Raw genomic sequence first — 54605 nt, forward strand, 5'->3', positions numbered from 1 at the left:
GCCGGTGCCGGATGGTGCTGTGGCGCCGGAGGTCCCGCAAAAGCCTTTGTCAACGAGCACGACGCGCGCGCCCTCGCCGGCAGCGCTGATTCCCGCCCAGGTGCCGGCCGGGCCGCCGCCGAGCACCAGCACATCTGCATCGAGCTCGACGCCGTCCGCTATGCGTGCATCGACGCGAGGCGCGTTGTCGCTCATTTCATGTCTCCGCTGCAAATCGAGATGCGCCCGCAAGGCGTCAGAAGCTGTCGTGGATGTTTGCCCACAACATTCGCTCTGGCAATTTCAGATATTGCTCCAAGCGGAGGACAAACACGCCGCAATGGCGCGGGGTGAAGAAAGAACTATCGCTTCCTTGAGAGACCAACGTCGCGATCTGCGATTGCGTGCGGTCTTCGTCAGCAAGAACAAGAATTTCATTTCGGCGAATGAACGTTATCGAAAACGATCGAGATGTTGCCGCCATCATTGAGAGGCGAAAACTAGCTTCGTGTCATTGAGGTTCTAGAATGACGGGGCTCTTGCGATCGCCAGCTCCAGATCGATTGGTCTGCGATCAGCCGACTTTCTGCCGCGCCATCCATTGCGTCGGCGTAAGCCCGAGCTCGGCACGAAATGCTGACCGCAATGCGTGCGCATCTGGAAACCCGCTGCGAAGGGCGACATCTTCCATACGATGTACGCCCGATGTCAGCATCTCCTGGGCGCGCGACAGACGCACCTGCTTCAGCCATTGTCCAAGGCTGCCGCCGATCCGCGAGCGGATATGACGCGACAGGCTTCGGCGGCTCATGCCGGCACGCTCCGCCAGTTCGTCGAGCGACGGCGTCCGGGTCGGATCGACGCGCAGCCCTTCCAGAATTTCGGTGACGCGCCGATCGGAGGACGATCCGATGGCCGGCCGCTCAAGCACCTGCGGTTGCTGGCCCGAGCGTTGCGGCGCAAGGACGAGGTGACGGGCGACGCGGTTGGCTTCGCCCAGCCCGGACACGCGGGCGAGCAGATGCAGACAGCAGTCCAGCCCGGACGCGATACCCGCCGAAGTCAATATTTGTCCTTCGTCGATAAAGAGTGCGCCGGCATCGACATCGACCGTGGGATAACGTAGCGCGAACGTCTTCGCTTGAGCCCAGTGCGTTGTGGCACGGCGTCCATGGAGCAAGCCGGCTTCGGCAAGACCAAAGGCTCCAAGGCAAAGACCGACGACGATCGCCCCGCGTTCGCCTGCCATTTGCACTTCCGCGATGATATCCGACGACAGCGGCTCGTCGACGTTCCGCCAGCCCGGCAGGATCACGACGTCGGCCTCGCGGGCCGCCTCCAACGGATAGCCCGCCTCGATCGTCAATCCGCCTGTGGTCTTTAAACGAGGCTCGTTTGAGCAGACGTCGATCCGATGACCGCTGGCCAGGAACGGTTCGCCGAACACCGCGAGCGGCGTGGACAGCATGAACGGACTGATGTGATCGTAGGCGAGGACGGCAATTCGCATTGGCCCGATCTACACCAAAAATGTCCATCGGGCCACTGACAGACGCAGGTGCGCGCGGGTAAAGGTCGCTGAAACCTTAGGAGCCCCATTATGACCCGCACGCTTCTCGTGATCGACGTCCAGAACGAATATTTTCCCGGTGGCCTGCTTCCACTATGGAAGCCCGATGGAATTGAGGCTCGCATCGTGTCCGCCATCGCGCGGGCAAGAGCTTCAGGAGACAACGTCGTCCTCGTCCGACACGTGTCGAAGGCAGACGCCGGTTTGTTCGCGGCAAACGGCCCAGGTAGTGCCGTCCGACCAGCGATTCTTGCAGCTGCAGTTGATGCTCCGATTGTCACCAAACAGTTCGCCGACGCTTTCCAGGAGACGGAACTATCGTCTCATTTAACGAAAACCGACGAGCTGCTGATCTGTGGAATGATGACGCAGAACTGTGTCGTCTTCACCGCCTTATCGCGCGCGGCTGACGACCTGTCCGTCCGGGTCATCGGTGAACTCTGCAGTGCTCCAACTGAGACAGTTCACAATATTGCGTTAAATGCTCTGGGATCGAAAGGTCTTATCGCCAGCGTAACGGACCTGTGGAGCTCGTGAGATATCGACAGATAGTCCTGTCAATCCGGCGGCGTCATTTCGTGCTCAGAAAGCGATGGCACCGATCACGGTTCAATCGACGTCGAAACGGTCAGTTGGCCGACGATGCATTTCGCATTGAACTCATGTTTGCCGCCGCGACCGGCGTCCACGCGAGCGAACTTCACGCGCTCCGTTGGAAGCATATCGACTTTGAGCGTCGCGAACTTTGCATCGAGACCCGCGTCGATCCGTATGGCAATGAGGATGTGCCCAAAACGGTAGCTGGCCTGCGTGCCACGCCCCTGGGCGGAGGTCTGCTCGCGAGTAGGGAGCATCCCTGAACGTGCTCATTGAATGTCAGGTACTGGCGCAAAGCGGACGGCGCATATCGCCGGGTTATGGCTTTGCGCTGATTGCCCAAGAAATTGTTGCACCATGCCGAGCAAATTTAACAACGCTTATGTCACTGAAATTGCCTTTTAAGTCATTGGGGGAGTTCCGTGGTGGATGTCGCTGTTGGAACATGGTGCTAATAGCTCCATCGTGTCGGCGATGAGATCGTCATAGCCGATGCCTAAGAGATAGCCGTTCGCTCTTCGAAAATCAGGCAAACGATGTCGCAGTCATCTATGGCTTCGAACAACGGTCAAAAAACACACAAAATATCATCTGGTTTCGCTATTTTTGAAGATGGCACAGCTCCTGCATGACCGTTTTGACCGATTGTCCGGTTTGCGGAAACAGGAGATGGCTATGCCTACACAATTTGACCGTCGCTACTTTCTGAAGGGAGCTGCCGGCGCTGCAGTCGCCGCTGGCTATGCGCAGATCGATCCGGACTTCTTCATCTCAAAGGCTCATGCCCAAGCCGGCAAGACCATGAGCTTTCTGTCGGCCGAAAACATCACGGGCAATTGGGATCCGACCGCGCACACGACGCTGTCGCAGAAGAACATCGAAGGCTTCGTGATGGGCTTTCTCACCCGCACGCCAATGAAGCTCGATAATCCCGGCGAGGTGATCTACGAACTGGCGACCGACATCAAGCTGCTCGATCCCAATCGCCTGCAGATCAAGCTGCGCCAGGGCGTGACCTTCCATGACGGCAAGCCGTTCAAGGCGGAAGACGTTAAGGCCACATTCGAATATGGATCGCGCGCGGATCGCCCGGCGCAGTGGTATCCCGGCCCGACAGAAACGCTGAAGATCGAGACGCCGGACGACTACACAGTGATCGTCGATACGTCGAAGGGCGGCTATCCCGCACATCTCTTCATGTTCCTGGCGGCGTTCCTGCCGATCATGTCGGCGAAGGACATCGCGGCCGGTCCCGGTGGCGTGTTGCCGCAGCGGCTTAACGGCACCGGGCCGTTCCGCTTCGTCGAGCAGCGCGGCAATGACACCGTGATGAAGGCCTATGACGGCTATTTCAAAGGCAAGCCTGCCATCGCCGGCATCAACTTCACATTCACCGGCGATTCCACCACGCGGATGCTCGCGCTGATGAACGGTCAGGCCTCGATCGTCGAGCGACTGGAGCCCGAGCAGGTCGATACAGTCAAGGGCAACGCCAATATCCGCATCAATCGCGTGGTGTCGGTCGAGAACAAATATCTGTGGTTCCGCTGCTCGAAGCCGCCGTTCAACGATCCGCGCATCCGCCTCGCCGCCTGTCACGCCATCAATCGCGACCTCATTCTCGAAGTGCTGGGATCGGCCGGCCACGCATCGTCGAACTTCGTCTCGCCCGTGAAGTTCGGTTACGTCGATCTCGAAAACTATCCGAAATTTGATCCGAAGAAATCCCAGGCGTTGCTTGCCGAGGCAGGCTTCCCGAACGGCAAGGGATTGCCGCCGCTCGAATATATCACATCGGTCGGCTTCTACCCGAAGACCAAGGAATATGGCGAGGTCATCACCGCGATGCTCAACGAGCAGGGCTTCAATGTCAGCCTGACGGTGCTCGAGCCGGCCGCCTGGAACGAGCGGCTCTATCATCGTCCGGGCGGCGGTCCCGGCCATATGGTCGATTGCGGCTGGTCGACGGGCTCGCCGGAGCCCGATCTGGTCCTGCGCACCCACTTCCATTCGTCGTCGCACCGCATCTGCGGCATCGAGGATCCTGCCATCGATGCAAGCCTCGACAAGGAACGCAGCGCGGCGACGCTCGAAGAGCGCAAGAAGATCCTGCAAACCGAAACGATGCCCTTGCTCGCTTCAAAAATGCCAGCGCTCCCGCTGTTCACGTCGGTCATGATCCACGCGATGCAGAAGGATTTCGAAGGCATGTATATCTATCCGGATGGATCCATGGACGCATCCAAGCCCGTTGCATGACCAGGAGTGACCGCTGCGCACTGCAATGATGCGGTGCGCAGCCATGCCTGGCTTTCTTGGAGCTTTGAATGTTCATTCTGAATTTTCTTATGCGGCGCCTTGCTCAGGGAGTCGTCATTATCTTTCTCGTTTCGCTGCTGATCTTCACATTGCTGAGGGTCGTACCGGGCGATCCCGTACGGCTGATGGCGGGAGGCATGGCGCCCGAAGCGCTGATCGAGAAGATCGCAACCGACATGGGCTTGCGCGATCCGATCCTGGTGCAGTTCGGCCGCTACATGTATGGCGTCGTCCGCGGCGATCTCGGCCAGTCCTTCGTGCGGCCCGCCAACGGAGCCTCGACCGGCGGGGCGAACTTCAACGACACGACGCGTGGTGAGCGGGCTTCTGTTCTCGGCCTCATCATGGAAGTTCTGCCCATGACGCTGCAGCTCGCTGCGGTGACTCTGGTGATCGCGCTGGTGTTTTCAGGGATCGTGGGGATCGCCGGCGGCCTCGCGATCGGGCGATGGCCGGACAAGCTCGCATTCTACGTGTCGTCCGTCTTCATCTCACTGCCGAATTTCTGGCTGGGCATCGTTCTGGCGCTGCTGTTCTCCGTCAAGCTCGGTTGGCTGCCGGCGATCGGCTATCGCGGCTTCGCCTATACGATCCTGCCGGCCATCGTGCTTGCGGTGGAGTTGTCGCCGGTGCTGATCCGAACGCTGGTGAGTTCGGTGTCGGCGCAAATGACCGAACCCTATGTGGCGGTAGGTCATGTGCGCGGCCTTAGCCGCAGCCGCATCATCGCCAACCATGCGCTGCGCAACGCGTCGGTGCCGCTGCTCAACCTGCTGGGAATCCAGTTCTCCAGCCTGCTCGGCGGAGTCATCATCGTCGAATACATCTTCGACTATCCCGGTCTCGGCCTGCTGACGATCAATGCCGTGCTGCAACGTGATTTCCCGCTGATCCAGGGCATCGCGATCGTGACCAGCGCCATCTTCGTGCTCATCAATATCGTCGTCGATCTCGCTGCCACCGCCATGGATCCGAGGCTGGAATACTGATGTCCATCGTCACCGCCACCGCAGCGCCCATTGCGCCCGTTACATCGCAACGCTCCATTGCTCGCCGAATTTTCAGCCGGGCAGCGTCGATGCCCGGCTTTCGCGCGGGCCTGGGAATATTTCTCATCCTCGCGTTCGCCGCGGCATTCTACCCCGAGCTAAGCGGCATCGACCCCACCAAGATAAATATCAAGGCACGGCTGCTGCCGCCGCTCTTCATCGGCAACAACTGGAGCTGGGCCTATCCGCTCGGAACGGACCAGATCGGCCGCGACATGCTGGTTCGTTCGCTGGTGGGCTTGCGCTATTCGTTCCTGATCGGCGTCGCGTCGGTCATCGTGACGCTGATCATAGGCTGTGCGCTCGGCACTATTGCGGGATATTTCGGCAACCGGACCGACGCCATCATCATGCGGCTGACCGATGCCCAGCTTTCCATTCCCATGATCATCCTCGCCATCGCGGTTCTGGGCGTGTCGCGGCCCACCATCCCGGCGATCATTCTGGTGCTCGGCGTCTCCAGCTGGCCGGTCTATGCACGCATCATGCGCAGCATCGTCATGACCGAGCGACAACGCGAATATGTCCGTGCCGCCAAGATCGGCGGATCGACGGATCTCCGCATCATCCTGACACTGCTGCTGCCGCTGCTCTTGCCGCCGGTGCTGTTCACGTCGGTTCTCGACGTGGCCCGCATGATGATCTTCGAATCGACGCTTGGCTTTCTCGGCCTCGGCGTCCAGCCGCCGACGCCGACATTCGGCAACATCATCGCTGACGGCCGCAAATATCTGCTCAATGCCTGGTGGATCGCCACCATGCCGGGCCTTTTTCTCGGCCTGACGCTCACCAGCATCAATCTGATGGGCGCCTCCCTCGAACGCGCACGCAGCACCATTCATGGAGGTTCGGAGTGATGACGGAGCCGCTTCTCGAACTTAGGAACGTGACGGTCACCGCCGGCCGCAGCTCCTCGAAAATCATCCTCAACGACGTATCACTGAGCCTCGCGCCACGTGAAATCGTCGGTGTGGTCGGCGCCAGCGGGTGCGGCAAGACCGTGCTCTCGAAGACCGTCGTCAACTGGCTGGAGCAGCCGCTGGCGAAGCAATCCGGCGAGGTGCTGTTCGAAGGACGTGACCTCTACGCCATGCGCGGATCCGACATGCGGCTACTGCGCCAGCGGATTTCTTACGTGGGTGCGAACCCGCAGGGCGCGCTGGATCCGACGCTGTCGGTGGGTGCACAGATCGTGGAGAAGATGCGTGCCGTCGTCCCCAACGTCTCACGCCGGGAGGCGCAGGATCGGGTCGTCGAACTGCTCGACGCCGTCCGCATCCCCTCGGCGCGAAGCCGCTTTCATGACTATCCGTCGCATTTTTCGGGCGGCATGATGCAACGTGCGCTGATCGTGGACGCGCTGGTGACAAACCCGGCTTTGCTAGTCGCGGACAACGTCACGCAGCCGCTCGACGTCACCGTGGCTGCGCAGGTTATCCGGCTGATGAAGGAACTGACGACTAGTTTCGACACCGCCGTCCTGTTCGTGTCTTCGTCGTTGCCGGTCGCACGCGAAGCATGTTCGCGGATCCTGGTGATGGATGAGGGCCGGATCGTCGAGGAGCAGTCGACCGAGGATCTGATTGCAAAGCCGATCTATTCATATACGCGCGATCTCGTCAGCCAGACCCCGAAAATCTGGATCGACGCGCCCGTGCCCGCGCCGCGCGACGATCGCCGGGATGTCGTGCTAAGCCTGCGTGATGCGTCGCAGAGCTACAAAGTACGCAAGAAGACGGGTTTCGGCGGGGTCGATCTCGTGCGCGCCGTTCGCAACGTCACCTTCGACATCCGGCGCGGCGACAGCTTTGCCATCGTGGGCGAGTCCGGTTGCGGCAAATCCACGCTGATGCGGCTGCTGTGCCGGCTCGAACTGCCGAGTTCCGGCCAGATTCTGTGCAGCGAGGCCGATATCGCAAATCTGAAAGGCAAGCAACTGCTGGCATTCCGCGGGAAACTGCAGATGGTCCTGCAGGATCCGTTCGGATCGCTGCCACCTCGCACCTCGGTCGGCAAGATACTGGAGGATCCGCTGCGAACGCACGGATGGCGTGACAAGGCAAAGATTCGCGCGCGCGTGCTGAAGGTGATGGGAGAGGTCGGGCTTCCGGTCGATCTCTATGAGGAGCTTCCGTTGGGACTGAGCGCGGGGCAGCGGCAGCGCATCAATGTTGCACGCGCGCTGGTTCTGGAGCCCGAGATCCTGATCATGGACGAAACCTTGTCGTCCCTCGACCAGGCCGAGCAGTTCAAGCTTCTTGATCTGTTCCAGAAGCTGCAGAAGGAATACGACCTCACTTACATCTATATCTCGCACGATCTCGCGATGGTGCGGAAGGCGTGCAACCGTGTGGCGGTGATGTATCTCGGCGAGGTGTTCGAACTCGCCGACAACGAGCGGCTGTTTTTCGATCCGGGGCATCCCTATACGAAGGCGCTTCTCAGCGCGATGCCGACGCTCGAACAGCGGCGCTACCGGCCGGAGGACTGCCTAATGGAAGGCGAGCCGCCAAGCCCGCTCAATATTCCCGAAGGGTGCAGTTTCAGGTCGCGCTGTCCGCAAGCGATGGACAAATGCAGCCAGTCGCAGCCAAGCCTGACGGTGCGGGAGCGGCAGGATTTCGCCGCCTGCCATCTCGTGGTGCCGCCGGCCGTAACCGCTCGCTTCAGCGAGACGGTCCCGGTCAATTCCTGAGGATGATCGTGCATAAGAACATGCGCCAAGAGCCTGCAAAAGCTATCGAAGTCGAGGAACGTCCATGAGTTTCACGGAGCATCGCCTGGAATTGATCCGCGAAATGCTGCGTCACAAGCAACGTGTTCACGTCAAGGATCTCGTCGATCAACTCAGGGTCAGCCACGAGTCGATCAGGCGGGATCTCAGGGAGCTCGAGACGCAGGGTTTTGCCCGCCGGGTTTACGGCGGCGCTGTCATCGATCGGCAGGAAAGCGATCAGCCGTTTGCGGAACGTCTGCGGGTAGGCGCCAAGGAGAAGGCACGCATCGGCGAAGCCACCGCAGCGCTGATTGAGCACGGCATGAAGGTCTTCATTGACGAGGGAACGACGGCTCTCGCCTGCCTGCGCTATATCGAGGGACGCAAGGATCTTACCATCGTCAGCAATTCACTGGCTGTCGCAGCCCACTTCTACCGGGAGCCGACGCCCAGCGTGCGCGTGCTCGGCGGCCGACTGCGGACCGAATACCAGGCGACGTTCGGACCGGAGACGGTGGCCGCGATGAAGGACCATTTCTTCGATCTCGCCATCATCGCCATCAGCGCGGTGCATGCCGAGCGCGGCTTCATGGACTACGGCGAGGACGAGGCGATCATCCGCCGGATTGCGCGCACACAGGCCAAGCGCGCCGTCATCGTCGCCGACAGTTCGAAATTCGGGCGCATCGGTTCGATCCACACATTCGGCCTTTCGGATGTGCATGCGGTGATCACCGGGGCACCGCTGACCAAGGACTTCGCCAGCCAGTTTCTGAAATCCAAAGTGGACATCATCTATGCCTGACACCCTCTCTGACCACGCACCGATCGACGAAGCCCGCCTGCAGGCGATGATGGACGAACTGTCGGTCTTCGGCGGTGGACCGGACGGCGCCATGACGCGGCTGACATTGTCGAAAGAGGATGGCGCGGCGCGGGACTGGCTCGCGGGCTGGTTTTCCGCTCAAGGCTTCACACAGGCGGTCGATGCGATCGGCAACCAGTTCGGCAGCCTGATATTGGCAGGCGCAAATGCGCCGGTGGTCATGGTCGGGTCGCATATCGACAGCCAGCCCAATGGCGGTCGGTTTGATGGCGCGCTCGGCGTGGTGTCAGCCTGCGAGGCCGTTCTTGCCGTGTCACAGCGCCTCAAGGCCGAGGGTAAGTCGTCGCTCTGCAATTTTCGGGTGGTGAACTGGACCAACGAAGAGGGCGCGCGATTCCAGCCGAGCTTGCTCGGTAGCAGCGTGTTCGCTGGCGCAGCTGAACTTGATTGGGCGCTCGACCGCGTCGACGGCGACGGCATCTCGGTGCGGCAGTCGCTCTTAGAAATCGGATATGCAGGCACGAGCAAAATTGCCGTGCCAAGCGCTTTGATCGAGCTTCACATCGAGGGTGACAAGGCACTGTTTCAGTCCGGAGAGAAGTTTGGTGTCTTCACCCGGTTCTGGGGCGCTACCAAATATCGCCTCGCATTCCTCGGCCGACAGGCCCATACGGGCGCGACGCCGATGGCGGAACGCAAGGACGCGGTGCTTGCAGCCGCCTATCTGATCGCCGATCTCAAGCAGATCTCGCGCGAGCACGGCCTCGACCTGCACACCTCCGTCGGGCGGCTCGAAGTATTTCCCAATTCACCGAACACCGTGCCGTCGGAGGCCGTTCTGTTCATTGAGCTGCGCTCTGGCTCGCCGGAGATTCTCGCCGAAGCCGAAACCAAGATGCTGGACCGGATCGAGGTGGCGGCGGCGAATGCCAGCGTCACCTACGAGGTTCGCTCGATCGACCGCCGCAAGGCCGGCCGCTTCGATGCAGGGCTGATCGCGCTGGCCGAGCGGATGGCCGCAACACACGGAGAGACCGCGCGTTCGCTGGATACGATCGGCGGACACGATGCCGTTGCGCTATCGGCCGTCTGTCCGTCCATCGTGATGGCCGTGCGTTCGCGCGATGGCGTCATTCATCACCCCACCGAATTCACCAGCGCCGCGGATCAGGCCTTCGGCACGCGGGTCCTCGCGGACATGCTCTACGAGATCGCCTGCAAGGGTCTGCAAAGCTTCGGCAACACGGACGGGGCATGACATGAAGGCGCTCGGGAATCCGGTTTCTCTGCTCGAACAACGCGTGGAACGTGCAATCGTGAGCCTGCCGGTGCTCGATGCATCGCGGGTGACTTATGTCGCCTGCACGTCGCCGGTAGCGTCGCCGTCCTATCAGGCTGTCGAGTCGCAGTCGTTTGATGTCGCGATCGGCGGCGCAGAACCAAGCTACTTCCTGCGCCTGGCAAATGACGAAGTGGCTGAGCTGGTCGATGACGATGTCGCGTTCGCCGCTGCTGGCAGGCTCAATGATCTCGCGTTTTCGCCGGAACCAGTCGGACGTGCAGCCGAGCAGCGCGCGGTGCTTTTTGCTCGACTCGGAAACGGCTGGCGTGCGGCCAAGATCGACGACTTGATGCAGCCGCCGATGACAACCCGGTTGATCGAGATGCAGAAGACCATCGCGGCAGGCGCGCCATTCGGGCGGTCATGGTCGGTGTTCGACGGCATCGACAGGCTGAAAACGCTCGTCGTGCAGAGTGGTGAGAACCTGCCTGCTGACACGGACTGGATGCTGGCATGGATGGCGGCGATGCGAGAGGCGATCTCCGCAGCGGGCGTCACCGACAAGCCGGCACATGGCGATCCGCATTCCTCCAATGTGATGCTGGATCCGGATGGATCAATCATACTGGTGGATTTCGACATGGCGGCCGACATGGATCCCTATTATCAGCTCGGCGTTCAGATGAACGAGCTCTATCAGTTCGAGAGCCAAATGAAGCCGCTGCTGGAAATGCATGACGGGCATTTCAGCGAAACAGCCTTCAGTCGTTGCCGGATCTATGCTGCTGCCGACGACCTGTACTGGGCGCTGCGCAGTCTGCTGCAGCATGCTCGATCGCCGCTGCGCAGCGTCGAATTCCTGAAATATGCGGGCTGGCGTTTTCTGCGCTGCCGGATGCTGCTGGAGAATCCCGGTTTCGAGCAGCGCTTGCGATCTCTCTAGGCGGACGAGTACCATGATGGACATAGGCAATGGCACGTCGGATGCTGAACGGTCGCTCGAAGCGGCCATCATTCAGGTCGCGCCCTGGAAGGGGCGCCGCCTGTCCTATGCGCCGGTCTCTGGTGGCATCAGCAACACCAATTTCCGCGTCAGGGTCGAGGGCGATGCGATCGGTTATTTTGTCAAGATTCCCGGCCGCGGCACGGAGATGTTCATCGATCGCAATGCCGCGCGGGCAGCGAGCAAGCAGGCTGAGGCTATCGATATCGGCCCGCGTACCTTCGATTATCTTGATCATCTGGATATCGAAGTGTCGGAATTCCTCGATGATCGCCGCGCATCGACCCATCGCGATGCCGTGGATCAGGGGTTTCGCACCAACGTGGTGCAGATCTATCGCCGCTTTCACCGGGCTCAACCGCTCCCATTGACGAAGACCGTGTTCGACATGATCGATGAACACTATGACCAGGTCAGGCAGCTCGGCGGCTACTGGCCAGAGGATCACACTTGGCTCTATCGTCAGTATCAGCAGGCGCGTGCAGCACTGGACGCATCGGGGCTGGATCTCGTGCCATGTTTCAACGATCCCATGCCAGGCAACTTCCTGGTTGGCGATGACGGATCGGTCAAGCTGATTGACTTCGAATATGCCTCAAACAATGAACGGCTCTACGATCTTGCGATCTGGAGCAGCGAGCACTTCTTTCCGGAGGATGTCGAACAGGAGATCATCGAAGCCTATTTCGGCCGTTTCGACCGGCGGCTGCACGCACGCTTCGTGATTCACAAGGCGCTCGCCGACATCAAATGGAGCACCTGGGCGATGGTGCAGAATCGCGTCTCGACGCTGGATTTCGATTTCTACAAGTATGGGATCTGGAAACACATGCGCGCCCGCTCCATCATCCAGGATCCACGATGGCCGTCGTTTCTGAAGGCACTTTGATGTTCGAGGACGCCCTGGTGGCAGACGATGCCGACGCCTATCTCGCTTTTGCCACCGAACTCGCGGATTCGGTGCGACCGCTTCTGCTGTCGCATTTCCGCAGTCCGCTGGATGTCATCTCCAAACCTGACGACAGTCCGGTGACGGTCGCCGATCGCGCGGCCGAGCTGCATTTGAGAGAAAGGATCCAGCAGCGCTTTCCGGATCACGGGATCATCGGCGAGGAAACCGGCGGCACGCCGCGCGGCGCCTTTAACTGGATCATCGACCCGATCGACGGGACCAAGAGTTTCATCACGGGTTTCCCGCTTTTCGGGACGTTGATAGCGCTCTCTCATGAAGAGAAGCCGTTCTGCGGAGTGATCGACATTCCCTTTACGGGGGAGCGATGGAGTGCCAAGCCGGGTCGCACCATGTACAAGAGCACGTTAGCACGGACGAGTGCGTGTGGGCGCGTCGCAGATGCGCGCTTCTACACCACGTCGCCGGATATGTTCATCGACGAGGAAGTCGAGACATTCGAGCGGCTGTCGAGGAGTGCGAGACTTCGCCGCTTCGGCGGAGACTGTTACATCTATGGCCTGCTTGCCTCCGGGCATTGCGACATCGTTCTGGAAACGGGGTTGCACCCCTATGATTACATGGCACTCGTTCCGGTCGTGCACAGCGCGGGTGGTTGCATGACCGATTGGGAGGGGCGTCCACTGTCCCTCCGCTCGGACGGGCGCGTGCTGGCGAGCGCGACACCCGCGCTGCATGCGGAAGCGCTGGCCTTCATCCGGCGGTAACGAGTGAAAATGCCTTACAAAACCACTATCGAAGGCACCGTCTTCCGCTTCAACGATCTAAAGGATCTGATGGCGAAGGCGACGCCCGAGCGATCGGGCGATCAGCTCGCCGGCATTGCCGCGGACGGGCCGGTGGAGCGGCTGGCAGCTCAGATCGCGCTGGCCGATCTGCCTCTCAAAACATTCCTGACTGAAGAGCTGATCCCGCCGGAGACCGACGAGGTCTCGCGTTTGATTCAGGACAGGCACGATCCGATTGCCTTCGCCGCCGTCTCGTCGTTGACCGTCGGCGAGTTCCGGGAATGGCTGCTCGCCCCCAAAACCGCCCAGCAGCAACTTGAGGACCTGACACTCGGCCTGACGCCGGAAATGGTCGCGGCAGTGTCCAAGATCATGCGCCTGCAGGATCTGATTTCGGTCGCGTCGAAGCGCGAGGTCGTCACTAAATTTCGTTCGACCATCGGGCTGAAAGGACGGCTATCCACGCGCAACCAACCCAATCATCCCGTCGACGACTCCTATGGCATCGCGGCATCGGCGCTCGACGGGCTGCTGATGGGTTCCGGCGATGCCGTGATCGGGGTCAATCCGGCCACCGATACTGTGGAGGACTATGTCCGCATCGTCGCGTTGCTCGACGAATTGCGCACGCGCCTAGCGATCCCGACACAGACCTGTTGCCTTGGTCACGTGACGACAGCAATGAAGGCGATGGCCGCGAAGGCGCCGGTGGATATCGTGTTCCAATCGGTCGCCGGTTCGCAAAAGGCGAATGACGGCTTCGGCGTCAGTCTGTCGCTGTTGCGCGAGGCCTATGAGGCGGTTCGTGCCCTCAAGCGTGGTCCGGCGGATGCTCATCTGATGTATTTCGAGACGGGGCAGGGCGCGGCGCTGTCGGCCGACGCGCATTTCGGTGTCGATCAGCAGACGATGGAGGTACGTGCCTATGCGGTCGCGCGCGAGTTCGATCCGCTGCTCGTCAACACGGTTGTCGGCTTCATCGGCCCGGAATATCTCTTCAATGGCAAGCAGATCATCCGCGCCGGGCTCGAGGATCATTTCTGCGGCAAGCTGCTGGGCCTGCCGATGGGCGTCGACGTCTGCTACACCAATCATGCGGATGCGGACCAGGAAGATATGGATGTGCTGCTCACACTGCTCTGCGCCGCCAATGTCAATTTCGTCATTACGGTGCCTGGTGCCGACGACGTGATGCTGAACTATCAATCGCTCGCGCATCACGACGCCGTTTATTGCCGGGAAACCTTGAATCGTCCGCCGGCGCCGGAGTTCGAGCGTTGGCTCGTTGAGGTCGGCTTGACCGATGAGGCGGGTCGCCTGCTCGACGCGCCAACCGGGTTGACCGACTACATGGCGAATTCCAGGTTACTCGGGATCTGACATGACGAAGGAGCCAGAACGTACATCCCCACTGCCACGCGATCTGCGGCAGATGACGGACGCACGGGTACTTCTCGGCAGATTCGGAGCGGGCATGCCGACACGCGCGGCACAGTCCTTTCTGCTCGATCACGCGCGTGCACGGCAGGCCGTGTGGTCCAGTGTCGATTGGGCTTCGGTCGAAGCCGGCCTGAATGAGCTCGGGCTGGGTATCATCGAGGTCGCCAGCAAGGCGGGCGATCGTGCCACCTATGTCCGTCGCCCCGATCTCGGCCGAACTCTCTCCGCCGAGGTTGCAGAGCGGCTCGCAAGCATGACGCCGGGCTGCGATGTCGCGATCATTCTCGCCGACGGCCTTTCCGCCAGCGCGATCGACATCAACGCGGTGCCGCTGACGAGGGCGATCGTCGCACGGCTGTCGGCCCGGCAGCTTTCTATTGCGCCTATCGTTCTGGCATCGCAGGCGCGCGTCGCCATCGGAGATCCCATTGCGGCGATCATCGGCGCGAAGGTGTCAGTCATGATCATAGGCGAACGTCCCGGCCTTTCGGCGGCCGACAGTCTCGGAATCTACCTGACCCATTCGCCCGCGATCGGCACGCCGGATTCGAAGCGAAACTGCATCTCCAACGTCCGGGATGGCGGCCTTGCCATTGTGGATGCCACCGACCTGGTCGTATCGTTGGTGGTCGACATGTTGAAAGTCGGTGTCAGCGGCGTCGGGCTGAAGGCGGCTCTCGACGTCTTGCCGTGTCCGGATGCGAACGGGCGGTGACCTTCCGGAACGCTCGTGACGTCAGCGCTGCAGTAACATCGGCATGGTCCAACGGGCAGACCGAGGGACGGATAACAAAGCTCAAGCTCGTTAAGCGTCAGTCAGATGTATGGACGCGCCAAGCTCGACTTGCTCCAAGCCCGACTAATCGGCGCCCCTTGATGCGCCTGCACCAAATTGCGTCAGAGCCCAATATTGCCCCCTTAAGCCGGGGATCGCGCCTTCGATCCGAGGCGTGCGAGGCCGCGCCGAGCGGATGCTAGCGCGGGACGCCAGAGCCGGCTGGAAGGCGCAATGTGCGAACCTGCATTGTTGCAATGCAGCAATGAACTATCGCAGTGCAGCAAAGGGGGGCAGGCTGCCTTATTGAATCCTACGAGGAGACTAATAGTGAAGATGACTTCCTTATCGATCGCAGCCGTCGCCGCGATCGCGATTTCGGGTGGCACTGCCGGCTTCGCTGCGGAGTTGCCGATCTATGAAGCGGCGGGTTTGCCGATATCGGCGGTGCAAGTTCGAGTGCTGGGAGCCGCGAATGTCCAGGAACAGTCGGCGGCGCCAACCTCCACGGCCTCTGTGCATCAGCTGGGAGTCCTAGCACCGCGGACGACAATGACGACCGCGACGGCCGCAGCAACCCGGACCGAAACCGCTCGCCCAATTCGTTGACCGGCACCTCCGTAGCCGTTTGAGGTCTGGGCCCTCAACTGCGACCGCTCGTCATATGTCAGCTGTAGGAGCACGGCGGCGGGGACTTCCGATTGTCCACCTTCACCGTCGGACAGCCGTTATCTCATTGAATTCATAGTCGAAGATGCGCACCATCGCACTCCAGATCCTTAGGGGCGAGCTGTGCGAGATGGCGCTCCCACTCTTCAAGCACCTCAAACAGAAAGTTCAAGCTTTCTCTCTCTAAGCGCACCACCATTTCAATAACTTGTCAAAACGGTCTTTCGCACCGGCTCGCCATCGGTGGGTTCAACCTATGAACGTTGTTCCAAGGTAGCCCGGACTTTTGCGATGACCTCGTGATAATCGGCCTCCCGCTTGTCCTGCATTTCCTGCTGCCGTGCCTTGAATGATGCCACGCGATTGCGGATGTCTTCCCGGAGATCAGTCAGCTTCATCGGCTGCGCAGGTTCCGGGACGATCTGCTTCGGATTTTCAGCGGCTTTCATCTCGGCGTCTACCGCAACGGTCAACTTCGCGGCCAGCTCGGGCTGGTTGCCCGAGACCTCTTTTACAAATGCCAATGTCTCCGCGATTAAACGATCGCGCTCTTCGACCCAACTCATGGCGTCATCATTTAGATTGAGCGACGTTAGTGCAAGCGCGTCAGCGGGTTAAGCCTAACGGGGCACAGTGCAGAATCTGGCTCCGTCGTCGTGTCAGCGCCCATGCGTCTCCAAGCGGCCTGCTGACGCCTTTGGGCGGCTGGCTGTGGGAGGTTCGCCGAAGGCGAACGGGCGTCAAATAAACAGACAGGCTGCGAACGAGGCCGTCAGGCCGAAGAGCAGGGCGCCTGCGCAGAGGGCGCGCTCCCAAACCTCGCGTGCGTGATGTCGCTCGAAGCACTGCCGGCTGAAATACTGGTGAGTGAAGTGGTCTTCCATCTCCGCCTCCCTGAACGGGGATAGAGAATCCTTCATGTGATTCGCCGTCAAGCGGCGTGTGTGTTAAACTGTTAAATAAGCCCCGCGGCGAGTTGAACCAATTTGCCATTCGCGCGACCTAAGCGCGTCTCAATGAGTAAGGGGAATCGCATGACTTTTCGCGAATCCATCACCCGGCTTTTCGGCAGCACCTCAACGCCCGAATCTGAAGAGCGTGCCAGGCGACTGAACGCGTCCATGGATGAGTTTGTGCGGCTACTGCATACCAATGGCTACGACAGCAAAAGCCCCACCACCCCTGGAGAGGTGGCAGGACTTTCGGAACGTCCATCCTGCGCTCAGGACGCTCAGTCTTCCAACCAAGGATTGTGAGAGTCGTTCCTAAGTCACTGCCGGCGGTACCGCGATCGGCTCGCCCGTGTCCTCTTCGGTGCTGCACGGCTGAATAGTGTAGCCGTCCTCCAGCACCGTCTTGCCGTCCACAACATCAACGAGTCCGGCTTCGTCGGCATGTTGCCAGACGTCCTCCTCGGTCGGGAATTCCTGGCTGAGCTTCTGGTCGTCTTCGAATAGCGCGTAGGGCATGTGCCACCTCCGGCGCGGCAACGCGGCGGAGGTTGAGTAGTTCGATCGCAGTGGCCAATCTGCCCACCCGTCAACCGGCCTGTGGAACCTTAATCAGAAGCAGGGATACGCCCGGCCGTCCTGGCCGCGATAGGCCGCGGCTGATTGCTTGCAGCGGGCGGCGAGGGGACCGTCGTAATAGGCGAAGGTGCCCGGCTGCAGACCCGGACCGTAATTGTGCCCGAACTGGATCCGGTAGGGCTGGCCGGGTGCGGCAAAGACGAAGGTTTCGGCGCTGTGATGATGCTTCCAGTGGCGCGCGAAAGCGGGAGTCGCGACCAGCGTCGACAGGATGATGGCTGCACTGAGGAACTTCATCGGGGCTCTCCGGACATGACGACTGCAGATGTCTGCGACAACGGCTGAAGGGATCAGATCACGTTGCGACGGCGATACGCAAGATGTGCGCGGCGCGCGCTTAACGCCTTTCGACCGGGATCAGATCGCCGTGAGAGCGCGTTGCGTTAACGAATCCACGCTGCGATCCCGCGCATTTGAACTTCGCCTGATGCTTGCGCGTTAGGCTTACCGGCAGTTTAGACCGCGCCCTTAACCCATCCTGCCAGGCGTTCGAATATCGTACCGCCGAGATGCAGGACATGGCCATGCGAACCCTCTCAGCACTGCTTTTTGTGATTGCGACCACGCTTCAGGCTGCAGCCGCCGATGGTTTCAACATCGTCGTGCCCGGTCGTCCCGGCGTGCCGATCATCATCAACGGCGTCGATGCGTCCTATCGCGTGATCGAAGGCGATTGGGGCTTGCAGCGCGGCATTCATATTCAACCGACAGTCTATGGCGGTCGTTACGTCGATCCGGTTACGAATGTCGGCCACTACTATCCGAGCCTCGGCCACAAGCCCGGCTACGGGCGTCTGGAGATCGAGCCGCCGGCCAATCGCAAATTGCCGCAGCCGGCCGAGAGCTTCCACGAGCACTGGTCGGCGAAATCCGCGCCGATGGAGCGGCATAATGAAGTGCCGTTCAATCCACCTGAGGTCATCGTCGCACCGCCGGAATTCCGACGCTGACCGACCAATCACCAACACCAAAAAAAGACACCCGACAGGAGAGAGTATTCATGCGTAACGCGATTTCAAAATGGGTTGCGGCATTTGCCGTTGTCACCGCCACTGCCGGCGCAGCGCCTGCAATGGCCTGCGGCGGCGGCCTGTTCACCTCAAACGGCTGCTCGCCTTGCGGCCAGGCCTATGTCAGCCCCTGCGGCTATGGCGCCGGTTATGAGCGGCTGCCCGATCCGACCCCGGTGACGCGTCAGTATTATTACGCCAACCAGGGCCCGACCTTCAGCGGCCCGGGCATGTTCGCGCCGGTCCCGACCTATCAGGAGACTGCGATCGGCTGGCGCGGCTATGGCCAGGGTTACGGTCAAGGTTACGGTTACGGCTATCGTCGCGGCTATTACGGCGGCCCCTATGCCAATCCGGTGAACTACTCCTATGGTCCGGCGTATCGTTCGCCCGCGATCTACAGCTATCCGTCGCGCAGCCAGTATCGTGCGCGCCCGAGCTATCGTTACGGCTACAGCATGCAGCCGCGCACGCGTTACGGCACTACGCAGCGCAGCTACGTGTCGCGCACCGGTTATCATCAGGCGCATCGCTATGGCGCGCCGAAGGTGATGTATGCGCCGCGCGCCGCAGGACCGCAGCGTGGTTATCACCAGTCGCAGCAGCATCGCCGCGCGTACTGATCTGATTGAATTGAACGAAGAACGCCCGCTCGCAGCAATGCGGGCGGGCGTTTTCGTTTGGATAGAGGGATTCTTTTTTTGACGCGTTTTCTTGACGCGAACCGGGACCCACTTCGCTCGAAAACGCTCTAGCCCATGAGTCCGAGCTTGCTGGCGCCGACATAGAGCGCAAGCACGGCGGCGTTCGACACGTTGAGGCTCTTGATCTCGCCGGGCATGTCGAGCCGCGCGACGACGCTGCAGGTCTCTCGCGTCAGCCGCCGCAATCCGCTGCCTTCGGCGCCGAGCACCAGCGCCAGCGGCTGTTGCAGCGGGATCGCGCTGATGTTTTCGCTGCCCTCGCTGTCGAGACCGACGGTCATGAAGCCGAGGTCGTTCAATTCGTTCAGCGCCCGCGCCAGATTGGGCACCGTGATCATCGGCACCAGTTCCAGTGCGCCGGACGCGGATTTCGCCAGCACGCCGGTGGCCTCCGGGCTGTGCCGCGCCGTGGTGATGATCGCCTTGACCGCAAAGGCCGCGGCGGAGCGCAGGATGGCGCCGACATTATGCGGGTCGGTGATCTGGTCGAGCACCAGCACAATGCCGTCCTGGGGCAGGCTGTCCAGATCCGGCGATTCGAGCGGCTCGACCTCGGCCAGGAGGCCCTGATGGACGGCGTCGGGTCCCAGCCGGCGGTCGATCTCGTCCGGACGGACCAGGACCGGTGCCACGCGGGTGTCGATCTTCTCCTCGGCGAGGCGCCGGGCGGCGTTTTCGGTCAGAATCAGCTTGAGGATTTTTCGCTGCGGATTGGCCAGCGCCATGGTGACCGTATGCCAGCCATAGAGAATGGCCGGGCCGTCACCGCCGGATTCCCGGCCCCGCCGGGGCGGCCGCCGGCCCTGATCGCGGGGGTTATCCCGGTTTTGACTACTTTGGCCGTCGCGTCCCTTGTCAGGTCCACGCTGGAATCGCTGTTTTCGTTCTCGATCGCTCATGGCTGGCTTGTCTCACGCATGCCGAATAATGGCAATTTGGGGCCCCCGGAAAGAGGTCGGGAAGGGCGGATATTCCTGCCAGGGTCGGTTGACTTTGCCCCATGGCTTCCGTCATAAACGCGCCAACCGGGAGCCCGTTTACGGGCGCGCGTTTTTAACGTCATCCATGGCCGTCCAGCCACTTATTCGGTGGGACTGCCGTGTTGGGCCAAGGTCTTGTTGGGCTTGGTTCCGATGGCGTAAGGCGGGGGAGTGTCCCGAGTGGCAAAGGGAGCTGACTGTAAATCAGCCGTCTTATGACTTCGAAGGTTCGAGTCCTTCTTCCCCCACCATCCTCATTTCGCTAGCGAATTTCCCCTGACGGGGTCGAGCTTGTAAGCAATTCCATTTTCGGTGTTGTTCGCTTCAAGCAGCGCGTATTTGCCTAGCTCCGAACGCGTCTGCCTAATTCGATTTGGGGTCCGACGGCGGCTTCCGCAGGTTGGCGGTCTCGGGATCGAAGCCAATAGCGTAGACGTCCAAGACGCCAGCTTCACGCAGCTTCCGTAGCTCGCTCGCCGTCTGATCCAGGGTCTGTACGGTTCCGTAGCAGACCTTCTCAGGCTGCCCGTGAGGGGTCCCGTAGATACTGTAGGCCACGACTGAAGCACACCCCGTGATTGCTGCGAAAGGTTTGCAAACGCTACCGCAGTCATTGGTGTGTTGTCTATAAAAATAGACAACTTGGCGGTGGACGGCTGCGTCAACACGTGTGGCCGCCAAGACTTGCACAGATTGGTCATGACCGTGGTGGTGCTAAGCTCGCTCACGCATGCACGCTTCTCATTGGTTTATCTGACAGCCACGAACACACCGCGGCTGGAACTGCTCCCGCTATCACAACGGACACATCGAAATATGGCTGGCCCATGTAGCGTGCGACAAGCTCGGCCAGGACAGCTGCCACCGGCATCGTCGCGATGAGCCGCACGTAAAGCGGCTGCCCGGAAAGCGCCCAGTCCACTCCTGCCGTCAACCAAGCAGGAATGACGGCGAGCACATACGCAATTCCCACCAGCCACGCCAGGAAACCGATGCCGGGAAAACCATCGCGCAACAACTGATCGGCTGAGATGTAGACGAACAGCACGAGTGGCGGAAACAGCATCGTGAAAACGAGCAGTCGCTTCATAAAATCATCTCCAAGATCCGTTGGTCAGATTTGGAGGTGTTTCTGTTCAAATTACCAAGTCGCCAAAATTGGTTTCCCTTTCCCGAAATATTGCGGAATGCGCAGTGATCGCGCCTCTCATTGGCGCTCGCATTCCTGGTCAGGAACGCGGAGGTGGCTTGGCCTCTTTCCGAGTCCAGTAGATGCTCACTAGTGTGGCCAAAAGAATTGGTGGCGCAAACAGCGTAATGTTGCGAGCGTGAACATCTGTCGTCGCGGCCTCCGCTGGAACGACGACCAACGATATTACGTACCCCGAGAGCGCTGCCAAACATGCGGATAGGAGCACTTGCCATCCAAATCCTAAAGGCAGTTTCACGAGCAAGTACCCGAAGATGCTGCCGGGCACGAGCCCGACAATGAAGAATATGACCCAAATGCCTAGAAGCATGTCCATGTTAGAAGCGTTCCTTATTCGTGAGCGGGGAGGGCATCCGCATTGCGAATATTGTGGCAATGCCTATCCTCGCTGCACGCACGCCGCGACAGGACCCCGACGGCCGAATGGATCAAATCGTAGGAATTTTAATCCACATTGTTCTCGACGTCATCGTTAAGGCAACAGGACGAAATATACTTAGGTTCGTTGGTCTGCGTGATCGTTCGGAACGAGCTGAGCGGATTGTCGGGAGCATATTCTGGGCAGTAGCAGCGGTCGCAGCCTTCATTGGCATTCGGCAGTTGACGTAATCTCTCCTATTCCAGGACTGCTGAATCCCGCACGTCCTTACTGCGCGTCAGCCACCACCCAAGAAATGGTTGGCAAGGGCGCAAAGCTTGCACCAGTGATCCAGATCGCTTGCTGCTCGAATGGTCCCGGAGCAGGGCAAGATCGAAAATGCCGTTTCGAAAATTGGGTGCGAAACACGCGTGTGGCGATCTCTGCCGCTCCCAGAGCGATAGTCATTCTGCATCGTGCTTCCGGATCTGATGGAATTATGTTTCCTGTTTTTCACCGTCCGTAGAACTTCCTCCTTAAATCATGCGTCAACTGGACCGCCTCTGAAACTGCCGGTAGTAATCCAGTGTCATCACCTCAAAATCACGTTCGGATCATTCGATGTTTGCGCTCCCGGTTATCGCGGGTTTTGCGATTGGCGCCGTTTTCGGCGTGGTCGGTCTGCTGAGCGGGTTCTGCCTCATGAGCAGCCTGCGCGACTGGTGGGCGCATGACGACGGACGCAAGATCCGCAGCTACGCGCTGGCGGTTGCCGTGGCGGTTGTCGGCACACAATTCATTGCCGGCGCGGGGATCGTCGAGATCGCCAAGTCGCTTTATCTGCAGCCGTCATTCTCGGCGCCGTTGATCTTCGTCGGCGGGCTGTTGTTCGGCCTGGGCATGGTGCTGTCGAATGGCTGTGCATCACGTGCACTGGTGTTGCTCGGCAAGGGGAATCTACGCTCGCTGGTCGTGATCGCGATGATTGGCGTTACCGCGCAGATGACATTGAAGGGCCTGCTCGCGCCGATGCGGCTGTCGATCCTGCAATGGACGCAGACGACGCCTGGGGTGAATTCTCTCCCGTCGCTGTTCGGAACGCTCGGCCTGTCTGACGCGACGGCGCGCGTCGTAGCAACTTTGATTGTCGGCGTTGCGCTGTTGGTCTTCGCACTGTCGCATCGTGCGTTCCGACGTTCGCCGGGGCAACTCGCGGCCGGTCTTGTGATGGGCCTCCTGGTGATCGCCGGCTGGCTGACGACCGGTTGGCTTGGTGCCGATGAGTTCGATCCGATTCCGGTGGCGTCGCTGACATTCGTGTCGCCGGCTGCCGATACGCTGCAATTCATCATGCTGTCGACCGGCATGACGCTGAATTTCGGCATCGCGCTGGTAGCGGGTGTGTTCGTCGGCAGTCTTCTCACGGCCTTGCTGACCGGACGCTTTGAGCTTGAGGGCTATACGTCGGCGCGCCATACGGGCCGTTCGATGGCAGGTGCCGCGCTGATGGGGATCGGCGGCGCGATGGCCTATGGCTGCTCGATCGGGCAGGGGCTGACAGGTGTGTCCACGCTCGCGCTGCCATCCTTCGTCGCGGCCGCTGGTATCTTTGCGGGCGCTGCAGTTGCGATCCGCGGCCTGGCACTGCGTCCTGTGTTTGCGACGCAATAAATCCTCTCTAGTCCGCTTCGTTAGTTTGATTGCGCTGGCGCAGGGCGATTGCTAATCAATCCCCTGATCGTCAGAGGTTTTGTGCGCAATGAATAAGCGAGGACTATTTTTCTTTCTGTCGATCCTTGCGCTGATGTCATTTGCAATCGGCCCGCTCGCTGCGCAGACACGGCCCGCCAAACAGGATGCCACGCCGGACAAGCCCTTCGCCGAGCATTTCATCGCCTTGCAGCTGTCCGATTCCGATCCGAAGAAAGAACGCCTCGTTCTCAGCGTCGCCAGCAATCTCCTGAAAGCCTATGGACCGGACAAGGTGGCGGTTGAAGTCGTCACCTTCGGTCCCGGCATCGATCTGTTGCGCGACACCAACGAACACCGCGCACTGGTCGATAGTCTCGTCACCCAAGGCGTGCGCTTCAGCGTCTGTGGCAACACGCTGGATACGATTGAGCGGGACACCGGCAAGCGGCCGGCGATCAATCCGCATGCGGTTGAAGTGCAGGTCGGCGTCGGCCATCTGCTGGATCTGACTGAGCGCGGTTTCACGATCGTGCGTCCCTGAAATTGTACGTCCCTGAAAAGGAATTTTGAGATGCGATCATTGTTGAGATCGATTGCCGGTGCCGTCCTGTTTGCGCTGATCGTGTCGTCCGCTTATGCAGCGGGCGCGAAGGAGCATCGTGTCGCCATTCAGGTCAATCAGAACGATCCGGCCCTGATGAATCTGGCTTTGAACAACGCGACAAACGTCATGGAGTTCTACAAGGCAAAGGGCGAGGACGTTCAGATCGAGATCGTTACCTATGGGCCAGGTCTGCACATGCTGCGCGACGACACGTCGCCGGTGAAGGACCGCATCAAGCAGATCGTCGATGCGAGCTTCCCGTCCAGCGTCAAATTCATTGCCTGCGGTAATACCAAAGAGGGAATGGAGAAGCGTGAGGGCAAGGCGATCAGCGTCGTATCCGAGGCGACGGTGGTGCCATCGGGCGCTGTCAGGCTGATCGAATTGCAGGAAGCCGGCTGGAGCTACCTCAAGCCCTGACCCTAGAGCCCGGTTCTGATTCAATCAGAACCGGGCTCTAGCCTTTTTGTTTTGACGCGTTTTCTTGACGCGAACCGGTCTCCACTTCGCTCGAAAACGCTATGACTACTTGGACGGCGGCGCTTTCCGCGCCAGCAGCATCCAGTTGCGCTGGATGAGGTCGCGCGGCGAGCCATCGACCAGGATCGCAATGCCGATGCGCGCGCCGAGCACCATGCCGCCAACGGCGATTGGCCAGGACAGCGCCAGCATCGATCCCGCGGTGATGCCCTGACCGATGGTGCAGCCGCCCGCCAGAATGCCGCCGACGCCCATCAGGCAGGCACCGATAAGATGACGGCGCATTTCGTGATCGTCGTCGAAGGCTTCCCATCGGAGTTCGGCGGCGAACCACGCTGCAGCCCATGCACCGGCAATGACGCCGAATACGCTGCCGACGCCGAAATCGGCGAAGTTCGCGACATTCAGAACCCCGGCATACAATGCTTTTCCGATCGTCGATACGAATGTCAGGCTTTGCGGGCGGGGTGGGCCAGCGAAATCGTCGTTCAATCCCACCGTGACGATCCAGCCGGCAATCGTGAGCAATCCGAGTGCGACACCGGCAGTGAGCAGGCGCGGCGCGCGGCGCAGGCGTTTGTCGCTGAGTGCCAGCCAACAAAGGCCGCTGCCGACAATGATGGCGAGCGGCACGCGCAGATCGCGGCCGGTCGCTTGCGTCAGCAGCGATGCAAAGTCGGAGCGTATGCCGTCCGGCATCCGGATCGCTAGCTGCTCAAGCACGCCAATGCGAAGATCGGCGAACAGTCCGCGCAGAGTGGCATAGGCCGTCGCACCCAGTACGAGGATCACGATCAGGCTCCTGAGATCGCCGGTGCCGAGCCGCACCAGCGAGCCGAATCCGCAAGTGCCGATCATCGCCATGCCGGTACCGAACATGATGCTGCCGATGACGATCGCAATGAGGGGCGATGCGGTGGGAACGTAAGTGGTGTGTTCGGATGCGAGAAAGCCGGACAGGATCAGCGCCTGCGTGCCGAGCACGGCGATACCCAGCGCCAGCCCAAAGATCTTCAGGCGGCGATTGTCACCGCCCATCAACGCATCTTCGATGGCGCCAAATGTGCAAAGGCGCGCGCGTCGCACGGCAAATCCTGCAGCAGCGCCGACGGCAAATCCAGCCAGCGCCGATAACCAGGCAGACATGTTCTGCATGGGTTTCCTCCCGATGTGAGGCGCGCGGGCCTTACGGGCCGCGCGCCTCCGCCTGCCAGATCGGCGGCGTTATTTTTTCTTGGTCGGCGCCGGCGTGGCGCAGAAGATATCGTAGATGACCGAGATGACGCTTCGCACGTCGTCATTGGCCAGGCTGTAATAGATCGTCTTGCCGTCGCGGCGGGTCTCCACCATGCCGTCGTAGCGCAGACGTGCGAGTTGCTGGGACACGGCCGACTGCCGCAGCGACAGGATGTTCTCCAGCTCCGACACCGACCGTTCGCGCTCAGCCAAAAGGCACAGCAGGAGCAGACGGTTTTCGTGCGAGATCGCTTTCAGGAAATTGCTGGCCTTGCGGGCCTTGCGCATCAACTGGTCGAGTTCGGGGGAATATTCCGCGCCGTCGCGCAGTTCGTCTTCGAGTTCGGATGGGATGATAGAAGCCATGGCAGCGTGCGTGTCCCGCGAATGTTTGAAGAGGATCAGGAACGATTGGCGTTGGGCTGTGAGTTGCTCAGTCTGGCAGCATACTTCCCGAGCAGGCTCCAGAAAGATTCGTCGTTCATGTAACCGGTGATGCGGCCAATCTCGCGGCCGTTGTCGACGATCAGAAAGGTCGGTGTGAAACGCACCGGCGACGCCAGTGCGACGCCCGGCGATTTGTCGCGATCCATATCGATGCGGCGCAGCGGAAGAAGCTTGGCTTCGTCGGTCCTGTCATAGACCGGCGCAATCTCGCGATTCCAGCGCGCGCACCAGACGCAGCCATCGCGCTCGAACATCAGTAGTTCGGACGCATCAGCGATGCGCGGCGACAGCGCCGCAGTCATCACCAACAAAGTCGCGATCAACGAGGTTTTCAGAGGCAATTTCCACGTCATGTGTTACACATACACGAATTCGAATATTTATGCCAGAACCGGATCCGCCGTGGTGTCCTCAATCTCGTTCCTTGGTGCGCTGGGCGCAGGGCTGTTGTCGTTCCTGTCGCCATGCGTTCTGCCGCTGGTGCCGCCCTATCTCTGCTTTCTGGCAGGCGTCAGTCTGGACGAACTCGATGATCGCGGTGGTCAGGCCGGCTGGCGCCCGAACGGACGCGTGGTCGCATTGTCCTTCGCGTTCGTATTGGGGTTTGCGACGGTCTTCGTCGCCTTGGGCGCATCGGCGTCGCTGATCGGCAAGGCGATCACGGCGCATTTCGAGACACTGGGCATCATCGCCGGAGTGTTAATCGTCATTCTCGGACTTCACTTTCTCGGCGTCTTCCGGATCGGGCTGTTATTTCGCGAAGCGCGCTTTCAGGCGGTCCGCAAGCCGGCGGGGTTTCTTGGCGCCTATCTTGTCGGGCTTGCCTTCGCTTTCGGATGGACGCCCTGCGTCGGGCCGGTGCTGGCCGCCATTTTGATGGTCGCAGGCGCCGAAGGCGCGCCGGCGCAGGGTGCACTTCTGCTTGCGGCCTATGCGATGGGGATTGGAATTCCCTTCATGCTGGCTTCGCTGTTTTCGGGGCCTTTCATGCGGCTGATGGCGCGGCTGCGTCGCCATATGCTGGCTGTCGAGAAGGTGATCGGTGCCGGCCTTGTCCTGACTGGCGTTCTGTTTTTGACTGGCGCCATGCCGCGGATTTCAGGTTGGATGCTGGAGACCTTTCCGGCCTTCGGCACGATCGGATGATGTGTGGCTCGGGAGGATCGAATGTCTGAGGTAACTGGCGTGATCACCAGACGGCATGCGCTCGCGGCCATCGGCCTCGGCGTGGTCGGGTTACACGCTGCACCGGCGTCGGCAAAGGCGACGCTCGGTGATGACGGGCTCTATCAGATGGACTGGTATCTTGAGAGCTTTCTCGATCTCTCCGAAGATCTGGCGGGCGCGACCGCCAAGGGCAAGCGCTTCGCTGTGATGTGGGGCCTCAAGGGCTGCCCGGCCTGCAAGCGCATGCATGAAAGCTACATGACCGATCCGAAGATCGAGACCTACATCCGCGACAATTTCGAGATCCTGCATCTCAATCATATCGGCGCGCGGGAGGTGACGGATTTCGACGGCCGCAAGCGCGGCGAGAAGGCCTTTGGCGAAGCCTATGGCATTCGCTTCACGCCGGCGATCCAGTTCTTTCCGGAGACCGTCGCGGGACTGGCATCGAAAAGCGGGCAGGCGCGGGAAGTCGCGCGTATGCCGGGGCTGCTGGAGCCCGTGGAATTTCTCGCGATGTTCCGTTACGTGCGCCAGAAGGGCTACGAGACGGCGCCATTTCCGGAATGGCTGAAGAAGCAGGCGTAGGCGCTAACGACTAGGTTAAAAATCGAGCTTGTCCTGGATCGCGGCGATGCCGGCCTTGGCGCAAGCCTCATCGGCATCGCCACCCGGGGCTCCCGAGACGCCGATGGCGCCTAGCATCGCGCCGCCGCCTTCGATCATCATGCCGCCACCGATGATCACGACATTCGGTAGGTTACGTAATCCTGCCTGCATCATGCCGGGCTGGCTGATCGCATTGAGTTCGGTGGTGCTGTTGCGGAAACTCGCCGAGGTCCATGCCTTTCCGGTCGCGGTCGGCGGCGTGTGCGGTCCGGCAAAGCGATCGCGCAGCAGGACTTGCGGCGTGCCGAAGCGGTCGACCACGGCAACGGCGACTTGATAGCCGCGCTTCTGGCACTCCTTCAACGCCGCACGCGCGGCGTCGAGCGCCAGCTCAAGTCCGAGGGATTTGTAACTGACGACGGCTTCTTCAGCCCGTACCGTCGTCGACGAGAGCATCGACAGGACGATGGCAATCCATGCGTTTCGCATCGTCATGGCAATCCCCTCTCAGCTTCGGTTACTTGTTGACCGGCGATTCCGGATCGAACAGGAAAGCCACGATATCCTTGATCTGCTGTTCGCTCAGCACCTTGTTGACGCCGAAGCGCGGCATGTTGGAGCAGGCGAACATGGCTTGCGAGTCGTAGACCTTGGTGAAGGCGTTCTTGATTTCCTGCGGATCGTATTTGCGATCCTTGCCGTAATTGGTCAGGCTCGGCCCGAGTGTGCCGTAGCTGACTTCCTTCTGCTCCATCTGATGGCAGGCGTAGCAGTTGCCGCCGGCGACCGTATCAGGCGGATCCGAGAACTGGCCGCCGCGGCCGTTATTGGCGATCTTCGCGCCTTCCTTCCAGTTGCCAAGGAATTTGCCGTCGGCGGGATAGACCACCCGCGCCAGTTCGCGCGCGGTGATCTTGTCGGCCTCGGCGCTGGGCACCTCGTTGTGATAGGCGTTGCAGGTCTTCAGCGTCTCGTCCGGCTCGATGCGTGCCTGCCATTCCGGCGGTGCCTTGCCGAAGGTCGATTTCATATAGGCATCGACGAGGGCCGGATCCGGCGCCTTGGCAGCGGTCTGCGCCGATGCGGATGTCGTGTGCGAGCCTGCTGCGAGAACGAGCGCGGCGAGTGTCAAAACGCGTTTCATCTCGAGGCTCCTTATCGCTTGATCGACGGAACGTTGAGTTCGCCGGCCACCGCTTGTTTCTGCAGGAAAGAGGTGAGGGCGGTTATGACGTCCGAGCCGTATTCCGGCACGGGCCAGCGCTGTTGGCGGAAGCAATCCCACAGGCGATGCTGCATGGTGCGCAGCGCGCCCTGTGAGACGCGGTAGGTCGGCCAGCCGCCCATGGTTTCCTGCGCCGGCTTGCCGGGCTTGGAGAAGTTAGGCAGTCCCTGCAGCCGGATGCGCTTGCCGTCGTCGGCATGGCAGGTGGCGCAGGAGAAATCGTTGACGCCGCCGCGGCGATAGAACAGCGCTTCGCCGACCGCCACCATCTCCTGCTCCTTGGGATGGCTCAGCGGAATGTCGATCTTCATGCCGTTCGATTTGTTGGCGATGTAGGCGACGAGGTCTTCCATGTCCGACGCACGGCCCGGGCCGGAAAAGCGCCGCGCGATGACATCCTTGGTGTCGAGCCCCTGAATGTTCTGCATGCACCACAACAGGCGCTGCTCGAGGTCCATGACCTTGTCGGCATCGGCAAAGTAGCGCGGCAATTGCGCGAAGGCGCCTTCGAGCTTGCCGGCACCGAGACCGAGGTTGCAGGTTTCCAGCGAGACGTTCTTGGTGCCGCGGGCTTCGCTCCACAGCGCTTCGCCGCGGTCGACGGCGAGATAGCCGGGATTGGACATCGGGTCCGAGATCATCTCGCGATAGCGTTCGATCTCTTTCTCGCTGGCGTCCTGCGCATGACTGCCGAAGCTCCCCGCGCAGAGTACCAGAATGGCCGCTGCCGCTGACCGAATGACGGTCTTCCTCATCTGTCCCCTCCCACATCGCCGTCTGTGCGGCACTTGTGCATTTCAGATCTTTACATTCAAGAAAAAGAATATAATGATATGTCCCAGATAAGATAGATCAGACTTGGAATCGTCAAGCGATACTATTGTAAAGGGATTGCTCAAATCCCGCAGGAGGAAGCACTCATGATTTTGAAGTCGGTCGAGAAGACCCGTCGCGAAACGCTGGCCATGGCCGCGATCGCCGGTCTCGCAGCAATCCTTGCTCCCAGACTATCGCTGGCCGATGAACAGGCGGTCGCTGCCGAAATCAAGAAGCTGTATGGCGACAAGAAATTCGAGAGCGGCAAGATCAAGCTCGACGTGCCCGAGATCGCCGAGAACGGCCTTGTGGTGCCGGTCAATGTCGATATCGAAAGCCCGATGACCGATGCCGACTACGTCAAGTCGGTGCATGTGTTCGCCGAAGGCAATCCGTTGCCGGCCGTCGTCAGCTACCGTTTCACGCCGGCTTGCGGCAAGGCCTCGGCCTCGACGCGCATGCGCCTTGCGGAAACCCAGAACATCGTCTGCATCGCCGAAATGTCCAACGGCAAGCTGCACATGGCGAAGGCCAATGTGAAGGTCACGATCGGCGGCTGCGGCGGCTAGTCGCGCGGCTTCGTTCACAGAACAGATTTATCAGGCGAGGACTTTCCCATGGCAACCAAACCAACCCCGCGCGTTCGCGTTCCGACCCAGGCCAAGCCGGGTGAGCTGATCGAGATCAAGACGCTGATCTCTCACGAAATGGAATCCGGCCAGCGCAAGGATGCGGCCGGCAAGGTCGTGCCGCGCAAGATCATCAACAAGTTCACCGCCGCCTTCAACGGCAAGACGGTGTTCGAGGCCGACTGGAATCCTGCCATCTCGGCCAATCCCTATCAGTCGTTTTTCTACAAGGCTGCCGAGTCCGGCGAATTCACCTTCACCTGGAAGGATGACGACGGCTCCGACTATGTTGCGACCAACAAGCTGACCGTGGCCTGACGGATTGCAGACTTTCAATTGCAGATACTGAATTGAAGATCCTGGATCTGACGTTCTTCTGAACATTCACCCTTCCATAGCGGAAGGGATCATAGGTGGATCATGATATCGAGGCGGGATTTCCTGCAAGCGACGGCGGCTGCGTCTGCGCTCACGATCGGAAGCGGCCTTGGCCCGCTCGGCCGCGCGGCGGCACAGCAACGCCTGACACAGGCCGACATCCTGCGGTTCGATCCGCTGGGCACGGTGACGATCCTCTATGTCGCGGACACGCATGCGCAACTGATGCCGCTGCACTTCCGCGAACCGTCAGTCAATCTCGGCGTCGGCGAAGTGAAGGGCATGCCGCCACATCTCACGGATGTCGAGTTTCGCAACTACTTCAAGATTGCAGCCGGCTCCGCCGATGCCTTCGCGCTGACCGCCGATGATTTCGTGGCACTCGCCAAAAACTACGGCCGCATGGGCGGCATGGACCGTGTCGCCACGCTGATCGGCGCCGTGCGCGCCGAGCGCGGCGATGACAAGGTGCTGCTGCTGGATGGCGGCGATAGCTGGCAGGGAAGCTGGACGTCACTGCAGACCAAGGCGCAGGACATGGTCGATGTGATGTCGGCCCTGAAGCTCGACGCCATGGTCGGCCATTGGGAATTCACTTACGGCGCCGAACGCGTCAAGCAGATCGCCGACTCCGCGCCCTTCGCATTCCTGGCGCAGAACATTCGCGACAACGAATGGCAGGAGCCGGTGTTCGAGGCGCGCAAGATGTTCGAGCGCGGCGGCGCTACCATTGCCGTGATCGGCCAGGCACTGCCGCGGACGGCCGTCGCCAATCCGCGCTGGATGTTTCCGAACTGGGAATTCGGCATTCGCGAAGAAGACATCCAGAAGCAGGTCGACGAAGCGCGCGCTGCCGGCGCCTCCATCGTGGTGCTGCTGTCGCATAACGGCTTCGACGTCGATCGCAAGCTGGCCAGCCGCGTGAAGGGGCTCGACGTCATCCTGACGGCGCACACACATGACGCGATGCCCGGCCTGATCAAGGTCGGCAATACGGTGCTGGTCGCAACCGGCTCGCACGGCAAGTTCGTGTCGCGTCTCGATATCGAGGTGAAGGACAAGAAAGTTGCGGATATCCGCTTCAAGCTGATGCCGGTCTTCTCCGATGCCATCAAACCTGATGCGGCGATGACTGCGCTGGTGGAGAAGGTGAGGGCACCTTTCGCGGGGGATCTGGCGCGCGAGATCGGCAAAACGGATTCGCTGCTGTATCGCCGCGGCAATTTCAACGGCACTTTCGACGATCTGATCTGCAACGCCATGATGTCGGAGCGCGACGCCGAGATCGTGCTGTCGCCCGGCTTCCGCTGGGGCGGCACGCTGATCCCCGGCGATGCGATCACCTGGGAGCAGATCACCAACGCCACCGCGATCACCTATCCGAACTGCTATCGCAACCAGATGACAGGCACCCAGATCAAGGAAGTGCTGGAGGACGTTGCCGACAATATCTTCCACCCCGATCCTTATTTCCAGGGCGGTGGCGACATGGTCCGCATGGGCGGCATGGGCTACGCGATCGATATTTCCAAACCGATGGGGTCGCGCATTTCCGAGATGACTCATCTGAAGTCCGGCAAGCCGATCGAAGCCAGCAAGACCTACACGGTCTCGGGCTGGGCCAGCATCAATGAGAACACCCAGGGGCCGCCGATCTGGGACGTGGTCGCGGCGCATGTCGCGAAGGTGTCGACCGTGAAGATCGAACCCAACACCGCCGTCAAGGTGACTGGTTCCTGATCGCAGGCCTTGCATTGCAGAGATACGAAAGCTGGTCGCATGACTGATCGAACCTCAACCGAAACGCTCAATCGCCGTCGCTTCCTGGGCGCGGCCGGTCTGGCCGGTGCCGGTGCAGCACTTTCGGCGATTCCGGCGCTCGCGGGTGAGACGGCAAAATCCGAAGCGCTCATTACGGATGTGCAGGACTGGCAGCGCTATCTCGGCGACGGCGTCGACAAACATCCCTACGGCGTTCCCTCGAAATTCGAGAGGAATGTGATCCGCCGCGACGTACCGTGGCTGACGGCGTCTGCTGAATCGTCGGTGAACTTTACGCCACTGCACGACCTCGACGGCATCATCACGCCGTCCGGCCTGTGCTTCGAGCGGCATCATGGCGGCGTCGCCGAGATCAATCCGGCGGATCATCGGCTGATGATCAACGGGCTGGTCGACAAGCCGCTGGTGTTCACCATGGACGACATCAAGCGGATGCCGCGCGTTAACAAGGTGTACTTCCTCGAATGCGCTGCCAATTCCGGCATGGAATGGCGCGGCAGTCAGCTTAATGGCTGCCAGTTCACCCACGGCATGATCCACAACGTGATGTATACCGGCGTGCCTTTGAAAGTGTTGCTGGATGAGGCCGGACTGAAGCCGAATGCAAAATGGTTGATGCTGGAGGGCGCCGATTCCGCCGGCATGAACCGCTCGCTGCCGATCGAGAAGGCGCTGAACGATGTCATGATCGCTTTCGCCATGAATGGTGAGGCACTGCGTCCTGAGCAGGGCTATCCGTTGCGTGCGGTCATTCCCGGCTGGGAAGGCAATCTGTGGGTCAAGTGGCTGCGCCGCATCGAGGCCGGCGATCAGCCGTGGCAGACCCGCGAGGAGACGTCGAAATATACGGATCTGCTGGCCGATGGAAATTCCCGCAAGCATACATTCGTGATGGATGCGAAATCGGTGGTGACCAATCCGTCGCCGCAGGCGCCATTGAAGCACAAGGGCCGCAATGTGCTGAGCGGGCTCGCGTGGTCCGGGCGCGGCACCGTAAAGCGCGTCGATGTCTCGATGGATGGCGGCCGCAACTGGCAGACCGCGCGCATCGACGGCCCGGTCTTGGACAAATCCGTCGTGCGCTTCTATGTGGATTTCGACTGGAACGGACAGGAGCTGATGATCCAGTCCCGCGCCATCGACTCCACCGGCTATGTGCAGCCGTCGAAGGACGATCTGCGCAAGGTGCGCGGCGTCAATTCGATCTACCATAATAACGGCATTCAGACCTGGCTGGTGCGTTCAGGCGGGGAGACTGAAAATGTCGAAATCGGCTAACGCCCTGACACTAATGCTGGCGGCATGTCTGCTCGGCGGCACGAGTGGGTCAAGCGCTGCCCAGCAGATGGCGGGCCGCGAGGTAGCGAAGCCTGCGGTCAAGCTTGGGCTGGGGCGGGTGGCCACGGCTGAGGAAATCGCGGCCTGGGATACCGACGTGCGGCCGGATGGGTGCGGCCTTCCGGTCGGCAAGGGCACCGTGAAACAGGGCGACGATCTGTTTCAGGAGAAGTGCGCGTCCTGTCACGGTGAATTCGGACAGGGCGTCGGTCGATGGCCGGTGCTTGCCGGCGGCGCTGGGACGTTGAAGGCGGACCGGCCGGACAAGACCGTCGGTTCGTTCTGGCCTGATCTGTCCACCGTGTTCGACTACATCAAGCGCGCGATGCCCTATGGTAACGCGCAGTCGCTGACCAATGACGAGGTCTATGCGCTGACGGCCTACATCCTCAGCATGAACGATATCGTCAAGGACGAGAAATTCGAACTCAACGAGAAGAATTTTACGTCGATCAAGATGCCGAATGCAGCGGCGTTCTTCGAGGATGATCGCGAGACGTCCGAGAAACATTTCTGGAACAAGACCCCATGCATGAAGGATTGCCGGCCGGCGCCGAAGGTCACCGGGCGGGCCATGGCCATCGACGTCACGCCTGACGGCAAGTCTGGTCCCAAGGTCGAGTAGTGCGTGATGGTGACGCGCGTTGTTGCCTCGCTTGCCCGCCATGACAATCACCACAATCGAGGTTTGACCAGGATGACGTTCCGCTTTTCGCTGCTCGCTTTGTCACTCGCACTGATAACAACCGATGCCGTGGCGCAGGATGTTGCAGCGGGGGAGAAGTCCTTCAACAAGTGTCGCGCCTGCCATCAGGTCGGCGAGGCCGCAAAGAACACCGTGGGGCCGATCCTGAACGGGCTGTTCGGGCGCAAGTCCGGCACTGTCGCGGGCTACAATTATTCCGACGCCAACAAGAATTCCGGCCTGACCTGGGATGAGCAGGTGTTCACCGACTACATCAAGGACCCGAAGGGCAAGATCCCCGGCACCAAGATGAGCTTTGCCGGCATCAAGAACGAGCAGGAGATCAAGGATCTCACCGCGTTCCTGAAGCAGTTCGCGGCGGACGGCAAGAAGGGCGGCTAAAGCGCTGTCGCTTCTTACGCGGCCCTGATGCTCGCCAGGAAGCGGTCGACTTCGTTGCGCAGCACTTCCGATTGCGATGCGAGTTTTGTTGCCGTGCCCAGCACCTCCTGCGCCGCAGAGCCGGTCGTGGAAATGCCCGACGTCACGCTGGAGATGTTGCGAGACACGTCGTCGGTACGCGCCGCTGCTTGATTGACATTGCGGGCAATCTCCTGGGTTGCAGCACCCTGTTCTTCAATAGCTGCGGCAATAGCCGACGAGATCTTGTCGACCTCGTCGATGGTGGCGCAGACCGCCTGGATCTCCTCCACCGCGGCGTTGGTCTCGCCCTGGATTGACGCGATCTGGGCGCGGATTTCCTCGGTGGCCTTGGCGGTCTGGGTCGCCAGCGATTTGACTTCACCCGCCACGACCGCAAATCCCTTGCCAGCCTCGCCGGCGCGCGCCGACTCGATGGTGGCATTCAGCGCCAGAAGATTGGTCTGGCTGGCGATGTGATTGATCAAGGCGACGACCTCGCCGATCTTCTGGGCCGCTGCGGCCAGACTCTGCATGCGCGCATTGGAGCGCCGTCCGCTGTCGGCGGCCTTTCCGACCGCAGCGGAAGATTGCGCCAGTTGCCGGTTGATCTCGCCGATCGAGGACGACAGCTCTTCCGATGCTGCAGCGACGGTCTGCACATTGTCGGTCGCCGACAATGACGCATCGGAAACTTCGTTGGACTGGATCCGGCACTGTTCGACCACTGACGACATCGACTGCGCCGTGTTCTGCATATCTGCCGCGGCCGACGATACATGGTCGACGACCTTGCGGACATTGCCCTCGAAGCTGTCGGCGAGCGAGGCGAAGATCGCGTGCTTTTCCTGCTCGGCGCGTGCAGCGCTCGCATCCTGGTCGGCCTGAAAGTGGCTGACCCGGATCGCGTTCTGCTTGAAGACCTCGACCGCCTGCGCCATCTGGCCGACTTCGTCCTTGCCGCGATGTTGCGGCAGGGCGACCGACAGATTTCCTTCGGCGAGTTCGCGCATCGCCTGTGTGATGGCAAGAATTGGTCGCGAAATGCCGCGGGCAATCAGAAGGCCCCCGGCGGCAGCTAGCACCAGACAGATCGCTGCGATACTGGCGGCCAGCAGACGCGCATGCGCGATGGACGCCGCATATTCGCTGTTGTCCATGACGATCTCGACGGCGCCGATGGATTGACCGGAGAAGTCCTTGATTGGTCCCAGCAGGGCGACCACGGGTGTCGTCTTCATCTCGCCCTGCCGGACGATGAAACTGCCGTTCGTGGCGTTGCGATAGGCGTCGGCATCGAAGAAACTCGTGCTGCCCAGCGTACCGCCGAAGGTTTTGAAGCCGTCATTCCCTGCGAGATAGAACGCGACGTCGACGCTGCGCGCGCGTTTGAACTCGTCGAAGAAGCCCTGTCCGAACGTCAACCCGAACTCGACAGTGCCGAGATGTTTGCCTTTCTGTGCAACCGGCACGACGCCGCGAATGCCGAGGCCGGCGACGCCGCCTTCCAGGCCGACAACGGGTTTCATTGTCGAATTGGCCACGACCACGGTCTTGCGGAAGCCGGTCAGATCATCGCCGAACTTGGCAGGCTGATGCACCCGGAACTGGGACAATCCCGATGGCGTATGGAACTGAAATTGGTCGACGCCGTAGTCCGACTTGAGCTGGGCGAAGCCCGGTCCGAACAACTGCAACAGCGCGTCACGATCGTTACGTGCGACCGCGTCCTGCACCGCCGGAATGGTTGCTACCACGGCGCTCATGGCCGCCGCCCGGCGGGATTCCTGCATCAATCGCGACTGCAGGGCATCGTAGTTGCTTTGCAGCTCACTGCGATCGGCCCGATCGACGATGCCACCGATGATCCACATGGCCCCGAAAAGCACGGCGAGGGCGGTTGCTGCCGCAGACACTGCAAGTGCTGCTGTAATGCGGGCCTTCAGGCTCAGATTTGCAAGCATGTCTTGTTCCGTCTGGCGGCGTCGCGCCGAACTACTCAACTTCTGACAAGTCTTTGGTCAACTGTAGATTGAATAGGTTAAAATACAGTCGAGCTGTCAGATGCTTGCAGATTCGTCGCGGCGACCTGCGCAAAGGGGCCGCTTACGGCGATGGCAACGGCGTTCCACCCTCGCGCAGTCAGACGACGAGCGTGATCGAAAAGGCCAAGCAGCTATAATTTGAACGGTGCCGCTCAGTGCCGCGGTATGCTGGATGATGAATAGAATGCAGGCCACTGGAGGAGGCGCGCTGCCACGTTAGTTTACATCCGTCGCCGCTCTCTTAGTACTGCTGTTGGCACAACTCTTGCTCGCCGCAATAAAGAGATAGGGCGATAGCGAGAGTGAATCTTGAGAAACGTGTTGACCCAAAGAGCGAGAAATTGGTGTGTGAACATCTGGCGCGAAATCAGGGATTCCTTGAAACACGCGCCAATGCACTAGATCCTTTTCGGTTCTGATCGAAGCAGAACCGAGTTCGCTCGAAAACGCTCTAGCCGGATTGCCGACCGTGCACCGCATGTCGTCCGGGCCGACTTTTTCGGCCGGTTTCGATTGGTCGCCTCGCACATTTTTACCCAGCAACGGACGACGCCGCCTTCGGGCTTTTCACCTACGGCAAGAGCAACCTCTGAACCATACTGAAATCCGTCGAACCGCATAGGTTCTTTCGATTTCTGCAACGAAGCGGCTCTCTCTAAGGTTCAAATTGCGAATGCGCTGCGTCGATGCGTAGCTGCAGGCGTCCTGTTGGCGGCGGGATGAGCATCTGGGATCATCCGACGTCACTCGTTCGTTGGTATTTTCTCACGGTTCGGTCTTGCCTCTCAAGAATACCCGATTGCCCTCCAGACAGATGAAAGCGCGGCCATGACGTCTCCAGTTGTCTATTTCCTCAATGGTCCCAATGCCAATCTTTATGGGCTGGACAAAAGCGGCACCTATGGCCGCGAAAGTTTCGTCTCGATCAAGAAGCGCTGCGAAGACCATGCAGTTTCGCTCGGCTTGACGGTCGACTTCCGCCAATCCAACCACGAGGGCGTTCTGGTTGACTGGATTCAGGAGGCGAGGGAGAGGGCCGAGGGGATCGTCATCAATGCCGCCGGTCTCTCTTACTCGTCGGTCCCGATCCTTGATGCGTTGCTCGCCTTCGAGGGACCGATCATCGAGGCGCATATGAGCAATATCTGGAAGCGCGAGCCGTTCCGCCATCACTCCTATGTGTCGCGCGCGGCGACCGGCGTGATCGCCGGGCTCGGCGCGCTGGGCTATGAACTGGCATTGACGGCGGTATCGCGCCTGATCGCCGAAAAGGCCGCGCAATGACATCGGAGGTGATGGCATTCTACAGCGTCCTCGATGACTTCAAAACGTGGCGTGCGGCGCTGGCCGCGGAGGGGATCGATCTTCGTCAGGCTGACGATATCGCTGACCCCGCCAGCGTGCGGCAGGCACTTGTCTGGAAGCCGCCGCATGGCTTCTTTGCGCGCTATCCGAATCTTGGTCTCGTCGTCAATCTTGGCGCCGGCGTCGACGCGCTGGTCGGGCGTGACGACCTGCCGGAGGTTCCGATCACGCGCCTGTCCGATCCGAAGATGGCGCGGATGATGGCTGGCTATGTGTTGTTCGCGGTGATGCGGCACGCACGGGACATCCCCGCATTCGAGCGGGCGCAGCGCGAGCGCCGCTGGCATTATATTCATCCACGCGATCCCGAGACCATCACGGTCGGCGTACTCGGCCTCGGCGAACTCGGACTGACAGCGGCGCTCGAATGCGCCCGGCAAGGCTATCGCGTGCGCGGCTGGTCCAACACCTTGAAGTCGGTGGAGGGCATCGAGACGTCGGCTGGTCTGACCGCTTTGCCGGATATCCTGGGCGATAGCGACATTCTCGTCTGCATGTTGCCCCAGACGCCGCAAACAAGCGGGTTGCTGAATGCCGAGCGTCTGGCGCAGATGAAGCGTGGCGCGGTCTTCATCAATGTCTCGCGCGGCAGCATCGTCGATGAGCCGGCACTTATCGAGGCGCTGCGTTCGGGCCATATCGCGGAAGCCACGCTGGACGTGTTTGCCTCCGAGCCGCTGTCGCCGGCGAGTCCGCTCTGGGCGATGGACAATGTTCTGATCACGCCGCATCTCGCATCGGTGGCGCTGCCGGGCTCTGCGGCCCAACAGATCGGCGAGAATGTACGCCGGCTGCGGTCCGGGCAGGAGCTGCTAAGCCGCGTCGATCCGCGCCGGGGCTATTGAGCCCGGCGCGAATTGGCCGCCAACGGCAAAGGCGTCGCGCGCGTAGTCGGCGAATGTCTGTACCGCCGGTCGTAGCGCGTGACGCTTCAGACGCAGCGCCATCACATGCGTGGCCGGCAGTTTTTCGGTGATGGGCACCACGGCCACGCGGCTGCCGTCATAGCCGATGGTGGTGCGCGGCACGGCATTGTGGATCGAATATCCCTGGCCATTCCCGATCAGTCCGCGGATCAGTTCGAATGACCGGGTCCGGAAGGAAATGCGCGGCTCGATACCGGATGCCGTAAACAGGCTGGCGAAGTAATCGCGCGAATGCGGCAGGTCCAGCAGGATGAACGGTTCGTCGCGCATTTCGGTCAGGCTGATCGACGACCGGTTTGCCAGAGGGTGATCCGCCGACAGCACGATATAGGGCGGCAGCTCGCAGAATTTCTCACCGACGATCTCGTCAGGAACAGCGAAGGAGTAGGACAGCGCGAGTTCGGTCCGTCCGGAGACCAGCCCGTCGATGATCTCCTGCTGGTCGCCTTCCTCAAGTTTTACCGAGATGCCCGGCTGCCGTTCGCGAAAGCCGGACAGCAGCCCTGGCATGAAGCGTGTGGCGAGGGTCGAAAAGCTGCCGACCACGATCTCGCCGTGCAGCGTGCTGCCAAGCGATTGGGCGCTCTGGGCAAAATCGCGCGCATGCGCGAGCAGCAGCCGCGCGTCGTTTACCAGCCGCTGGCCCGCGGGGGAGAGGGTCACGCCCTTGGCGAGATGGCGAATGAAGATCTGGACGCCGAGTTCGGCCTCCAGCTGGCTGAGTGCGGCCGAAATCGAGGGCTGCGACACGTTCAGGCGCTTGGCGGCTTCTGTCACGCTGCCCGCATCGGCCGTCTCAACCACATAACGCAGGGCCCGGAGCGAGAACCTCATCGTGTTTTCCTATGCATCTCCAAACATAAAAATATTTTCCTTATGATAGGCCCTTCGGCACCCTGTCGTCCAGTCGAACAGGAGCCGATCAATGATCCGCACGGGTGAAGAATACAAACAGGGCATTCGCGATGGCCGCGAGGTCTGGATCGATGGCGAGCGGGTCAAGGACGTGACCACGCACCCGGCGCTGAAGCCGATCATCGACGTCAAGGCCCGCATGTATGACATGGCGCGTGAAGAGCGTTACGCCGCCGACCTCACTTACGTTGAAGACAACGAGACACATTCGGTCTTCTACAAGCCGCCGACGGAGCAGAAGGACTGGCACGACAAGATCAAGGCCGTCGATCACGTCATGAAGGACATCGGCGGCGTGGTCACCCGCGTCGGCGATGAGACCATCGGCGAAATGTGGTCGCTGACCGACGGCCGCGACGTGCTGGCCGAGATCGATCCGCGCTTCGCCGCCAATATCGATCATCACATCCGTGCTGTAATCGAGAAGGACATCTTCCATGTCTCGGCCAACACCGATCCGAAGGGCGACCGTTCGCTGCCGCCGCAGCAGCAGGATCCAGACCTGATGGTTCACGTCACCCGTGAAACCGATGCCGGCATCATCATTCGCGGCGCGAAGTATGAGACCGCTGCGGCCTATGCCGATCAGGCCTATCTGAAGCCGACCGTCGGCGCCTGGGCCAATGAAAAACTCTCGGACTATGCGGTGGGCTGCATCGTCAAGATGGGTGCGCCGGGCGTGAAACATATCTGCCGTGGCGGCTTCGCCAATCGCAGCAGCGCCAATGCCAAGGACTATCCGCTCGCAAATCGCTTCGATGAGGTCGAGGCGCTAGTGGTGTTCGACGACGTGCTGATCCCGTGGGAAGACGTGTTCTTCTATCGCCATACCCGCGCGGCGCAGTTCGTGCGTTCGACGCTGCATCGCTACTCGGCATTCCCCTACGTGCTGCGTCTGCTCTACACCGCCGATATGATGATCGGCGCGGCCATGTGGAACGCCAAGCAGACCGGTCTCGACAAGCTGCAGTCGGTGCGTGAGAGGCTGGCCGATCTCGTCTGCTACCGCGAAGGCATTAATGCGCATCTCACCGCCTCGATCGCCATGGCGGAGAAGAGCCCGGGCGGCCTTCTGATGCCGCAGCAGTCGATGCTCTATGCAGGCCGCGTGTTCGCCTGTTCGCAGCTTCCGGCGATGATGCATATCGCCCGCGAGCTGTGCGGCGGCCAGATCTGCATCACCCCGAATGCCGATGCCTTCGAGGCCGAGGGATCAGGCAAGTGGCTGAACAAGTTCTATTCGCTGAACGATCAGTGGCAGGCCGACGATCGCCGCAAGCTGCTCGCCTTCGCGCGCGATCTCTTGAACTCCGACTATGCCGGTCATCGTCTGACCTTCGTGCAGTTCGCACAGGCGCCACACTTCAATCATCTGGCGGCGGTCTATAACAGCTTCGACTTCGCGGGGCCGCTGGATTTCGTCAAGAAGTCGGCCGGGTTGTCGGACCGCATCGACGGGGTGAAGTCATGAGCGCTGCGGCGCATCCCCTGGTCGAGGTCGATATCTTCCGCGACGCCATGCGGATGACGGCCTCGGGCGTGGCAGTGGTGACAACGGATGGCGAGGCGGGCCGCGCGGGCGTCACGGTGTCGTCGCTGTGCTCACTGTCGATGGAGCCGCCGTCAGTGGTGTTCAGCGTTCACCGCGACAATCGCCATCTTGAAAAGTTGCTCGCCAATGGCGTGTTCGTCGCCAACATTCTGTCTGATACGCAGGAGCGTGTTGCCAACAGCTTCGCCGGGTTGATCCCTGAACTGCGCGACAACCGTTTTCTTGCCGGTGACTGGTCGGAGTTGCTGACCGGCGCGCCGGCGCTCGATGGCGCGTTGTGCAATTTCGATTGCCGCGTCGCCAGCGTGTTCGATTTCGGCTCGCATCGCATCGTCGCGGGCGAGGTGCTGACCGTTCGCAACCAAGCTGCGCTGCCCTTGATCTTTTCCGATCGCACATTCCGTCGTCTCGCCGCCTGAGGATTTGCTCCATGACCACCCATCAGCGTTTTCGCAAGTTCAACACCAAGGAAGCCTATCCCGAGCAGTCGCTCGACAACGATGTCTGCATGGTCGTTCGCGCCAACAACACCGTTTATGTGCGTGGCCAGACGGCCATGGATCTCGACGGCAAGATCGTCGGTATCGGCGATGCCGCTGCGCAGACCGAGAATGCCATGACATGCGCCAAGGTGCTGCTTGAAGAGGCAGGCTCCAAGCTTGAGGACGTGGTGAAGATCGTCATCTACATCACCGATCGCGCCTATCGCGAGCCGGTCTATCGCGTCGTCGGCAAATGGCTGAAGGGCGTCTATCCGGTTTCGACGGGGATTATCGTTCAGGGCCTCGCCAAGCCTGAATACTTGATGGAAATCGACATCATCGCGGAAATTCCGGCGTAACGACGCGTTTTTCGCCGGCACTACAGAGATCAATCGGACGTTTGCGGCTTCATCTTTCGCATGATCGATGAGTGCGGTTGCACGCGGCTGTTCGGCGGAAATTCCTGAGATTTATCAATCGTCTGGCACGATGTTTGCTTTTCTTTACTACGTCATAATCCTTGTGAGGTTTCGAGATGAAGCGCGCCTTGAAGTTTACTGCATTGATGTTGCTGTCGACGCTCGCGATTGGTGGGCAGGCATCCGCCCAGGAGAAGCTGGTAGTCAGCACCTGGGGTGGAAGTTTCCGCGATCTGATCGATGAAGCGATCGCCAAGAAGTTCACTGCCGAGACCGGCGTGAAGGTCGAATACATCACCGGCGGCACGATCGACCGTCTCAATCAGGCCAAGCTCGCTGCTGCCAAGCCCGAGAGCGACGTCACCTTCACGACGGCCCATGTCGGCTGGCTCTATGCCAACGACAATCTGTTCGAGAAGCTCGACATGGCGAAGATCCCGAATGCCAGCCATCTGGTCGAGCAGGCCAAGATCAGCCCGTATCACATCGGCGCCTGGGCCTATGTCTACACGATCGGCTATCTGCCCGATCAGTTGCCGAAGGGCGTGAGCTTCGAAAGCTGGGAAGGCCTGTGGAATCCCGCGCTCAAGGGCATGATCTCATCGCCCGATTTCGATCCGAGTCATGTGATGGTGGTCGCAGCCAAGCTGTCTGGCGGCGACGCATCGAATTGGGAAGTCGGCGAAGCCAAGATGAAGGCGCTGAAGCCGAACTACAAGGCGTTCTACACCAATGACGCCAACAGCCAGCAGCTGTTCGCGACGGGTGAGACCCCGGTTCAGGTCGTGCTGTCGATGAACGCCTATTACATGCAGGCCCAGGGCGTGCCGATCAAGCTGGCGATTCCGAAGGAAGGCGCCGTGCTCGGCGTCGATACCATGGGCATCACCAAGGGCTCGACCAAGGCGGAGCTGGCCTACAAGTTCATCAACACCGCGCTTGATCCGGAAGTGCAGGCGAAGATCGCCGAACTGAAGAAGGGCAGCCCGGTGGTGGACAACGCCAAGGTCAAGCCCGAGATCGCAGCACTGCCGGGCGTGTTTACGACCGCGGATCAGTGGGCGAAGCAGACGCTGGTGATCGACGCCAAGCTGCGTGCCGAGAAGACCGGCACATGGCGCAAGTGGTTCACCGAAAACATCATGGCTCCATAAACGAGTCCCGGTCGCGATTCGGTTGATACCGCCGGGTCGCGATCGATGACGTCACGTTCGCCCACTTCGAGTTTGTCCATGAACACGCGTCCATTTCTCGGATGGTTTGTCTCGCCGGCCGGCCTCGTTGCTGTGGGCCTGATCGCGGCGATGCTGGCTGTCTTTCAGTACAGCGTGCGGGCCTATATTCCCGGTACGCTCGAAGTCGGCGGGTTCACCTCGGCCAATTTCGAAGCCATGCTGCGGCCGCTCTACGCGCTGGCATTCTGGAATACGGTGCTGATCTGTTTTGAAACGGCGGTGTTCACGCTGCTTCTGGCCTATCCGCTGGCCTATGCGCTGACACGAACCAACAGTTCCGCGCTGCGCTCCTTCATCCTGATCGTGTCGGTGACGCCGCTGTTTCTCGGCGAGGTGGTGCGGACCTATTCCTGGATGATCGTGCTTGGCAATAACGGCTTCCTGAACACGCTGCTGCTCAAGCTTGGCCTCGTGGATCGCCCGTTGCGCATGATGTTTACTTCGGGCGGCGTGATCGCGGCACTGGTGCATGTGACCATGCCGATCATGGTCATCATGCTGGCCGCGGCGCTGTCGCATATCGACCGCAATTACGAGAAAGCCGCCGAAAGTCTTGGCGCGGGCCCAATCCGCATCTTCATGACCATCACGCTGCCGCTGTCGATGCCCGGCATCGTTGCCGGCTTCTCGACCGCCTTTGCCTGGACCTTCAGCGCGTTTGCGACGCCGCAGCTGATCGGCGGCGGCCGCGTCGCCACCGTGTCGACGCTGATCTATCAGCTTGGCTTCTCGTCGTTCAACTTTCCCTTTGCCGCCAGCCTCTCCATCATCGGCCTCGCATTGTCGTTGGCTGTGATCGCGCTGCTGAAGAAAGCCGCGAGCCCGCTCGAACGTATGGCGGGCACCACATGAAGCGCTCACCTGCAACCCTCGCGCTGCGCTGGTCGGGCCGCGTCCTCGTCGCCGCCATTCTTCTATTCGTGCTGTTGCCCGGCGTTGTCGTAGCGATCTCGGCATTCAACGATCGTGCGATCCTGCAATTTCCGCCGCAGTCATGGTCGCTGCGCTGGTTCTATCGTGCGTTTTCCTATGCCGATTTCGCGAAGGGGTTCTGGAATGGCCTGACCGTGACGGTCTGGGCATCCAGCATCGCGGTCGTCGTGGGATCGGCGTTTGCCTTTGCCATTCATCGCTATAAATTCGCGCTCAGGGATTTCCTCGAAGGCATTCTGCTGTCTCCGCTGATCATCCCGCATTACACCGTCGGTCTTGGCATTCTCATCCTCGCCTCGCAGACGGGGATTGGACGCGGCTTTCCGCTCGTCATCTTCGCCCATGTGGTGATGGTGTTGCCCTTCGTGATGCGCAGCACTTACATTTCGCTGGAAAATCTCGACACGCGCCTGGAGCTGGCCGCGTCCAGTCTCGGTGCCACGCCGCTGCGGATCCTGTTTACCGTGACGATCCCGCTGCTGATTCCGGGCTTGCTCAGCGGCTGGCTGTTCGCGGCGATCCTGTCCTTCAACGAATTCACGGCGACGTTGTTCGTCAGCAGCCAGGCCACGCAGACGCTGCCGGTCGCCATGTATAATTACGTCCGCGAATTCGCGGATCCCACATTGGCCGCGCTGTCGGTCATCTACATCGTCGTGACCGCAACCTTGCTCACGATCGCCAATTCCTTCCTGGGCCTCGGGAAAATCCTGAATGTTGATGCGCACTGATCCAATGACGGCACACACGCCAGCCGCGGCGAGCGACAAGATTCGTCCGGCGGTGCAGCTCGACGGCGTCACCAAGCGCTTCGGCGATTCCATGGCGCTGCATGAGGCCTGGCTGAAGATCCGGCCGAGCGAGTTCATGACTCTGCTGGGCCCATCCGGCTGCGGAAAGACGACGCTGCTCAATCTGGTTGCCGGCTTCCTCGAAGCCGATAATGGCGAGATCTTCATCGACGGCGATCTGGTCACGGAGACGCCGGCGCATATGCGTGAGATCGGCATCGTGTTCCAGAACTATGCGCTGTTCCCGCATATGAGCGTCGCCAAGAACGTGGCTTACGGATTGAAGACCCGCGGCGTCGAGAAGAGGGAGATCGCGCGCCGCGTCGATGAGGCGCTGGCGCTGGTCAAGCTGTCGGGCTTCGCCGACCGCAAGCCCAAACAGCTGTCAGGCGGTCAGCAGCAGCGCGTCGCGCTTGCGCGGGCCCTGGTGATCAAGCCGAAGGTGCTGCTGCTCGACGAGCCGTTCTCGGCGCTCGACAAGAATCTGCGCGGCTCGATGCAGGTCGAGCTCAAGCAGATCCAGCGCGAGCTCGGCGTCACCACGATCTTCGTGACGCATGATCAGGGTGAGGCGCTGTCGATGTCGGATCGTATCGCCGTGATGTCGGCCGGGCGCATTCGGCAGATCGCGGCCCCCGACGATATCTATCGCCGTCCGGCGGATCGCTTCGTCGCGTCCTTCGTCGGCGACGCCAATATCCTCAACGGGCGTCTTGTCGAGAAGCGCGGCGATGTCGCGGTGGTCTCGGTCGGCGACATCAGCGCCGAAGTTCCCGCAGCGCCGATTGCTGCGCTCTCGGCCGGTGATGCATTGGACGTCTTCGTGCGGCCGGAGCATCTCGCTGTCACGTCGCGCGGCGTATCGGGGTCGCTGCCCGGCACCGTGACGACACAGGTGTTTCAGGGCGGCCATGTCGATCTCTATATCGACGCGCCCGGCAGTGCGCGCGAGCGCATCCTGCTGCGTTCGCCGGGCATTGCGGCGCTGTCGTCCTGTCCGGTCGGAGCCGAGATCGGATTGACCATCGGCTCCGACGATATCGTGGCGTTTCCGCCACGCGAGGCGGCGTGAGGCGGCCGCGTCTAGAACGACGGCGCGGCGCCCGGATTCATCGCGCGCGCGACATAGTCCTTCTGCTGCGGCCGGTAGCGCTCCCACAGCGCGCGGAGTTCATCGATCGGAGCGTCGTGCCAGTCGACACGCAGGTCGACCACCGGCCAGTCGAAGCGATCCGCCACATGCAGGCCAGCTGCATGTTCGTCGTCGGTCTCGCCGCCGGCATCGAGGCCGGCTTCCAGCGCCGACAGCAATCGCTCCGCCAGCGGCTGTCCGGCCGTAGCTTCGAACTTTGCGATCATCACGCTCGGGACTTTTTCATCGACCAGCAGATTGCCCATCGCGAGACAACCATTGCCCTGCGCAATGCCGACGATCGGCAGCGCCTGCGCGCCGGAATGCCACGCCACCTGACCGTAGCGATCAATCACACCGACCTGCCGCCATGCGGGCTGCGGCGTGCCGAGCGTGAGATTGTTGAGGACGGCTCCGGCGCCAAGGCCCTGACGCAGCAGTGCGAGGCCGGTCGGGCCGAGCGACGGATCAGTGACATTCTGCGACACCACGAGACCGAGCGGCCCTACCCAGGCGCAGCGCGCCGGCACGGCAATGCTGGACGACGTAATGGCAATGCCGAACGCGCCGGTCTCCGGACAACGTGCCGAGATGGAATAGGTCATCGTGATGCTCCCGCAATCGTAAAAGTATTTGGAGTATAGATGATCGAGAGAATAGCTCAAATACTTTGCGAGCTGATCAGTATTGAAAGTATAAGTTCGAATTCGAACCTCGATATCGTCGCATATATCGAGCGGATACTTGCATCGTCGGGCGTGTCTTCGCGCCGCGTGCCGTCGCCTGATGGCTGCAAGGCCTCGCTGCTCGCGACTATCGGTCCCGTGGATCGTCCTGGCGTGGTCCTGTCAGCGCATACGGACGTGGTGCCGGTGGAGGGGCAGGCCTGGACCGTGCCGCCATTCGCCGGCGTGATCCGCGATGAGCGCGTCTATGGCCGCGGTGCGACCGACATGAAGGGCTTTCTTGCTGTCGTTCTCGCGGCCGTGCCGCGCTTCAAGGAGGCCACAACTGCTGCGCCCCTGCATCTGGCATTTTCCTATGACGAGGAAGTCGGATGTCGCGGCGCCCCCGATCTCGTGTGTGCGCTCATGCAGTCCGTCGTGCCACCGGTGCTCGCCATCGTGGGTGAGCCCACCACGATGCGCGTCGTTCGCGCGCACAAGGGCAAGGTCGCGCGTCGCCTGACGGTCACCGGTCGCACCGGTCATTCGGCGATGCCGCATCGTGCGGCCAATGCGGTCGATGCGGGCGTTGCGATCGCGCATGCGCTGCGTGGCTTCGCTGATGAGGAAGTCGCGCGCGGCGGCGATGCGGCATTCGATCCGCCATACACGACCATTCACGTTGGCTCGCTGCATGGCGGCAGCATGGTCAATCTGGTGCCGGAACGGGCCGTGCTGGAATACGAGATCCGCACCATGCCAGGCCGTGACGCGGGCGAGATTCTTGCGCGGGTCGATGAGGTGGTCGCGCGCGAGCGTGATCGGCTGCGCGCCAGTGCGCCGGAGGCTGACATCGTCTCCGAGGAACTGTCGGCCTATCCCGGGCTCGATACTGCTGCCGATGCCTCCATGACGCGTCTGGTCGCAGAAATGGCAGGCGATACGCAACCCGCAACCACAGTCGCCTTCGGTACCGAGGCCGGCCTCTACGCAGAGGCGGGGATTCCGACGCTGGTCTGCGGACCCGGCGATATGGCGCGGGGGCACAAAGCCGACGAGTGGATCGGCTTCGACGAACTCGCAGCCGCAAACGTGATGATGGACAGGCTGGCGGATTTGCTGCGTCGGCCGAGTGAAGAGTGGATACGCGTATCATGAAGAACGAAGTGTCGACGATCATGTCGACCATGCAGGCGATCATCGCGACGCAAGCAGGCGGTCCTGACGTTCTGACCCAAGTCGAACGACCAGTGCCGGTGCCCGGTCCTGGCGAAGTGTTGATCGAGGTCGCAGCAGCCGGCGTCAATCGCCCTGATCTGATGCAGCGGAGCGGTGCCGTGCCGCTGCCGCCGGGTGTCACTGACGTGCTCGGGCTCGAAGTCGCTGGCCGCGTGGTCGGAGGCGACGCTGCGTTGCTGGGGCAGGCGGTGATGGCCTTGGTGAAGGGCGGCGGTTACGCGCGCTATTGCATCGCCAAGGCGTCGCATTGTCTTGCGGTGCCCGAGGGGCTGACGATGGAGCAGGCGGCGGCATTGCCCGAAGCGCTCTTCACCGTCTGGCACAATCTGTTCGAACGCGGCCGGTTGGCGAAGGGCGAGACCGTGCTGGTGCATGGCGGTGCCAGTGGTATCGGCACCATCGCGATCCGCTTGGCCATCGCGCGCGGCGCGACGGCCATCGCGACCGTGGGCAGCGATGCCAAGAAGAAGGCGGTGGAAGCGCTCGGCGCCATCGCCATCAACTATCGTACCGACGACTTCGTTGTCGCAGCGCGCAACGCCACCGCGGGGCGCGGCGTCGATGTCGTGCTCGACATCGTCGGTGGCTCCTATGTGGCGCGCAATCTCGATGCGCTGGCATCCGGCGGACGGCACGTCAGCCTGTCCTTCATGGAAGGCGGCGTGGTGCCGATCGATCTCGGTTTGGTGATGCGGAAGGGATTGTATCTGACGTCGTCGACGCTGCGGCCGAAGTCCGATGAGGAGAAGACCGCAATCGCTGCCGCGCTCCGTGCCGAGGTGCTGCCGCTGGTGGCATCCGGCGAGGTGAGGCCGCTGATCTGGCGCCAGTTGCCTCTCGGAGATGCAGCGCGAGCTCACCGCATTCTGGAAGCCAATGAAAATATCGGCAAGGTCCTGCTGCTGCCGGCTGGCGCCGCCGCATGAGCAGCGATGTCGAGCGCAAAAGCCGCATATCGATACAGGAGCAGTCCCATGGCGACGACTAAACCCTCTCTCAAGCTGACTCATGAAGGCGCGCTCAAAGCGCTGGCGGGTGCCGTCGCCAAGGCGGAGGAGCTTGGCGTGGCACAGAACGTTACGATCGTCGACGATGGCGGCAATCTGCTAGCTTTTGTCCGGATGGACGGCGCCAAACTGCTGTCGCGGGAAACATCGATGTCCAAGGCCATCACGGCCGCGTCGCATCGGCAGCCGACATCGCGGCTCAATCCCGCCGACGAGATCAAGCTGGCTATCGCCGGCGGTGGCCGCCTGACCAATCTCGAAGGCGGATTGCCGATCGTGATTGCTGGTCAATGTATCGGGGCGGTCGGCGTCGGGTCGGGCACCGGCGCGCAGGACGTCGAAGTCGCGCGTGCCGCGCTGGCCGCCATCGACGCGGAGGATCAGAAGCCATGAGCAACAAGATCGAACTGTTCTACGCGCCGACATCGCCCTATGTCCGCAAGGTCATGGCCTGTGCGATTGAGCTGGGGATCGCCGATCGTATCGTGAAGCTGCCCAGCGCCGCGCATCCGTTGAAGCGCGACGAGCGGATCGCAAATTTCAACCCGCTCGCCAAGGTGCCGGCGGCGAAGCTGGCGGATGGTACGCTGCTGTTCGACAGCCGGGTGATTTGCGAATATCTCGACGACTTCGGACACGGCTCGCTGTTTCCGCGCGGGCCCGAGCGTTGGCAGGTGCTCACCGAGCAGGCGCTCGGAGATGGCCTGCTCGATGCGGCATTGCTCACGCGCTATGAGAATACCTGCCGTCGCGACGAGATCAGATCGGCGGAGTGGATCGATGGTCAGATGACCAAGATTGCTGCGGCGCTCGATGAGATGGAAAACTCTGTCGCATCGTTCGGCGCCCGGGTCAGCATCGGCAGTCTCACCATCGCTTGCGCGCTCGGCTATCTGGATTTTCGTTTCGCATCATTCGACTGGCGCAGCTCGCGGCCGGCCCTGACCGACTGGTTCGCAACCGTGTCGGAGCGGCCGTCACTACGAGATACATTTCCGGCCGAGGCGTAATTCTGTCGTCAGCTTTCGGCCTCGACCCAGTTCAGCGTCATCCGCATCGCATGGCTGTGCCGGGCTTCGATTAACCACTGTTCTTCGCGATAGCAGATCGAGCGCAGCAGGCTCTCGATGGCGAAGGAGGCGAAGAACCGCGGCGTGATTTGCTCGACCTCGATGGGGCCGAGCGGAAAAGCGACGATCGACGCTGCCTTGAGGTGGCTGTCGTTGGGACGTGGTTCTGAGGCGCGCAGCAGATTGAGCGTCTCTATGGCAATGGTTTTCTGACCGGGCATCGGGGCATTCTGCCGAAAAACCTTACGCTGCCATCCAGTGCTTAATTTTTCGTGGAACCGGGCGTCGCGCGGCTCAGGCGGCCAGATAAAAATCAGAAATCTGCACGCGATTTCGGCCCGCCGCCTTGGCTTGGTAGAGCGCCGCATCGGCCCGGCTAAGCAATGCCTGCAGCGTTTCAGGCTCGGCTGACCGGATCGCGATTCCCACGCTGACCGTGGCGTGGATAACACCGGCGGAAGTCGGGAACGTCTTTGTCTCCAGCGTTGATCGGATGCGCTCGGCGACAGCGGCCGCTGCTTTTGGGCTCGACGCGGATAGGACAATGCAGAATTCCTCGCCGCCCAGACGCGCGGCAACATCTTCGGCGCGAATGTTCGAGAAGATGACTTCGGCAAAGGCCCGCAGCACGCGGTCGCCGGCGGCGTGGCCGAACTGATCGTTGATCGTTTTGAAGTGATCGAGATCCATCACCAGAATTGCAGTGTTGGATGCTGTCTCCGTTACCTTTTCGCCAAACAGCGCGCGCCGATTGAGCAGGCCGGTCAAAGGATCGGTCATGGCATCGGATTTATGCCGGTTCGACGTCCGGATCTGGTTGATTGTCAGTGACAGTGCACCGATCCCGGTCAGACCGACGATCACCATCAGTGAATTGAACTGTTCTGCCCAATTCATCGGTCGATCGGTCAGCACGAATTGCCCGGTACGCAAGAGTTCGGCACCGCAAGCCACGAACGATGCGGCCGTGACGAGATAAAGCAACGCATTTGCGACCATCAGCAGCGGTGCTTCGGCGCGCGCGTGCCAATATTGCGCAGCCGAGAGCGCAACGAGAAGGCCCGTGCCAAAATTCGCGGCCATCGTGCCGGTGCCGGTGTAACCAAGCGCAAAGCCGATGATCATCGGAACGAGCCCTGCAGTGGTGACGAGGGCGGCGCGGATCCAATGGGCCTGGTTCGAGCAGAATTGCGTGGTGCCCGCATAGATCACCCCGAAGCCGACAAGCAGCAATATGAATGCAGCGAGCTGTAGCCTCGAATCATATTGTTCGAAGCCTGCATAGATGATGACGGCAACGACCGTGGTCGCGAGACCGATCGACCAAGTCAGCAGATAGGTCTCGGATCGCGCGACGAGCCAGGTGGCGAGCAATGTGAGCGCGAGCGCTGCGCTCGAGAGTCCGATCGCTGCGAAGATGGAGGATTGATCTAGCAACATGATGTCCGAACGCGGTGTAATTTATTTGATGCGCAATAAGCAGCACCCACTTACCACCGATCGCGGTCGGGGCCACCCATTTTGTATGGTGAGCAAAGCGTTACCAGGCCTGTGGACGGGATGTCCGGAGATCGTCGTAAGGCCGGTTTTTGCGACGATTTGTGCCGGAACGAGACGCAGCCGTCGGCGTTTTCTTGCAGGGTGTCACAGAGGGTTGAACATGAAAAAGATTCTGGCGACGGCGGCAGCTGCACTGATGATCGCGAGTTTCACGGCGACGGCGGCGTCTGCGAAGAAAGTCCATCGTGGCTACAAGGCGCACCACGGATATTACGGGGCCTATGGCCAGATGCGAGGTCCCGCGATCTTTCGTGGCAATGCGGCGATGAGCGGCAATCACGGCAATTCTGCCTATGGCAGCAACTCGCTCGGCCATATCAAGGGCGGCAATATCGGGGGCGGCAAGTAGCGCGGCATTACATTGGGGAAGGCGAGATCGATCGTTTCAATGCGACCGATCTGGTTAACGTCTTTCTGATGGGTTGGTGGTAATTGGCTATACCGCAACTTACAGTTCAGGTTTGTCATGCTCCCGGATGGTCGTTATTCGGCGTGGTTTCGTATTCCCGAGAATGAAGGCATGGGGATTATCACGCTCGCTGATGGTCGATTGTCGGGCGGCGATACGGTGATCGCCTATAGCGGTTCCTATATCCAGAACGGCGATGCTTTCACGGCGACGATTGCGACCCGCCGGCATGCGGACGGCCAGCCAACGATCTTCGGCATCGACGAGGTCGAGATTGATCTGGTCGGGACATCCAAGACCACGACGGCGTCCTGCAGAGGTGTCGTCAAGCAACGCCCCGGCGTGCCGTTTGAGGTCGTGCTGGTGCGCATGGAAGGCTAGGCCTCCGGTCTATTCGCGCAACTCGTATTGATGCCGCAACAGCTGAACCATGTCCTGGACCCGCTGGCGCCAGGCACGCGCGTCAGACACCGCGCCGGCGGCCGGCGTGATGCGCAACATGGCGTTCCACGGGCGCGTGCCATAGACGACCACCTCGAAGCCGGCTGTCGGGCAGCCATCGATACCCCTTAGCGCGCGCAGGATCACATCCGCGATTTCCGAGCGGCCAAGCGTGCGGGTGCTCTCGACCGCAAGTTGCGGCTCCAGCGATGCCGCTGGATTCTCCTCTGCGACGACCGGATCGAAACCGTCTCTGGTGTCCGCGTCTGGCTCAGGCCTGATCGGTTCGGGATCGCCTGGCCTCCTCATGAGTCGTTCGACCAGACCGAGCAGGCCTCGATCGCGTTCGGGCGTCTCTTTCACATCAACGGTCCAATATCAGCGGCGACAGGTGATTTCACATCCTCCGCGGGGTGTTGTCGATGGGCTTCGCGGTCATTGCGGTGCACAAATGCGCTGCGGGTTGGCTTTGTCGCAAAAGTTTCATCCGCGGCCTATAGTGGGGCGTCACGCATTCCCCTCAGACTTCTATGCGCCGGCCTTAAAGCCTGCGTCAGGATGGAGACGATCGCCGTGAAACCGTTCCGCTTGGTATTTGCTCTGTCCGCGCTGGCGCTCGCCGCCCTATCGCAGCCCGCTCGTGCTGCGGATGTCATCTGCTACAACTGTCCGCCGGAATGGGCCGACTGGGCGTCGATGATCAAGGCGGTGAAGACCGACCTCAGCATCGAGATGCCGCATGACAACAAGAATTCCGGCCAGGCGCTGGCTCAGATCCTCGCCGAGAAGGCCAATCCGGTCGGCGACATCGGCTATTTTGGCGTCACTTTCGGCATGAAGGCCAAGGCGCAGGATGCACTCGAACCCTACAAGCCCGCTGGCTGGGATCAGGTCGATGCCGGCCTGAAGGACTCCGAAGGCTACTGGACCACGATCCATTCCGGTACGCTCGGCTTCTTCGTCAACAAGGATGCCCTCGCTGGCAAGCCGGTGCCGAAGTGCTGGAAGGATCTCGCCAAGCCCGACTACAAGGGCATGGTCGGCTATCTCGACCCGACGTCGGCCGCCGTCGGCTATGTCGGTGCTGTTGCGGTCAATCTCGCGCTCGGCGGCACCGAGCAGAATTTCGATCCAGCC

63 protein-coding genes and 1 tRNA gene (1 of these 64 running past the window's edge) are annotated in these 54605 nt (G+C 61.0%); 44 read left to right on the forward strand and 20 right to left on the reverse strand.

Going from position 1 to position 54605, the window contains the following annotated elements; genetic code table 11:
* Both HP556_RS17845 and HP556_RS17850 read right to left on the reverse strand, forming a co-directional pair.
* Window positions 1–195, reverse strand: a 195-nt coding sequence (locus tag HP556_RS17845; protein ID WP_175365836.1) for an FAD-dependent oxidoreductase, incomplete at its 3' end; no start/stop codon positions are given.
* A 358-nt stretch (window positions 196–553) separates the two neighbouring features.
* A complete protein-coding gene (locus HP556_RS17850; protein WP_175367972.1) occupies window positions 554–1489 on the reverse strand; it encodes a GlxA family transcriptional regulator in 936 nt (311 codons plus the stop codon).
* Window positions 1490–1579: 90 nt separating this feature from the next.
* Here HP556_RS17850 and HP556_RS17855 point away from each other — a divergent pair, with 90 nt between their 5' ends.
* The 13 genes from HP556_RS17855 to eutC all read left to right on the forward strand — a co-directional run bounded on the left by HP556_RS17855 (window position 1580) and on the right by eutC (window position 15194).
* Entirely contained in the window at window positions 1580–2086 is a 507-nt protein-coding gene (locus HP556_RS17855; protein WP_175367973.1) for an isochorismatase family protein, read from the forward strand.
* A 95-nt stretch (window positions 2087–2181) separates the two neighbouring features.
* On the forward strand, window positions 2182–2409 hold the full coding sequence (locus tag HP556_RS17860; RefSeq protein WP_175367974.1) for a site-specific integrase: 228 nt from the start codon (window positions 2182–2184) through the stop codon (window positions 2407–2409).
* A gap of 412 nt (window positions 2410–2821) precedes the next feature.
* Window positions 2822–4405 (forward strand): ABC transporter substrate-binding protein, encoded by a 1584-nt coding sequence (locus HP556_RS17865; RefSeq protein ID WP_120292964.1) that lies wholly within the window; start codon window positions 2822–2824, stop codon window positions 4403–4405.
* A gap of 68 nt (window positions 4406–4473) precedes the next feature.
* Window positions 4474–5454, forward strand: coding sequence for an ABC transporter permease (locus HP556_RS17870; protein WP_175367975.1), 981 nt, complete (start codon window positions 4474–4476; stop codon window positions 5452–5454).
* The gene (locus tag HP556_RS17875) at window positions 5454–6371 is read left to right on the forward strand and encodes an ABC transporter permease (RefSeq protein ID WP_175367976.1); all 918 of its coding nucleotides are present in this window, start codon (window positions 5454–5456) and stop codon (window positions 6369–6371) included. The genes HP556_RS17870 and HP556_RS17875 overlap by 1 nt, the downstream gene beginning before the upstream one ends.
* Complete coding sequence (locus tag HP556_RS17880) at window positions 6371–8209, forward strand: ABC transporter ATP-binding protein (protein ID WP_175367977.1); 1839 nt, start codon at window positions 6371–6373, stop codon at window positions 8207–8209. Before HP556_RS17875 ends, HP556_RS17880 begins: the two co-directional genes overlap by 1 nt.
* A 64-nt stretch (window positions 8210–8273) precedes the next feature.
* Window positions 8274–9035 carry a DeoR/GlpR family DNA-binding transcription regulator gene (locus HP556_RS17885; protein WP_116661694.1) on the forward strand — a complete coding sequence of 254 codons (762 nt, stop codon included), beginning with the start codon at window positions 8274–8276 and terminating at the stop codon, window positions 9033–9035.
* Window positions 9028–10314 carry a Zn-dependent hydrolase gene (locus tag HP556_RS17890; protein ID WP_175367978.1) on the forward strand — a complete coding sequence of 429 codons (1287 nt, stop codon included), beginning with the start codon at window positions 9028–9030 and terminating at the stop codon, window positions 10312–10314. Before HP556_RS17885 ends, HP556_RS17890 begins: the two co-directional genes overlap by 8 nt.
* 1 nt (window position 10315) lies before the next feature.
* Window positions 10316–11281 (forward strand): phosphotransferase family protein, encoded by a 966-nt coding sequence (locus tag HP556_RS17895; RefSeq protein ID WP_175367979.1) that lies wholly within the window; start codon window positions 10316–10318, stop codon window positions 11279–11281.
* A 13-nt stretch (window positions 11282–11294) separates the two neighbouring features.
* Window positions 11295–12230 (forward strand): choline kinase family protein, encoded by a 936-nt coding sequence (locus tag HP556_RS17900; RefSeq protein ID WP_175367980.1) that lies wholly within the window; start codon window positions 11295–11297, stop codon window positions 12228–12230.
* Entirely contained in the window at window positions 12230–13018 is a 789-nt protein-coding gene (hisN, locus tag HP556_RS17905; RefSeq protein ID WP_175368039.1) for a histidinol-phosphatase, read from the forward strand. The genes HP556_RS17900 and hisN overlap by 1 nt, the downstream gene beginning before the upstream one ends.
* Before the next feature lie 9 nt (window positions 13019–13027).
* Window positions 13028–14419: an ethanolamine ammonia-lyase subunit EutB gene (locus tag HP556_RS17910; RefSeq protein WP_175367981.1), complete on the forward strand. Its 1392-nt coding sequence runs from the start codon at window positions 13028–13030 to the stop codon at window positions 14417–14419.
* 1 nt (window position 14420) lies between these two features.
* Window positions 14421–15194: an ethanolamine ammonia-lyase subunit EutC gene (gene eutC, locus HP556_RS17915; protein ID WP_120292982.1), complete on the forward strand. Its 774-nt coding sequence runs from the start codon at window positions 14421–14423 to the stop codon at window positions 15192–15194.
* A 983-nt stretch (window positions 15195–16177) separates the two neighbouring features.
* Here eutC and HP556_RS17925 read toward each other — a convergent pair.
* Both HP556_RS17925 and HP556_RS17930 read right to left on the reverse strand, forming a co-directional pair.
* Complete coding sequence (locus tag HP556_RS17925; protein WP_175367982.1) at window positions 16178–16489, reverse strand: hypothetical protein; 312 nt, start codon at window positions 16487–16489, stop codon at window positions 16178–16180.
* Between the two features lie 174 nt (window positions 16490–16663).
* Window positions 16664–16807, reverse strand: coding sequence for a hypothetical protein (locus HP556_RS17930; protein WP_175367983.1), 144 nt, complete (start codon window positions 16805–16807; stop codon window positions 16664–16666).
* A gap of 150 nt (window positions 16808–16957) precedes the next feature.
* On the opposite strand from HP556_RS17930, the gene HP556_RS17935 reads away from it, so the two are divergent.
* Entirely contained in the window at window positions 16958–17179 is a 222-nt protein-coding gene (locus HP556_RS17935) for a hypothetical protein (protein ID WP_141137104.1), read from the forward strand.
* A 9-nt stretch (window positions 17180–17188) separates the two neighbouring features.
* Here the strand turns inward: HP556_RS17935 and HP556_RS17940 are convergent, their stop codons facing one another.
* Together HP556_RS17940 and HP556_RS17945 are read right to left on the reverse strand one after the other, a co-directional pair.
* Window positions 17189–17392: a hypothetical protein gene (locus tag HP556_RS17940; protein ID WP_175367984.1), complete on the reverse strand. Its 204-nt coding sequence runs from the start codon at window positions 17390–17392 to the stop codon at window positions 17189–17191.
* A gap of 93 nt (window positions 17393–17485) precedes the next feature.
* Complete coding sequence (locus tag HP556_RS17945; protein WP_093762074.1) at window positions 17486–17749, reverse strand: hypothetical protein; 264 nt, start codon at window positions 17747–17749, stop codon at window positions 17486–17488.
* Window positions 17750–18036: 287 nt separating this feature from the next.
* On the opposite strand from HP556_RS17945, the gene HP556_RS17950 reads away from it, so the two are divergent.
* Window positions 18037–18462 carry a hypothetical protein gene (locus HP556_RS17950; RefSeq protein ID WP_175367985.1) on the forward strand — a complete coding sequence of 142 codons (426 nt, stop codon included), beginning with the start codon at window positions 18037–18039 and terminating at the stop codon, window positions 18460–18462.
* A 50-nt stretch (window positions 18463–18512) separates the two neighbouring features.
* Window positions 18513–19145 carry a hypothetical protein gene (locus tag HP556_RS17955; protein ID WP_175367986.1) on the forward strand — a complete coding sequence of 211 codons (633 nt, stop codon included), beginning with the start codon at window positions 18513–18515 and terminating at the stop codon, window positions 19143–19145.
* 128 nt (window positions 19146–19273) lie between these two features.
* Here the strand turns inward: HP556_RS17955 and rlmB are convergent, their stop codons facing one another.
* Window positions 19274–20125, reverse strand: a complete 852-nt coding sequence (gene rlmB, locus HP556_RS17960) for a 23S rRNA (guanosine(2251)-2'-O)-methyltransferase RlmB (protein ID WP_175367987.1) — start codon at window positions 20123–20125, stop codon at window positions 19274–19276.
* Window positions 20126–20371: 246 nt separating this feature from the next.
* Between rlmB and HP556_RS17965 the strand changes: the two genes are divergently transcribed.
* Window positions 20372–20457 (forward strand) — tRNA-Tyr (locus HP556_RS17965).
* Window positions 20458–20930: 473 nt separating this feature from the next.
* On the opposite strand, the gene HP556_RS17970 is transcribed toward HP556_RS17965, so the two are convergent.
* Window positions 20931–21296 carry a hypothetical protein gene (locus tag HP556_RS17970; protein WP_175367988.1) on the reverse strand — a complete coding sequence of 122 codons (366 nt, stop codon included), beginning with the start codon at window positions 21294–21296 and terminating at the stop codon, window positions 20931–20933.
* A 1099-nt stretch (window positions 21297–22395) separates the two neighbouring features.
* Here HP556_RS17970 and HP556_RS17975 point away from each other — a divergent pair.
* From HP556_RS17975 to HP556_RS17985, 3 genes are all read left to right on the forward strand, one after another.
* Window positions 22396–23445, forward strand: coding sequence for a YeeE/YedE family protein (locus tag HP556_RS17975; protein ID WP_175367989.1), 1050 nt, complete (start codon window positions 22396–22398; stop codon window positions 23443–23445).
* Window positions 23446–23533: 88 nt separating this feature from the next.
* Window positions 23534–24007 carry a DsrE family protein gene (locus HP556_RS17980; protein WP_175367990.1) on the forward strand — a complete coding sequence of 158 codons (474 nt, stop codon included), beginning with the start codon at window positions 23534–23536 and terminating at the stop codon, window positions 24005–24007.
* 30 nt (window positions 24008–24037) lie between these two features.
* Window positions 24038–24490 (forward strand): DsrE family protein, encoded by a 453-nt coding sequence (locus tag HP556_RS17985; protein ID WP_175367991.1) that lies wholly within the window; start codon window positions 24038–24040, stop codon window positions 24488–24490.
* Between the two features lie 105 nt (window positions 24491–24595).
* Here the strand turns inward: HP556_RS17985 and HP556_RS17990 are convergent, their stop codons facing one another.
* The 3 genes from HP556_RS17990 to HP556_RS18000 all read right to left on the reverse strand — a co-directional run bounded on the left by HP556_RS17990 (window position 24596) and on the right by HP556_RS18000 (window position 26586).
* Window positions 24596–25705: a YeeE/YedE family protein gene (locus HP556_RS17990; protein WP_175367992.1), complete on the reverse strand. Its 1110-nt coding sequence runs from the start codon at window positions 25703–25705 to the stop codon at window positions 24596–24598.
* A 69-nt stretch (window positions 25706–25774) separates the two neighbouring features.
* Window positions 25775–26152, reverse strand: coding sequence for an ArsR/SmtB family transcription factor (locus HP556_RS17995; RefSeq protein WP_068731992.1), 378 nt, complete (start codon window positions 26150–26152; stop codon window positions 25775–25777).
* Window positions 26153–26187: 35 nt separating this feature from the next.
* Window positions 26188–26586, reverse strand: a complete 399-nt coding sequence (locus HP556_RS18000) for a thioredoxin fold domain-containing protein (protein ID WP_175367993.1) — start codon at window positions 26584–26586, stop codon at window positions 26188–26190.
* 49 nt (window positions 26587–26635) lie between these two features.
* Here HP556_RS18000 and HP556_RS18005 point away from each other — a divergent pair, with 49 nt between their 5' ends.
* Both HP556_RS18005 and HP556_RS18010 read left to right on the forward strand, forming a co-directional pair.
* Window positions 26636–27379, forward strand: coding sequence for a cytochrome c biogenesis protein CcdA (locus HP556_RS18005; RefSeq protein ID WP_175367994.1), 744 nt, complete (start codon window positions 26636–26638; stop codon window positions 27377–27379).
* Window positions 27380–27400: 21 nt separating this feature from the next.
* Window positions 27401–27988: a SoxW family protein gene (locus HP556_RS18010; RefSeq protein WP_175367995.1), complete on the forward strand. Its 588-nt coding sequence runs from the start codon at window positions 27401–27403 to the stop codon at window positions 27986–27988.
* A 15-nt stretch (window positions 27989–28003) separates the two neighbouring features.
* Here HP556_RS18010 and HP556_RS18015 read toward each other — a convergent pair whose 3' ends face one another.
* Genes HP556_RS18015 through soxA form a run of 3 tightly spaced genes read right to left on the reverse strand, consistent with a single transcriptional unit; the run spans window position 28004 to window position 29989 of the window.
* Window positions 28004–28504 (reverse strand): GlcG/HbpS family heme-binding protein, encoded by a 501-nt coding sequence (locus HP556_RS18015; protein ID WP_175367996.1) that lies wholly within the window; start codon window positions 28502–28504, stop codon window positions 28004–28006.
* 22 nt (window positions 28505–28526) lie between these two features.
* Window positions 28527–29153, reverse strand: coding sequence for a sulfur oxidation c-type cytochrome SoxX (gene soxX, locus HP556_RS18020; RefSeq protein ID WP_175367997.1), 627 nt, complete (start codon window positions 29151–29153; stop codon window positions 28527–28529).
* 11 nt (window positions 29154–29164) lie between these two features.
* Window positions 29165–29989 carry a sulfur oxidation c-type cytochrome SoxA gene (soxA, locus tag HP556_RS18025; RefSeq protein ID WP_175367998.1) on the reverse strand — a complete coding sequence of 275 codons (825 nt, stop codon included), beginning with the start codon at window positions 29987–29989 and terminating at the stop codon, window positions 29165–29167.
* Between the two features lie 165 nt (window positions 29990–30154).
* Between soxA and soxY the strand changes: the two genes are divergently transcribed.
* The 6 genes from soxY (at window position 30155) to HP556_RS18055 (ending at window position 35264) form a co-directional block, all read left to right on the forward strand.
* A complete protein-coding gene (gene soxY, locus HP556_RS18030) occupies window positions 30155–30619 on the forward strand; it encodes a thiosulfate oxidation carrier protein SoxY (RefSeq protein WP_068732003.1) in 465 nt (154 codons plus the stop codon).
* Window positions 30620–30667: 48 nt separating this feature from the next.
* Complete coding sequence (gene soxZ / locus HP556_RS18035) at window positions 30668–30997, forward strand: thiosulfate oxidation carrier complex protein SoxZ (protein ID WP_089264796.1); 330 nt, start codon at window positions 30668–30670, stop codon at window positions 30995–30997.
* 102 nt (window positions 30998–31099) lie between these two features.
* Window positions 31100–32797, forward strand: coding sequence for a thiosulfohydrolase SoxB (gene soxB, locus HP556_RS18040; RefSeq protein ID WP_175367999.1), 1698 nt, complete (start codon window positions 31100–31102; stop codon window positions 32795–32797).
* A gap of 39 nt (window positions 32798–32836) precedes the next feature.
* Window positions 32837–34117 (forward strand): sulfite dehydrogenase, encoded by a 1281-nt coding sequence (gene soxC, locus HP556_RS18045; RefSeq protein WP_175368000.1) that lies wholly within the window; start codon window positions 32837–32839, stop codon window positions 34115–34117.
* The gene (locus tag HP556_RS18050) at window positions 34101–34802 is read left to right on the forward strand and encodes a c-type cytochrome (RefSeq protein WP_175368001.1); all 702 of its coding nucleotides are present in this window, start codon (window positions 34101–34103) and stop codon (window positions 34800–34802) included. The genes soxC and HP556_RS18050 overlap by 17 nt, the downstream gene beginning before the upstream one ends.
* 72 nt (window positions 34803–34874) lie before the next feature.
* Window positions 34875–35264: a c-type cytochrome gene (locus HP556_RS18055; protein WP_175368002.1), complete on the forward strand. Its 390-nt coding sequence runs from the start codon at window positions 34875–34877 to the stop codon at window positions 35262–35264.
* A gap of 14 nt (window positions 35265–35278) precedes the next feature.
* On the opposite strand, the gene HP556_RS18060 is transcribed toward HP556_RS18055, so the two are convergent.
* Window positions 35279–37246: a methyl-accepting chemotaxis protein gene (locus tag HP556_RS18060; protein ID WP_175368003.1), complete on the reverse strand. Its 1968-nt coding sequence runs from the start codon at window positions 37244–37246 to the stop codon at window positions 35279–35281.
* Between the two features lie 909 nt (window positions 37247–38155).
* Here HP556_RS18060 and HP556_RS18065 point away from each other — a divergent pair.
* Both HP556_RS18065 and HP556_RS18070 read left to right on the forward strand, forming a co-directional pair.
* Window positions 38156–38611, forward strand: a complete 456-nt coding sequence (locus HP556_RS18065; RefSeq protein ID WP_175368004.1) for a type II 3-dehydroquinate dehydratase — start codon at window positions 38156–38158, stop codon at window positions 38609–38611.
* Entirely contained in the window at window positions 38608–39537 is a 930-nt protein-coding gene (locus HP556_RS18070; protein ID WP_175368005.1) for a 2-hydroxyacid dehydrogenase, read from the forward strand. Before HP556_RS18065 ends, HP556_RS18070 begins: the two co-directional genes overlap by 4 nt.
* Here the strand turns inward: HP556_RS18070 and HP556_RS18075 are convergent.
* The gene (locus tag HP556_RS18075; RefSeq protein WP_068732018.1) at window positions 39505–40452 is read right to left on the reverse strand and encodes a LysR family transcriptional regulator; all 948 of its coding nucleotides are present in this window, start codon (window positions 40450–40452) and stop codon (window positions 39505–39507) included. The genes HP556_RS18070 and HP556_RS18075 overlap by 33 nt on opposite strands.
* Window positions 40453–40543: 91 nt before the next feature.
* Here HP556_RS18075 and HP556_RS18080 point away from each other — a divergent pair, with 91 nt between their 5' ends.
* From HP556_RS18080 to HP556_RS18110, 7 genes are all read left to right on the forward strand, one after another.
* Complete coding sequence (locus tag HP556_RS18080; protein WP_175368006.1) at window positions 40544–42004, forward strand: 4-hydroxyphenylacetate 3-hydroxylase family protein; 1461 nt, start codon at window positions 40544–40546, stop codon at window positions 42002–42004.
* Entirely contained in the window at window positions 42001–42504 is a 504-nt protein-coding gene (locus HP556_RS18085) for a flavin reductase family protein (protein WP_175368007.1), read from the forward strand. The genes HP556_RS18080 and HP556_RS18085 overlap by 4 nt, the downstream gene beginning before the upstream one ends.
* Window positions 42505–42515: 11 nt before the next feature.
* Entirely contained in the window at window positions 42516–42926 is a 411-nt protein-coding gene (locus HP556_RS18090) for a RidA family protein (protein WP_089264770.1), read from the forward strand.
* A 176-nt stretch (window positions 42927–43102) separates the two neighbouring features.
* Window positions 43103–44140 carry an ABC transporter substrate-binding protein gene (locus HP556_RS18095; protein WP_175368008.1) on the forward strand — a complete coding sequence of 346 codons (1038 nt, stop codon included), beginning with the start codon at window positions 43103–43105 and terminating at the stop codon, window positions 44138–44140.
* 78 nt (window positions 44141–44218) lie between these two features.
* Entirely contained in the window at window positions 44219–45073 is an 855-nt protein-coding gene (locus tag HP556_RS18100; protein ID WP_175368009.1) for an ABC transporter permease, read from the forward strand.
* Window positions 45070–45885: an ABC transporter permease gene (locus tag HP556_RS18105; protein ID WP_089264767.1), complete on the forward strand. Its 816-nt coding sequence runs from the start codon at window positions 45070–45072 to the stop codon at window positions 45883–45885. Before HP556_RS18100 ends, HP556_RS18105 begins: the two co-directional genes overlap by 4 nt.
* Window positions 45869–47017 carry an ABC transporter ATP-binding protein gene (locus HP556_RS18110; protein ID WP_246297801.1) on the forward strand — a complete coding sequence of 383 codons (1149 nt, stop codon included), beginning with the start codon at window positions 45869–45871 and terminating at the stop codon, window positions 47015–47017. Before HP556_RS18105 ends, HP556_RS18110 begins: the two co-directional genes overlap by 17 nt.
* 11 nt (window positions 47018–47028) lie before the next feature.
* On the opposite strand, the gene HP556_RS18115 is transcribed toward HP556_RS18110, so the two are convergent.
* Window positions 47029–47682, reverse strand: a complete 654-nt coding sequence (locus tag HP556_RS18115) for a DUF1028 domain-containing protein (RefSeq protein ID WP_175368010.1) — start codon at window positions 47680–47682, stop codon at window positions 47029–47031.
* 39 nt (window positions 47683–47721) lie between these two features.
* Here HP556_RS18115 and argE point away from each other — a divergent pair, with 39 nt between their 5' ends.
* Genes argE through HP556_RS18135 form a run of 4 tightly spaced genes read left to right on the forward strand, consistent with a single transcriptional unit; the run spans window position 47722 to window position 50998 of the window.
* Window positions 47722–48900 carry an acetylornithine deacetylase gene (gene argE / locus HP556_RS18120; RefSeq protein WP_175368011.1) on the forward strand — a complete coding sequence of 393 codons (1179 nt, stop codon included), beginning with the start codon at window positions 47722–47724 and terminating at the stop codon, window positions 48898–48900.
* Window positions 48897–49907 carry an NAD(P)H-quinone oxidoreductase gene (locus HP556_RS18125; RefSeq protein WP_246297802.1) on the forward strand — a complete coding sequence of 337 codons (1011 nt, stop codon included), beginning with the start codon at window positions 48897–48899 and terminating at the stop codon, window positions 49905–49907. The genes argE and HP556_RS18125 overlap by 4 nt, the downstream gene beginning before the upstream one ends.
* A 48-nt stretch (window positions 49908–49955) precedes the next feature.
* Entirely contained in the window at window positions 49956–50381 is a 426-nt protein-coding gene (locus HP556_RS18130) for a GlcG/HbpS family heme-binding protein (protein WP_068732032.1), read from the forward strand.
* Window positions 50382–50389: 8 nt separating this feature from the next.
* The gene (locus HP556_RS18135; RefSeq protein ID WP_175368042.1) at window positions 50390–50998 is read left to right on the forward strand and encodes a glutathione S-transferase; all 609 of its coding nucleotides are present in this window, start codon (window positions 50390–50392) and stop codon (window positions 50996–50998) included.
* Between the two features lie 8 nt (window positions 50999–51006).
* Here HP556_RS18135 and HP556_RS18140 read toward each other — a convergent pair whose 3' ends face one another.
* Both HP556_RS18140 and HP556_RS18145 read right to left on the reverse strand, forming a co-directional pair.
* Window positions 51007–51279, reverse strand: a complete 273-nt coding sequence (locus tag HP556_RS18140) for a hypothetical protein (RefSeq protein ID WP_089264763.1) — start codon at window positions 51277–51279, stop codon at window positions 51007–51009.
* Between the two features lie 73 nt (window positions 51280–51352).
* On the reverse strand, window positions 51353–52498 hold the full coding sequence (locus HP556_RS18145) for a GGDEF domain-containing protein (protein ID WP_175368012.1): 1146 nt from the start codon (window positions 52496–52498) through the stop codon (window positions 51353–51355).
* A 220-nt stretch (window positions 52499–52718) separates the two neighbouring features.
* Here HP556_RS18145 and HP556_RS18150 point away from each other — a divergent pair, with 220 nt between their 5' ends.
* Both HP556_RS18150 and HP556_RS18155 read left to right on the forward strand, forming a co-directional pair.
* A complete protein-coding gene (locus HP556_RS18150; RefSeq protein WP_089264761.1) occupies window positions 52719–52967 on the forward strand; it encodes a hypothetical protein in 249 nt (82 codons plus the stop codon).
* 171 nt (window positions 52968–53138) lie between these two features.
* Window positions 53139–53408, forward strand: coding sequence for a hypothetical protein (locus HP556_RS18155; RefSeq protein WP_231080251.1), 270 nt, complete (start codon window positions 53139–53141; stop codon window positions 53406–53408).
* Window positions 53409–53417: 9 nt separating this feature from the next.
* On the opposite strand, the gene HP556_RS18160 is transcribed toward HP556_RS18155, so the two are convergent.
* Entirely contained in the window at window positions 53418–53831 is a 414-nt protein-coding gene (locus tag HP556_RS18160; protein ID WP_175368014.1) for a hypothetical protein, read from the reverse strand.
* A gap of 210 nt (window positions 53832–54041) precedes the next feature.
* On the opposite strand from HP556_RS18160, the gene HP556_RS18165 reads away from it, so the two are divergent.
* A protein-coding gene (locus HP556_RS18165) for an extracellular solute-binding protein (protein WP_175368015.1) crosses the window boundary here: on the forward strand, window positions 54042–54605 show its 5' portion. Its footprint extends 444 nt past the window's final position; only the first 564 of its 1008 coding nucleotides appear in the window; the start codon lies at window positions 54042–54044; its stop codon lies beyond the right edge, outside the window.

This window comes from Tardiphaga robiniae, assembly GCF_013359755.1.
GTDB lineage: Bacteria > Pseudomonadota > Alphaproteobacteria > Rhizobiales > Xanthobacteraceae > Tardiphaga > Tardiphaga robiniae.

Coding starts and splice junctions, on each gene's coding strand:
- HP556_RS18075 (WP_068732018.1), bottom strand. CDS start 40,452: ATGAGGTTCTCGCTCCGGGCCCTGCGTTATGTGGTTGAGACGGCCGAT.
- HP556_RS17865 (WP_120292964.1), top strand. CDS start 2,822: ATGCCTACACAATTTGACCGTCGCTACTTTCTGAAGGGAGCTGCCGGC.
- HP556_RS17940 (WP_175367984.1), bottom strand. CDS start 17,392: ATGCCCTACGCGCTATTCGAAGACGACCAGAAGCTCAGCCAGGAATTC.
- HP556_RS18060 (WP_175368003.1), bottom strand. CDS start 37,246: ATGCTTGCAAATCTGAGCCTGAAGGCCCGCATTACAGCAGCACTTGCA.
- HP556_RS18000 (WP_175367993.1), bottom strand. CDS start 26,586: ATGACGTGGAAATTGCCTCTGAAAACCTCGTTGATCGCGACTTTGTTG.
- soxX (WP_175367997.1), bottom strand. CDS start 29,153: ATGAAACGCGTTTTGACACTCGCCGCGCTCGTTCTCGCAGCAGGCTCG.
- HP556_RS17855 (WP_175367973.1), top strand. CDS start 1,580: ATGACCCGCACGCTTCTCGTGATCGACGTCCAGAACGAATATTTTCCC.
- HP556_RS18125 (WP_246297802.1), top strand. CDS start 48,897: ATGAAGAACGAAGTGTCGACGATCATGTCGACCATGCAGGCGATCATC.
- hisN (WP_175368039.1), top strand. CDS start 12,230: ATGTTCGAGGACGCCCTGGTGGCAGACGATGCCGACGCCTATCTCGCT.
- HP556_RS17910 (WP_175367981.1), top strand. CDS start 13,028: ATGCCTTACAAAACCACTATCGAAGGCACCGTCTTCCGCTTCAACGAT.
- HP556_RS18110 (WP_246297801.1), top strand. CDS start 45,869: ATGTTGATGCGCACTGATCCAATGACGGCACACACGCCAGCCGCGGCG.
- HP556_RS18065 (WP_175368004.1), top strand. CDS start 38,156: ATGACGTCTCCAGTTGTCTATTTCCTCAATGGTCCCAATGCCAATCTT.
- HP556_RS18050 (WP_175368001.1), top strand. CDS start 34,101: ATGTCGAAATCGGCTAACGCCCTGACACTAATGCTGGCGGCATGTCTG.
- HP556_RS17875 (WP_175367976.1), top strand. CDS start 5,454: ATGTCCATCGTCACCGCCACCGCAGCGCCCATTGCGCCCGTTACATCG.
- HP556_RS17945 (WP_093762074.1), bottom strand. CDS start 17,749: ATGAAGTTCCTCAGTGCAGCCATCATCCTGTCGACGCTGGTCGCGACT.
- HP556_RS17880 (WP_175367977.1), top strand. CDS start 6,371: ATGACGGAGCCGCTTCTCGAACTTAGGAACGTGACGGTCACCGCCGGC.
- HP556_RS17870 (WP_175367975.1), top strand. CDS start 4,474: ATGTTCATTCTGAATTTTCTTATGCGGCGCCTTGCTCAGGGAGTCGTC.
- HP556_RS18070 (WP_175368005.1), top strand. CDS start 38,608: ATGACATCGGAGGTGATGGCATTCTACAGCGTCCTCGATGACTTCAAA.
- HP556_RS18090 (WP_089264770.1), top strand. CDS start 42,516: ATGACCACCCATCAGCGTTTTCGCAAGTTCAACACCAAGGAAGCCTAT.
- HP556_RS17955 (WP_175367986.1), top strand. CDS start 18,513: ATGCGTAACGCGATTTCAAAATGGGTTGCGGCATTTGCCGTTGTCACC.
- HP556_RS17935 (WP_141137104.1), top strand. CDS start 16,958: ATGACTTTTCGCGAATCCATCACCCGGCTTTTCGGCAGCACCTCAACG.
- HP556_RS17930 (WP_175367983.1), bottom strand. CDS start 16,807: ATGGAAGACCACTTCACTCACCAGTATTTCAGCCGGCAGTGCTTCGAG.
- HP556_RS17895 (WP_175367979.1), top strand. CDS start 10,316: ATGAAGGCGCTCGGGAATCCGGTTTCTCTGCTCGAACAACGCGTGGAA.
- HP556_RS18100 (WP_175368009.1), top strand. CDS start 44,219: ATGAACACGCGTCCATTTCTCGGATGGTTTGTCTCGCCGGCCGGCCTC.
- HP556_RS18130 (WP_068732032.1), top strand. CDS start 49,956: ATGGCGACGACTAAACCCTCTCTCAAGCTGACTCATGAAGGCGCGCTC.
- HP556_RS18015 (WP_175367996.1), bottom strand. CDS start 28,504: ATGACGATGCGAAACGCATGGATTGCCATCGTCCTGTCGATGCTCTCG.
- HP556_RS18115 (WP_175368010.1), bottom strand. CDS start 47,682: ATGACCTATTCCATCTCGGCACGTTGTCCGGAGACCGGCGCGTTCGGC.
- HP556_RS17850 (WP_175367972.1), bottom strand. CDS start 1,489: ATGCGAATTGCCGTCCTCGCCTACGATCACATCAGTCCGTTCATGCTG.
- HP556_RS18145 (WP_175368012.1), bottom strand. CDS start 52,498: ATGTTGCTAGATCAATCCTCCATCTTCGCAGCGATCGGACTCTCGAGC.
- HP556_RS18095 (WP_175368008.1), top strand. CDS start 43,103: ATGAAGCGCGCCTTGAAGTTTACTGCATTGATGTTGCTGTCGACGCTC.
- HP556_RS18010 (WP_175367995.1), top strand. CDS start 27,401: ATGTCTGAGGTAACTGGCGTGATCACCAGACGGCATGCGCTCGCGGCC.
- HP556_RS18105 (WP_089264767.1), top strand. CDS start 45,070: ATGAAGCGCTCACCTGCAACCCTCGCGCTGCGCTGGTCGGGCCGCGTC.
- HP556_RS17890 (WP_175367978.1), top strand. CDS start 9,028: ATGCCTGACACCCTCTCTGACCACGCACCGATCGACGAAGCCCGCCTG.
- HP556_RS17925 (WP_175367982.1), bottom strand. CDS start 16,489: ATGAGTTGGGTCGAAGAGCGCGATCGTTTAATCGCGGAGACATTGGCA.
- rlmB (WP_175367987.1), bottom strand. CDS start 20,125: ATGAGCGATCGAGAACGAAAACAGCGATTCCAGCGTGGACCTGACAAG.
- eutC (WP_120292982.1), top strand. CDS start 14,421: ATGACGAAGGAGCCAGAACGTACATCCCCACTGCCACGCGATCTGCGG.
- HP556_RS17885 (WP_116661694.1), top strand. CDS start 8,274: ATGAGTTTCACGGAGCATCGCCTGGAATTGATCCGCGAAATGCTGCGT.
- HP556_RS18140 (WP_089264763.1), bottom strand. CDS start 51,279: ATGCCCGGTCAGAAAACCATTGCCATAGAGACGCTCAATCTGCTGCGC.
- HP556_RS17970 (WP_175367988.1), bottom strand. CDS start 21,296: ATGAAGCGACTGCTCGTTTTCACGATGCTGTTTCCGCCACTCGTGCTG.
- HP556_RS18055 (WP_175368002.1), top strand. CDS start 34,875: ATGACGTTCCGCTTTTCGCTGCTCGCTTTGTCACTCGCACTGATAACA.
- HP556_RS17985 (WP_175367991.1), top strand. CDS start 24,038: ATGCGATCATTGTTGAGATCGATTGCCGGTGCCGTCCTGTTTGCGCTG.
- HP556_RS18150 (WP_089264761.1), top strand. CDS start 52,719: ATGAAAAAGATTCTGGCGACGGCGGCAGCTGCACTGATGATCGCGAGT.
- soxC (WP_175368000.1), top strand. CDS start 32,837: ATGACTGATCGAACCTCAACCGAAACGCTCAATCGCCGTCGCTTCCTG.
- HP556_RS17980 (WP_175367990.1), top strand. CDS start 23,534: ATGAATAAGCGAGGACTATTTTTCTTTCTGTCGATCCTTGCGCTGATG.
- HP556_RS18155 (WP_231080251.1), top strand. CDS start 53,139: ATGGGGATTATCACGCTCGCTGATGGTCGATTGTCGGGCGGCGATACG.
- HP556_RS18080 (WP_175368006.1), top strand. CDS start 40,544: ATGATCCGCACGGGTGAAGAATACAAACAGGGCATTCGCGATGGCCGC.
- soxY (WP_068732003.1), top strand. CDS start 30,155: ATGATTTTGAAGTCGGTCGAGAAGACCCGTCGCGAAACGCTGGCCATG.
- soxA (WP_175367998.1), bottom strand. CDS start 29,989: ATGAGGAAGACCGTCATTCGGTCAGCGGCAGCGGCCATTCTGGTACTC.
- HP556_RS17950 (WP_175367985.1), top strand. CDS start 18,037: ATGCGAACCCTCTCAGCACTGCTTTTTGTGATTGCGACCACGCTTCAG.
- soxB (WP_175367999.1), top strand. CDS start 31,100: ATGATATCGAGGCGGGATTTCCTGCAAGCGACGGCGGCTGCGTCTGCG.
- HP556_RS17900 (WP_175367980.1), top strand. CDS start 11,295: ATGATGGACATAGGCAATGGCACGTCGGATGCTGAACGGTCGCTCGAA.
- HP556_RS18085 (WP_175368007.1), top strand. CDS start 42,001: ATGAGCGCTGCGGCGCATCCCCTGGTCGAGGTCGATATCTTCCGCGAC.
- HP556_RS17995 (WP_068731992.1), bottom strand. CDS start 26,152: ATGGCTTCTATCATCCCATCCGAACTCGAAGACGAACTGCGCGACGGC.
- HP556_RS17990 (WP_175367992.1), bottom strand. CDS start 25,705: ATGCAGAACATGTCTGCCTGGTTATCGGCGCTGGCTGGATTTGCCGTC.
- argE (WP_175368011.1), top strand. CDS start 47,722: ATGATCGAGAGAATAGCTCAAATACTTTGCGAGCTGATCAGTATTGAA.
- HP556_RS17975 (WP_175367989.1), top strand. CDS start 22,396: ATGTTTGCGCTCCCGGTTATCGCGGGTTTTGCGATTGGCGCCGTTTTC.
- soxZ (WP_089264796.1), top strand. CDS start 30,668: ATGGCAACCAAACCAACCCCGCGCGTTCGCGTTCCGACCCAGGCCAAG.